The 56,963-nt window shown below is 69.0% G+C and carries 48 protein-coding genes and 8 pseudogenes; 32 read left to right on the top strand and 24 right to left on the bottom strand.

The features are described from left to right. Window positions 1–940 precede the first annotated feature (940 nt). Genes ABZX85_RS36510 through ABZX85_RS36480 form a run of 7 tightly spaced genes read left to right on the top strand, consistent with a single transcriptional unit; the run spans window position 941 to window position 14,760 of the window. Entirely contained in the window at window positions 941–1,507 is a 567-nt protein-coding gene (locus tag ABZX85_RS36510) for a hypothetical protein (protein WP_355878675.1), read from the top strand. Continuing rightward, window positions 1,453–2,370 carry a hypothetical protein gene (locus ABZX85_RS36505; protein ID WP_355878673.1) on the top strand — a complete coding sequence of 306 codons (918 nt, stop codon included), beginning with the start codon at window positions 1,453–1,455 and terminating at the stop codon, window positions 2,368–2,370. Before ABZX85_RS36510 ends, ABZX85_RS36505 begins: the two co-directional genes overlap by 55 nt. After that, complete coding sequence (locus ABZX85_RS36500) at window positions 2,348–3,211, top strand: DUF4132 domain-containing protein (protein WP_355878670.1); 864 nt, start codon at window positions 2,348–2,350, stop codon at window positions 3,209–3,211. The genes ABZX85_RS36505 and ABZX85_RS36500 overlap by 23 nt, the downstream gene beginning before the upstream one ends. 14 nt (window positions 3,212–3,225) lie before the next feature. Continuing rightward, window positions 3,226–8,163, top strand: a complete 4,938-nt coding sequence (locus tag ABZX85_RS36495) for a DNA-binding protein (protein ID WP_355878966.1) — start codon at window positions 3,226–3,228, stop codon at window positions 8,161–8,163. 44 nt (window positions 8,164–8,207) lie between these two features. After that, window positions 8,208–9,347 carry an AAA family ATPase gene (locus tag ABZX85_RS36490; protein ID WP_355878667.1) on the top strand — a complete coding sequence of 380 codons (1,140 nt, stop codon included), beginning with the start codon at window positions 8,208–8,210 and terminating at the stop codon, window positions 9,345–9,347. After that, complete coding sequence (locus tag ABZX85_RS36485) at window positions 9,344–12,934, top strand: DUF5682 family protein (RefSeq protein WP_355878664.1); 3,591 nt, start codon at window positions 9,344–9,346, stop codon at window positions 12,932–12,934. The genes ABZX85_RS36490 and ABZX85_RS36485 overlap by 4 nt, the downstream gene beginning before the upstream one ends. A 5-nt stretch (window positions 12,935–12,939) precedes the next feature. After that, window positions 12,940–14,760, top strand: a complete 1,821-nt coding sequence (locus ABZX85_RS36480) for a hypothetical protein (protein ID WP_355878964.1) — start codon at window positions 12,940–12,942, stop codon at window positions 14,758–14,760. A gap of 67 nt (window positions 14,761–14,827) precedes the next feature. Here ABZX85_RS36480 and ABZX85_RS36475 read toward each other — a convergent pair whose 3' ends face one another. Next, window positions 14,828–15,790 (bottom strand): hypothetical protein, encoded by a 963-nt coding sequence (locus tag ABZX85_RS36475; protein ID WP_355878662.1) that lies wholly within the window; start codon window positions 15,788–15,790, stop codon window positions 14,828–14,830. A 467-nt stretch (window positions 15,791–16,257) separates the two neighbouring features. Beyond that, on the bottom strand, window positions 16,258–16,845 hold the full coding sequence (locus tag ABZX85_RS36470; protein WP_355878659.1) for a 3'-5' exonuclease: 588 nt from the start codon (window positions 16,843–16,845) through the stop codon (window positions 16,258–16,260). A 183-nt stretch (window positions 16,846–17,028) separates the two neighbouring features. Between ABZX85_RS36470 and ABZX85_RS36465 the strand changes: the two genes are divergently transcribed. Continuing rightward, window positions 17,029–17,508: a hypothetical protein gene (locus tag ABZX85_RS36465; protein WP_355878656.1), complete on the top strand. Its 480-nt coding sequence runs from the start codon at window positions 17,029–17,031 to the stop codon at window positions 17,506–17,508. Between the two features lie 106 nt (window positions 17,509–17,614). Beyond that, window positions 17,615–18,088: a hypothetical protein gene (locus ABZX85_RS36460; protein ID WP_355878653.1), complete on the top strand. Its 474-nt coding sequence runs from the start codon at window positions 17,615–17,617 to the stop codon at window positions 18,086–18,088. 514 nt (window positions 18,089–18,602) lie between these two features. On the opposite strand, the gene ABZX85_RS36455 is transcribed toward ABZX85_RS36460, so the two are convergent. The 5 genes and pseudogenes from ABZX85_RS36455 to ABZX85_RS36435 all read right to left on the bottom strand — a co-directional run bounded on the left by ABZX85_RS36455 (window position 18,603) and on the right by ABZX85_RS36435 (window position 22,912). Continuing rightward, window positions 18,603–19,181, bottom strand: coding sequence for a DUF4240 domain-containing protein (locus tag ABZX85_RS36455; protein WP_355878650.1), 579 nt, complete (start codon window positions 19,179–19,181; stop codon window positions 18,603–18,605). Window positions 19,182–19,824: 643 nt separating this feature from the next. Continuing rightward, window positions 19,825–20,631 carry a hypothetical protein gene (locus ABZX85_RS36450; RefSeq protein WP_355878647.1) on the bottom strand — a complete coding sequence of 269 codons (807 nt, stop codon included), beginning with the start codon at window positions 20,629–20,631 and terminating at the stop codon, window positions 19,825–19,827. A 64-nt stretch (window positions 20,632–20,695) separates the two neighbouring features. Continuing rightward, a pseudogene (locus tag ABZX85_RS36445) lies at window positions 20,696–20,791 on the bottom strand (IS5/IS1182 family transposase); the annotation flags it as partial. Window positions 20,792–20,896: 105 nt separating this feature from the next. After that, on the bottom strand, window positions 20,897–21,610 hold the full coding sequence (locus ABZX85_RS36440; protein ID WP_355878644.1) for a hypothetical protein: 714 nt from the start codon (window positions 21,608–21,610) through the stop codon (window positions 20,897–20,899). 123 nt (window positions 21,611–21,733) lie between these two features. Further along, the gene (locus ABZX85_RS36435) at window positions 21,734–22,912 is read right to left on the bottom strand and encodes a hypothetical protein (RefSeq protein WP_355878641.1); all 1,179 of its coding nucleotides are present in this window, start codon (window positions 22,910–22,912) and stop codon (window positions 21,734–21,736) included. A gap of 655 nt (window positions 22,913–23,567) precedes the next feature. Here ABZX85_RS36435 and ABZX85_RS36430 point away from each other — a divergent pair. Continuing rightward, a pseudogene (locus ABZX85_RS36430) lies at window positions 23,568–24,407 on the top strand (IS5 family transposase). Window positions 24,408–24,485: 78 nt separating this feature from the next. On the opposite strand, the gene ABZX85_RS36425 reads toward ABZX85_RS36430, so the two are convergent. Beyond that, complete coding sequence (locus ABZX85_RS36425; RefSeq protein WP_355878638.1) at window positions 24,486–25,364, bottom strand: hypothetical protein; 879 nt, start codon at window positions 25,362–25,364, stop codon at window positions 24,486–24,488. A 1,348-nt stretch (window positions 25,365–26,712) separates the two neighbouring features. On the opposite strand from ABZX85_RS36425, the gene ABZX85_RS36420 reads away from it, so the two are divergent. From ABZX85_RS36420 to ABZX85_RS36410, 3 genes are all read left to right on the top strand, one after another. Then, window positions 26,713–27,372, top strand: a complete 660-nt coding sequence (locus ABZX85_RS36420; protein ID WP_355878636.1) for an SMI1/KNR4 family protein — start codon at window positions 26,713–26,715, stop codon at window positions 27,370–27,372. Window positions 27,373–27,523: 151 nt separating this feature from the next. Continuing rightward, on the top strand, window positions 27,524–28,006 hold the full coding sequence (locus tag ABZX85_RS36415; RefSeq protein ID WP_355878633.1) for an NADAR family protein: 483 nt from the start codon (window positions 27,524–27,526) through the stop codon (window positions 28,004–28,006). A 342-nt stretch (window positions 28,007–28,348) separates the two neighbouring features. Next, window positions 28,349–29,203, top strand: coding sequence for a YwqG family protein (locus ABZX85_RS36410; RefSeq protein WP_355878630.1), 855 nt, complete (start codon window positions 28,349–28,351; stop codon window positions 29,201–29,203). Between the two features lie 199 nt (window positions 29,204–29,402). Here the strand turns inward: ABZX85_RS36410 and ABZX85_RS36405 are convergent. Then, window positions 29,403–29,610 (bottom strand): annotated as a pseudogene (locus tag ABZX85_RS36405) (transposase); the annotation flags it as partial. Between the two features lie 76 nt (window positions 29,611–29,686). After that, window positions 29,687–30,703 (bottom strand): WD40 repeat domain-containing protein, encoded by a 1,017-nt coding sequence (locus ABZX85_RS36400; protein ID WP_355878627.1) that lies wholly within the window; start codon window positions 30,701–30,703, stop codon window positions 29,687–29,689. Between the two features lie 201 nt (window positions 30,704–30,904). Here ABZX85_RS36400 and ABZX85_RS36395 point away from each other — a divergent pair. The 5 genes and pseudogenes from ABZX85_RS36395 to ABZX85_RS36375 form a co-directional block, all read left to right on the top strand. Then, window positions 30,905–31,300 (top strand): annotated as a pseudogene (locus ABZX85_RS36395) (transposase); the annotation flags it as partial. 103 nt (window positions 31,301–31,403) lie between these two features. Continuing rightward, window positions 31,404–31,682 (top strand): hypothetical protein, encoded by a 279-nt coding sequence (locus tag ABZX85_RS36390; RefSeq protein ID WP_355878624.1) that lies wholly within the window; start codon window positions 31,404–31,406, stop codon window positions 31,680–31,682. 25 nt (window positions 31,683–31,707) lie between these two features. Beyond that, a pseudogene (locus ABZX85_RS36385) lies at window positions 31,708–32,513 on the top strand (IS5 family transposase). Window positions 32,514–32,522: 9 nt separating this feature from the next. Beyond that, window positions 32,523–34,064: pseudogene (locus ABZX85_RS36380) on the top strand (glycoside hydrolase family 97 catalytic domain-containing protein); the annotation flags it as partial. Next, window positions 34,059–34,415, top strand: coding sequence for a glycoside hydrolase family 97 C-terminal domain-containing protein (locus ABZX85_RS36375; RefSeq protein ID WP_355878961.1), 357 nt, complete (start codon window positions 34,059–34,061; stop codon window positions 34,413–34,415). The pseudogene ABZX85_RS36380 and the gene ABZX85_RS36375, both read left to right, overlap by 6 nt. 235 nt (window positions 34,416–34,650) lie before the next feature. Here the strand turns inward: ABZX85_RS36375 and ABZX85_RS36370 are convergent, their stop codons facing one another. Then, complete coding sequence (locus tag ABZX85_RS36370; RefSeq protein WP_355878958.1) at window positions 34,651–34,845, bottom strand: three-helix bundle dimerization domain-containing protein; 195 nt, start codon at window positions 34,843–34,845, stop codon at window positions 34,651–34,653. 6 nt (window positions 34,846–34,851) lie between these two features. Then, window positions 34,852–35,262: a luciferase family protein gene (locus ABZX85_RS36365; RefSeq protein WP_355878621.1), complete on the bottom strand. Its 411-nt coding sequence runs from the start codon at window positions 35,260–35,262 to the stop codon at window positions 34,852–34,854. Between the two features lie 146 nt (window positions 35,263–35,408). Between ABZX85_RS36365 and ABZX85_RS36360 the strand changes: the two genes are divergently transcribed. Both ABZX85_RS36360 and ABZX85_RS36355 read left to right on the top strand, forming a co-directional pair. Further along, complete coding sequence (locus ABZX85_RS36360; RefSeq protein WP_355878618.1) at window positions 35,409–36,011, top strand: hypothetical protein; 603 nt, start codon at window positions 35,409–35,411, stop codon at window positions 36,009–36,011. A gap of 166 nt (window positions 36,012–36,177) precedes the next feature. Beyond that, window positions 36,178–36,675 (top strand): annotated as a pseudogene (locus ABZX85_RS36355) (transposase); the annotation flags it as partial. Between the two features lie 13 nt (window positions 36,676–36,688). Here the strand turns inward: ABZX85_RS36355 and ABZX85_RS36350 are convergent. Then, on the bottom strand, window positions 36,689–37,252 hold the full coding sequence (locus tag ABZX85_RS36350) for a hypothetical protein (protein WP_355878615.1): 564 nt from the start codon (window positions 37,250–37,252) through the stop codon (window positions 36,689–36,691). 139 nt (window positions 37,253–37,391) lie between these two features. Here ABZX85_RS36350 and ABZX85_RS36345 point away from each other — a divergent pair, with 139 nt between their 5' ends. Both ABZX85_RS36345 and ABZX85_RS36340 read left to right on the top strand, forming a co-directional pair. Further along, window positions 37,392–38,132, top strand: coding sequence for a hypothetical protein (locus ABZX85_RS36345; RefSeq protein WP_355878612.1), 741 nt, complete (start codon window positions 37,392–37,394; stop codon window positions 38,130–38,132). Window positions 38,133–38,231: 99 nt separating this feature from the next. After that, window positions 38,232–38,375: a hypothetical protein gene (locus tag ABZX85_RS36340; protein WP_355878609.1), complete on the top strand. Its 144-nt coding sequence runs from the start codon at window positions 38,232–38,234 to the stop codon at window positions 38,373–38,375. Window positions 38,376–38,410: 35 nt separating this feature from the next. On the opposite strand, the gene ABZX85_RS36335 is transcribed toward ABZX85_RS36340, so the two are convergent. Then, entirely contained in the window at window positions 38,411–38,821 is a 411-nt protein-coding gene (locus ABZX85_RS36335; protein ID WP_355878606.1) for a hypothetical protein, read from the bottom strand. A 77-nt stretch (window positions 38,822–38,898) separates the two neighbouring features. On the opposite strand from ABZX85_RS36335, the gene ABZX85_RS36330 reads away from it, so the two are divergent. Further along, window positions 38,899–39,378 carry a hypothetical protein gene (locus tag ABZX85_RS36330; RefSeq protein WP_355878603.1) on the top strand — a complete coding sequence of 160 codons (480 nt, stop codon included), beginning with the start codon at window positions 38,899–38,901 and terminating at the stop codon, window positions 39,376–39,378. A gap of 188 nt (window positions 39,379–39,566) precedes the next feature. Here the strand turns inward: ABZX85_RS36330 and ABZX85_RS36325 are convergent, their stop codons facing one another. Continuing rightward, window positions 39,567–40,418: a hypothetical protein gene (locus ABZX85_RS36325; protein WP_355878600.1), complete on the bottom strand. Its 852-nt coding sequence runs from the start codon at window positions 40,416–40,418 to the stop codon at window positions 39,567–39,569. Between the two features lie 268 nt (window positions 40,419–40,686). Here ABZX85_RS36325 and ABZX85_RS36320 point away from each other — a divergent pair. Then, window positions 40,687–40,845: pseudogene (locus ABZX85_RS36320) on the top strand (transposase); the annotation flags it as partial. Window positions 40,846–41,023: 178 nt separating this feature from the next. On the opposite strand, the gene ABZX85_RS36315 reads toward ABZX85_RS36320, so the two are convergent. Further along, window positions 41,024–41,674, bottom strand: coding sequence for a TetR family transcriptional regulator (locus ABZX85_RS36315; protein ID WP_355878597.1), 651 nt, complete (start codon window positions 41,672–41,674; stop codon window positions 41,024–41,026). Between the two features lie 94 nt (window positions 41,675–41,768). Between ABZX85_RS36315 and ABZX85_RS36310 the strand changes: the two genes are divergently transcribed. Beyond that, on the top strand, window positions 41,769–42,590 hold the full coding sequence (locus ABZX85_RS36310; protein ID WP_355878594.1) for an SDR family NAD(P)-dependent oxidoreductase: 822 nt from the start codon (window positions 41,769–41,771) through the stop codon (window positions 42,588–42,590). Window positions 42,591–42,715: 125 nt separating this feature from the next. Here the strand turns inward: ABZX85_RS36310 and istB are convergent, their stop codons facing one another. The 5 genes from istB to ABZX85_RS36285 all read right to left on the bottom strand — a co-directional run bounded on the left by istB (window position 42,716) and on the right by ABZX85_RS36285 (window position 47,819). Continuing rightward, on the bottom strand, window positions 42,716–43,468 hold the full coding sequence (gene istB, locus ABZX85_RS36305; protein WP_355878591.1) for an IS21-like element helper ATPase IstB: 753 nt from the start codon (window positions 43,466–43,468) through the stop codon (window positions 42,716–42,718). Further along, a complete protein-coding gene (istA, locus tag ABZX85_RS36300) occupies window positions 43,465–45,342 on the bottom strand; it encodes an IS21 family transposase (protein WP_355878588.1) in 1,878 nt (625 codons plus the stop codon). The genes istB and istA overlap by 4 nt, the downstream gene beginning before the upstream one ends. A 226-nt stretch (window positions 45,343–45,568) precedes the next feature. Beyond that, window positions 45,569–46,969, bottom strand: a complete 1,401-nt coding sequence (locus tag ABZX85_RS36295) for a hypothetical protein (protein WP_355878585.1) — start codon at window positions 46,967–46,969, stop codon at window positions 45,569–45,571. Then, a complete protein-coding gene (locus ABZX85_RS36290; protein WP_355878582.1) occupies window positions 46,966–47,589 on the bottom strand; it encodes a hypothetical protein in 624 nt (207 codons plus the stop codon). The genes ABZX85_RS36295 and ABZX85_RS36290 overlap by 4 nt, the downstream gene beginning before the upstream one ends. Continuing rightward, entirely contained in the window at window positions 47,586–47,819 is a 234-nt protein-coding gene (locus ABZX85_RS36285) for a hypothetical protein (protein WP_355878579.1), read from the bottom strand. Before ABZX85_RS36285 ends, ABZX85_RS36290 begins: the two co-directional genes overlap by 4 nt. Window positions 47,820–48,187: 368 nt before the next feature. Between ABZX85_RS36285 and ABZX85_RS36280 the strand changes: the two genes are divergently transcribed. Together ABZX85_RS36280 and ABZX85_RS36275 are read left to right on the top strand one after the other, a co-directional pair. Then, complete coding sequence (locus ABZX85_RS36280; RefSeq protein WP_355878576.1) at window positions 48,188–48,985, top strand: hypothetical protein; 798 nt, start codon at window positions 48,188–48,190, stop codon at window positions 48,983–48,985. A 116-nt stretch (window positions 48,986–49,101) separates the two neighbouring features. Continuing rightward, window positions 49,102–50,757, top strand: a complete 1,656-nt coding sequence (locus ABZX85_RS36275; protein WP_355878573.1) for a hypothetical protein — start codon at window positions 49,102–49,104, stop codon at window positions 50,755–50,757. Between the two features lie 174 nt (window positions 50,758–50,931). Here ABZX85_RS36275 and ABZX85_RS36270 read toward each other — a convergent pair whose 3' ends face one another. Beyond that, window positions 50,932–51,426 (bottom strand): hypothetical protein, encoded by a 495-nt coding sequence (locus tag ABZX85_RS36270; protein ID WP_355878571.1) that lies wholly within the window; start codon window positions 51,424–51,426, stop codon window positions 50,932–50,934. A 1,036-nt stretch (window positions 51,427–52,462) separates the two neighbouring features. Further along, window positions 52,463–53,128, bottom strand: a complete 666-nt coding sequence (locus tag ABZX85_RS36265; RefSeq protein WP_355878568.1) for a hypothetical protein — start codon at window positions 53,126–53,128, stop codon at window positions 52,463–52,465. Between the two features lie 37 nt (window positions 53,129–53,165). Between ABZX85_RS36265 and ABZX85_RS36260 the strand changes: the two genes are divergently transcribed. Genes ABZX85_RS36260 through ABZX85_RS36240 form a run of 5 tightly spaced genes read left to right on the top strand, consistent with a single transcriptional unit; the run spans window position 53,166 to window position 56,185 of the window. Next, the gene (locus tag ABZX85_RS36260; protein ID WP_355878565.1) at window positions 53,166–53,699 is read left to right on the top strand and encodes a hypothetical protein; all 534 of its coding nucleotides are present in this window, start codon (window positions 53,166–53,168) and stop codon (window positions 53,697–53,699) included. A 55-nt stretch (window positions 53,700–53,754) separates the two neighbouring features. Continuing rightward, on the top strand, window positions 53,755–54,462 hold the full coding sequence (locus tag ABZX85_RS36255) for a hypothetical protein (RefSeq protein WP_355878562.1): 708 nt from the start codon (window positions 53,755–53,757) through the stop codon (window positions 54,460–54,462). Between the two features lie 50 nt (window positions 54,463–54,512). Next, a complete protein-coding gene (locus tag ABZX85_RS36250) occupies window positions 54,513–55,085 on the top strand; it encodes a hypothetical protein (RefSeq protein WP_355878559.1) in 573 nt (190 codons plus the stop codon). Then, window positions 55,078–55,710 (top strand): hypothetical protein, encoded by a 633-nt coding sequence (locus tag ABZX85_RS36245; RefSeq protein WP_355878556.1) that lies wholly within the window; start codon window positions 55,078–55,080, stop codon window positions 55,708–55,710. Before ABZX85_RS36250 ends, ABZX85_RS36245 begins: the two co-directional genes overlap by 8 nt. A gap of 25 nt (window positions 55,711–55,735) precedes the next feature. Then, window positions 55,736–56,185 carry a hypothetical protein gene (locus ABZX85_RS36240; protein ID WP_355878553.1) on the top strand — a complete coding sequence of 150 codons (450 nt, stop codon included), beginning with the start codon at window positions 55,736–55,738 and terminating at the stop codon, window positions 56,183–56,185. A 26-nt stretch (window positions 56,186–56,211) separates the two neighbouring features. Here the strand turns inward: ABZX85_RS36240 and ABZX85_RS36235 are convergent, their stop codons facing one another. Next, the gene (locus tag ABZX85_RS36235) at window positions 56,212–56,346 is read right to left on the bottom strand and encodes a hypothetical protein (protein WP_355878550.1); all 135 of its coding nucleotides are present in this window, start codon (window positions 56,344–56,346) and stop codon (window positions 56,212–56,214) included. Window positions 56,347–56,963: the final 617 nt, after the last annotated feature.

The following is a 56,963-nucleotide window of genomic DNA, read 5'->3' as shown; positions in this document are numbered from 1 at the left end:
GAAGGCATCCGAGACTCCGACGAAGGAGCGAACCCTGACGGTGACCGGCGTTTGACCATTGCCGAACCCGCCGTGCCTAGCGTTCTGCCAGAGCCGGGGGGACAACCTCTCCGGAGCCCCTGCGGAAGGATCCGGAGGGCTTTCTCCGACGCCTCGACGAGCGTCGGCGGCAGTGCTGACGGCATGTCAGGCTGTCTGGGCCGGAGGGCCTGACAGCCTGCCGCCGCTCCTCGCCGTCTGATCACGGAAAGACAGCGCCCTTGTTCGACGCCATGGCCGAAGCTCTCGCGGACGAGCAGTACTACGCCCCCCTCGGCACGATGGCCGATCCCGGTCCGCGCTTCGCGCCCAGCCGTGTTCCGGAAGGCTGGCGGGGAGTGGACAAGGACATCTGGACGCTGTGGCTCGGCTCGCGGGTCGGGCAGGCCGAGCAGGGCTGGAAGATCCATGTGTCGGCGCGCCTGGAGCGTGCGCAGGACGTCGTCGACGTGGTGGCGGACACGTGTTTCTCGGAGCGTGTGCCGTTCAAGCACGTGTCGGCGCGGTTCTTCTTCCTGTTCCTCCACCACAAGCACGCGGCCAGGGCGCAGTCGGGCAAGTTCTGTGCCGTCTACCCACCGGACACCGGTACCGCCGCACGGCTTCTCACCCTCCTCGACGACGCCCTGCGCGACGAGGAAGGCTCCTATGTCCTCTCCGACCGCCGCTACCGGAACTCCCGGAACGTCCACTACCGTTACGGCGCCTTCAGCCGCAGACCCGGCTGCTGCCCGACGGCTCCTCGGAACCCCTTCTCACCGACGGGACCGGACAGGACGTCACGGACGTACGGCTACCCTTCTTCACGCTTCCCGACGGCATCACCGACCCCTTCGTCGCCGAGGAGCCGGCGCAGCACCAGGGCTCGATCCGCATCCGTGACTACGAGATCGTCAAGGTGTTGCAGCCGAGCAACGCCGGCGGGGCGTACCAGGCCAGGGACACCCGCACGGGACGCCTCGTCTTCGTCAAGGAGGCCCGGCCGCACAACGGTTACACCTGGGACGGCGTCGATGCCAAGCGGCGACTGCGCCAGGAGTACGACACCCTGACCGCCGTTCACCGGGCGGCTCCCGGAGTGTGCCCGCGGCCGCTGGAGCTGTTCACGGAGTGGGAGCACGACTTCCTCGTCATGGAGCATGTCGACGGAGTCCCGTTGACGCGGTGGATCAACGGCGCTTCTCCCGTGCTGGACTCGGCTCTGGGTCAACCGCACGCCCTGGGACTGCGGTTCGGTGACGTAAGTCCCGGAAACGTCATCGTCGCCCCCGCCGGAGAAGCCCGGCTCATCGACTTCGAGTCCGTGACGCCGGTGGGCGATCCCCCCGCCCGCATGGGCACCGCGGGATTCGCACCGCCCCCCGAGGTCACGGCGGCCCACCCCGCCGAACCGCTCCTCACGGACCGCAACTCATGGCCGCACTCACCGTCGCCCTGCTGGCACCGTTCCACAACGCTCCCCGGATGACCGCGGGCAACCTCGCGCTGCTCCGTCGTGACCTGGCGGCGACCGCGTCGGTACCGGACGACCTGTGGCAGCGGGCCGGCTCCTTCCACCTTCCCGTCGAGCGCGGGTCCTCGGCGCTTCCCGGCCCCGAGCAGGTCGACGCCGATCCGCTGGGCTGTCTGGCCCAGATCGCCGACCGGACCGCGACGGCTCTGCTCGGCATGACCGAGACCGGCCGGCCCGAGTGGGTCTTCCCTCCCCCGCCGCTGGGGTTCCACACCAACACGGTGTACCTGGCCTACGGAACCGCCGGTGTGGTGCACGCCTTGCACCGAGCGGGCGTACCGATCCCCGACGACGTCGACAGGCGGCTGCGCCGGGACGCGGCCACCGCGGCACAGGCGCTGCCGCCGGGGCTGGCGGTGGGCACCGCCGGGGTCGCCCTGGTCCTGGCCCAGCGGGGGCACCTCGACGAGGCGGTCGACCTCCTGCGGGCCGCCGACGGCCATCCGCTGACGGACGCGACCAGCACGCTGGCCGACACCCTACGGAGACCTCTTCGCGTGATGTGCCCCGCTTCCCGGTGGGCCTCCCGCCGGTACGTCGCCGGCCCCTGGGACCGAGCCGCCCGAGCCGCCCGGCGGGGTCGTGCCCTGTCTGGCGTCCGTTACGTGACGCGGTTACGTGGTTCTGCGGATGTGCCGGTGACCTCCGGTGGGCTTGAGTCGTCGTGCGCTGGAGAGATTCGACCGGGCGATTGTCAGTGGCTGCACCTAGCGTTCCGCTCATCGTCACACCGAGTGCCGGATCCCTGGCGAGCTGTGTCGATGTTGATTTCCCTTCAGGCGGAAGGCGGGGCCGGTGGGCTGGCTGACGGCGGGTGACGGGTATGAAGTCGCCCTGGTGGAGGGCCGGGTGACGGCCAGGGCCACGGCCGGACGGGCGGCGGGGCGGCAGTTGAAGTCGCTGCCGAAGACGCTCAAGGACCATCCGGAGGTGGAGCGGCTGCGCCGTTTCGCCGAGTGGCTGGCGAGGCATGAAACGGCGTGCGTGGCACAGGTCGACACCTGGATGGTGTCGGCCCTGCCGGTGCCCACGGAACTCCTCGTCCGGGTGTGGCGCGACGCGGCCTGGCAGTCGGCGCTGCGCGACCTCGTGGTGGTCGGCGACGACCCGGATGCCATGGGCTTCCTGCGGGACGCCACCAAGTCGGGTGAGCTGCGCGTGGTGGACCTCGACGGCGAGTCCGTACGGCTGTCCCCGCGGACCGTGACGCTGCCGCACCCCGTGCTGCTGCCGGACCTGGAGGACCTGCGGGAGTTCGCGGCGGAACTGGGGATCGTGCAGCGCGTCGAGCAGATCCACCGGGCGACCTGGCAGCGGCCGGCTGATGCGGACGGCAAGGCGACGTGGGTCTCCGAATTCGCCGGCGGTTGGTTCCCGACGCGCTCCGCGCTCGCCGGGCGGGCCACCTCGCTCGGCTACCGGGTGTCCGGTTCCCGGGCCGTGCGCCGGGTGCGCGACGGGGCGCGCACCGTGGAGGCCGCGGTGTGGATCGGGGAGCCCTGGGAGTACCAGGTGTCGACCGGCCCGCTGTCCTGGCACGACCCCGACGGGCGGACCCTGCGGATCGCGGATGTCGGCCCGGTGGCCTGGTCGGAGGGGATGCGGATGGCTGCGGCGCTGTACGCCGGACGAGTGATCGACGAGGTGACGGGCGCGTGAGCGGGGGAACGCAGATGCCGTACGGGGAGTACGAGAAGTACGAGGAGTACCAGGAACTGCTTGCCGCCGGTGCGGTGCTGCCGCGTGGCACGGAGGGTGCCGGCGAGCGGGCGGTGCCACTGACGGCACGCTCGTACACGCACCCGGGGCTGGACGACCGCGTGGTGGTGCGGCTGGTCGCCGGGGAGCTGGGCGCGGCGGAGGACCTGGCCGCCGGTTACCTCGGGCTCGAACCGGAGGCGGCGCCGGTCGAGGTCGGGCTGGGGGCGCGGCAGGCGCTCGGCTTCCCGGAGTGGGTGCTGGTGCACCACCCGGAGGACGGGCATCACGCGCTGAGTGTCGTACCGGAGCTGGAGCGGATCGCGCGCCTGGCGAAGTCCCGGCCGCAGGCGGCCCTGGACGCCTACCGGGAGGTGGCCGTACGGCTGGCCGCAGCCGTGCCGCACTTTCTGCCGACCTTCTACGAACAGGCCGCGCGCGTCTTCCTGTCGGCGGAGAACCCCACGTACGCGGCCCAGCTGTTCAACCGGGCCCGGCAGGCGGAGGCCGAGCATGGGCTTGCCGTGGACGAGGAGCGGACGGACGCCGCCTTCCTCGAGTTCGCCCTGGCCGGGGCGCTGTCGGCGACCGTGCTGTCGGGCTGTGCGAAGGACCTGGCCGCCCGGGTGCCGGCGGGCGAGGCCCTGGAGCGCTTCACCCGGTTGTGTGTACGGCGCACCGCGGGCGGGCTCGTGCCGTCGGCCCAGTTGGCGCGGGACGTGCGCAGGCTGGCCCGCGCGGCCGGCCAGGACGGGGGCACGGCTGAGCAGGACTACCTGGCCGACCTGCTCGCGCTACCCACGACGGCGAAGGCGGCACCCGGCTGGTGGAAGGCCCATCGCGCGGGCGTCGTCGCCCTGGCCCGGCGCGAGCCCGCGGTGCGCGGCACGCTGCTGAACCTCATGCCGGACTCCGGCGAGCGGGACGTACTGCTGATGTGGCTGGACATCCTGGAGGAGTCCGGCGCCCTCGTGGGACTCTGGGACGACTCGCTGCCCGACGAGGAGCGGCCACAGGACGGCACCGCGGGCTGGTTCGCCCGCTTCCTGGCGTTCCAAGAGCGGACGCGGGGCTGGCACGAACCCTCGCACCTGCCCGCCCTGTACCCGCTCGCGGAGCGCGCCGCGGACCGCCTGCGCGCCGAACTCAACGCGTCGAACGGGGAGTTGCAAGCGGGACACGATCTGGACCTGCTGGACCTGCTGCTCGCCCTGGACGTGCCCGCCGGCGTGTTCCACGGGGTGGAACTCCATGGGTGGGCGATGGGCGAGAACCGGCGCGACCTGCTCGCCTTCGCCGCCGCCGAGCGGTTCCGGGACGTCTTCCACAAGGCGGCCGACACGTTCGACGGCGACGAGGACGACCTGGACACGATCCGGGCCCTCGTCCAGTCGCCCGGCGGCCGGCCGATGCTGGCCGACTGGGTGCGCGAGGTCGCGCGGCGCTCCACCGCCACCGGGCTGCCCGGCCTCCCCGAAGCGCTGAAGCGGCTGAAGTGGCTCCCCGGCGAGGCCCTCAGGCTCGCCGAGGACGAGATCCGGGAGGTGGCCGCCACCGACCTCGCCCCGCTGCTCGCCCGCACGCTCAGGGCCGGGATCCTCGACGAACTAGGTTGGCCCGCCTGGGACGAGGCGGCCAGGGACCTCGTACGCGAGGACCGCGTCGAGGATCTCCACGTCACCGACGCCTGGCCGTATCTCATCGTCGCCGGTGCCGCGCAGGTCCGGGTGATCGGCACCGAGGGCACCCTGCTCACCCACGATCTGCGGCTGCCGGCCCTGGGCACCTACGGCTCCTTCGGTTTCCACTTCGTGGACGGCGAACTCCTCGTCCACTGGCCCACCCTCGACCACGGCGCGCGCGGATACTGGCACCACTCCCCCGACCGCATCCTGACCCTGGAGGGCGACACCGTCCCCCGCGGCAGCCAGATGAACTGGTATCGGGAGGACAACGGCGTCCCGACCCTGCCCCTGCCCGGCGGCGGCCGGGCCACCGGCGGCGGCGTCCTGCACCGGGGCGACACCACCGTGCCCGTCGCGGCGAACCTGCTCGGGGACGGCACCTCTTACTGGGCGTGGGGCGGGAACACCTGGTTGGAGTACGACCCGGCGACCGGGCGGCTCGGCCGCGAGAGCACGCCGGCCTTTCTCGCCGACGCCTACGGGGAGGGCACCTGGGCGCCGGGGTCGTTGGCGCCCTACCCGTTCGACGAGGCCACTCCCGCCGGCATGCCGGTGGACGGGCTGCTCGGCTGGCGAGCGGTGCTGCGCCATTCCGACCGCACCTGGCTCGGCGAGGACCTCGCCGGACGCCAGGTCACCGTCCCGGAGGAGTTCGGGATGCCGTACGCCGCGGTGCGGTTCCCCGGCGCCGACCGGCTTGTGGCCGCCGCCCGCGAATACGGCTGGAGCATCCATCTCGTCGACCCGGACGCGGTGGTCACGGCCACCGCGAAGACGGACGGAGCCCCGGGGAACTTCGCCGCGGGCACCCCCATCCTTCCGCCACTGCGGTACTGGCATTGCCTGCGGCCCCGGGACCCGCGGGGCTCCGCCGTACTGCGCCGCATCGACGACGACACCGCCCGGGCCCTGCTGAGGGCCGAACTCACGCATGACGTGGTGGAGTTGCTGCATCAGGTCACCGACGAGGCACTCCTGGCGGGCATCGCGGGCGTGGTGCGGTACGCCGCCGAGCAGCAGAAGGTCCTCGCCGCGGCGGCGACCCGGCTGACCGCACGACTCGCCGACGCCCAGGAGGACGAGGGCCCCGCCGGCCCGTCCGACCGGCTGCTGCGCGAGGCGCTCAGCGGCCTCGACGGCTGCCGCGGCGGCTGGGACCACCACGCGACCGACCGGGACAACGTCTTCCGGCGCATGCGGGTCCTCAGGCGAACACTGCGCGCGCCCGAAACGCCCGCGACGGACTCCCTCCCGGCCGACGTTCCCATGTCGGACTCACTCCCGGCCGAAGCCCACCCGTCTTACTCACTCCCGGCCGACGGCCCCGCCCCGGCCGTACGCCTCCACCTCGACGGTCCCGAACTGCCTGGCGGCTACCTGGACGCGGCGCCCCTGCCCGACCTCGTCACCGCGACGGCGTTCCGGGTCGCCTCGCCCACCACCTCGCCGGACCACCGGGAGACCCTGGTGGCGCTGCTGCGCGAGTTCGACGCGCTCGGGCTGACCTCGGCCGCCGAGCCCGCGCGCTGGCACCGGGTCTCCCTCCATGTCGACGCGAGTCATCTTCGAACCCCGGACGGCGAGTGGCGTGAGGGGAATCTGGAAGGCGTGCTGCCGCTGACCGGGGGAGCCTTCCTCGCGGTCACCGCGTGCGCCATGCTCGACGAGGAGGAGGGCTGCGACTTCGAGGCGCTCTTCCATGACCCGTCCGGCCGCTTCGAGGCCCCCGCCCCCTACACGGTCGAATCCTCCTCCCCGGTCGGGGTGGAGGACCGCGAGGCCGGCTGGGTCACGGCGTTCCTCACCGAGCTGGCCGAGCGGGGACCGGCCCCGTGGATGCCGGCGGCGGCCGAGGAGTTCGCCCGGCTGACCGGGGTCACGGGCACCATGGCTCGGCTGATCCTGGCGGGACTGCCACAGGTGGACAGTGACGACCGGTCCTTCCTGACGGCCGAGGCACGGGGCGTGCTCGGTGTGAAGGTGACGGACGCCGCCCTTGCCAAGGACGAACTGCACAAGACCGATTCCTCGGTCCTTCGCGCCGTCGTCGCCGCCCTCCTGCCCCGGGACCCGGCCGGACTGTGGACGGACGGCCCCGACACAGCGGCCGCCGCGGAGGTCTGGAACAGCGAGGTCGGCAGGCGCAGGATGCTGCCGGAGGCGCTGCTGGGAGAGGTGCAGCGCGTGTTGTACGCAGAGGCCGCGACGCTGGCCGCACTGCTCGACCCCGCCTCCGAGCCCCGCCTCAGCCGGGACCTGGAATGGGCGGTCACCGGAGACCGGGTCGCCCAGCTCGACGAAAACGCCGTCGGGTTCACCGCGGCCAGCCTGATCGACTCGGTCGTCCTGGCCGCCTGGCTCGCGCACCGGCTGCCCGTCGGCGACCCGGTCCGCGCCGCGCTGCCCGCCGCTCTCGGCGCGATACACGACCGGCTGGCCCACCCCGGGCTCATGCTCGACCTCGTCACCTACGTCGACCTGCCCCGCTTCCGCGAGGCGGTCGGCCGGCCCACCGAGGTCGGCAGCGGATTCGAGCGGTACGGCGCGATCATCATGGCCACCCACGACAACATGCCCGCCCCCGCCCTGTGCGTCGCTCTCCTGGACGCGGCCGGCCACGACCCGTACCTGCCCGCCCTGCGCCTCGGGCAGGACGGAGCGCTCTTCCCGGCCGAGGCGGCGCTGCGGGTCGCCCGCGACCCGCGCTTCGCGGCCTTCCTCGCCGACCCGGGCGACCCGGTCGCGGGCGAGCGCGGCAAGGACGGCACCTGGTATCCGCAGGACCCCACCCGGTCCGTACCGGAACTGGTCGCCGAGGCCGCGAAGGAGTACGGCATCGGTGAGGACGCCGCCGCCCTGTATCTGATGCTGCTCGCGATGCCCGACCCCACCGACCGCAACACGGCCCGCTGGACCGGCTGGAAGCCCGCCCGGCTCAAGGCGGCCCGCGCCGAACTGGCCGCCACCACCGGCCTGGTGGTCGGGGGCAGCCGGTCCCGCGCCGGCCGCTCCTTCTTCCTGCCCGGCGGCTGGGAGGCCCTCTCCTTTCCGCATCTGCCGCTGGAGCAGTGGAAGCTGCCCCTGTACGGGGAGTTGCTCACCGGCCAGTACCTTCCGCTGAACGTGGAACCGGCCCCCGACCTGTACCGCAGGGCCTGGCGACGCGTCCGGGAGGGCGACGTACCGCGCTTCGCGGAACTCAAGACCAAGCGCGGACCCCGCCGCTGAAGCGGAACTCCCACGCACCCCGTACCGAATCGCTGAGGACATCCGTGAGCACCACCGTGACGGCCGCCGCCCCGGCCCGGCAGATCCTGCCCGCCGAGGAGCGGCACGCCGCCGAACTCGCCTTCCTGGCAGCCCACGACGAGGGGCCGCGGCCGCCCGGCTGGGCCCTGACCCCGCGTTCCGTCGTCACGTTCATCTGCGGCAGCGACGGCAAGACCCTGGACCGGCAGGGACAGCGCCTCGTCATCGCACCCAAGTTCGTCGGCGAACGCGCCCTGGTCGAGCGGTGCGTGGTCACCCTCGCCGGTGAGCGGGGACTGCTGCTCGTCGGCGAGCCCGGCACGGCCAAGTCCATGCTCTCGGAACTGCTGTCCGCCGCAGTCTGCGGCACCAGCGCGCTCACCGTGCAGGGCACCGCCGGCACCACAGAGGACGCCTTCCGCTATGGGTGGAACTACGCCCTCCTGCTCGCCCAGGGCCCGAGCCGCCAGGCCCTCGTCGACTCTCCGGTGCTCGGTGCCATGCGCACGGGGCGGGTGGCCCGGGTCGAGGAGATCACCCGCTGTCTGCCCGAGGTGCAGGACGCCCTGGTGTCCATCCTGTCCGACCGGAGGGTCAGCGTCCCCGAACTGTCCGGCACCGACGACGCCCAGGTCGCGGCGGCCCCCGGCTTCACCGTCATCGCCACCGCCAACCTCCGCGACCGGGGCGTCTCCGAGATGTCCGCCGCCCTCAAGCGCCGCTTCAACTTCGAGACCGTGCAGCCGATCGCCGACGCCGGGACCGAGTTGGCACTCGTCCGCGGCCAGGCGGTCGCCGCCGTACAGCGCGCGGGGGCGGCCTTCGGGGTGGACGACGCCGTCCTCGACGTCCTCGTCACCGTCTTCCGCGACCTGCGCACCGGCCGCTGTGCCGAGGGCTGGGACGTCGAGCGGCCCGGCACGGTGATGTCCACCGCCGAGGCCGTGCAGGTCGCCACCTCCCTCGGGGTCGCCACCGCCTACCTGCCCGCCGGGGACACCCTCGACCTCGTCCCCGGCCATCTCCTCGGCGTGGTCCGCAAGGACGACCCCGCCGACCACGCCCGCCTCCTCGGCTACTGGGACGGCCCCGTCCGCCGCCGCGCCGAGGACGGTTCGGCGCTCTGGCGCCGTCTATGGGACCTGCGGGAGAACCTCCGTTGACGGTCCTTCACAGCACCACTCAGGACGAACCCCGGGCAGCCGTCTCCGCCCTCGCGGACTGCGTACGGCCGTACCTGCTCGGCGTACGTCATCACAGCCCCGCTCTCGCCGCCGCCGTACCCGCGCTGCTGGACGCGTCCGGCGCCGAGGTCGTCTGCGTCGAACTGCCCGCCGACTTCCAGCCCTGGCTGGTCCACCTAGCCGACCCCGGCACGGTCGCACCCGTCGCCCTCGCCGGCGCCCGGGAAGACGGACGGCTCGGCTTCTACCCCTTCGCGGACTTCTCCCCGGAGCTGGCCGCCGTCCGCTGGGCCCGCGCGCGAGGGGCCCAGGTCCTGTGCTGCGACCTGCCGTTGCCCGACCCCGGCTGGGGCACTGTCGAACCCGCCAGGGCGGGCGGCGCCCGGACCGTCTTCGCCGACGCCCTCACCGCGGCCGGCACTGGACGGGACGGTGACGATGTGTGGGACCGGGCGGTGGAGGTGCTCGCTCCGGGCAGCACCCCGGACGCGGTCCGCCGTGCCGCGCTCGGCGTCGGCTGGGCGCTGCGCCGGGACGCCGAGGCGTCCGGGGCGCTGGCGGCTGTGGACCTGGCCCGCGAGACGTACATGCGGTCCGTGCTGGAGCGGGCCTGTGCGGGTGGTCGGCGCGTCGCCGCGGTGGTCGGGGCGTTCCACGCCCCGGCCCTGGCGGATGTCGCGAGGGAACGCGCCCTTCTCGACGGCCACACCCCACCCAGCCCAGAGCCCCTACCCGGCCACGGCCCGTCCGCCGTCACCTCGTTCGTCCCGTACGCCTTCGATCTGCTCGACTCCCGGTCCGGCTACCCCGCCGGCATCCGGGACCCCCGCTGGCAGCAGGCGGTGTACGCCGCCGCAGGCGATCCAGACCGGGTCCGTGAGGCGGCGGCCTGCGCGATCACCGACGTGTGCCGTGCGCTGCGCAGGGCCGGACACACCGCGGGCACCGGCGAGGCCATCGAGACCCTCCGGCTGGCCTGCGACCTGGCCGGGCTGCGCGGGCTTCCCGCGCCCGGGCGGGGCGAGCTGCTGGAGGCCCTGACGACCGTACTGGGCCAGGGGGAGCCGCTCGGCCGTGGCCGGGCCCTTGCCCGGGCCACGGAGGAGATCCTGGTCGGCAGCGGCTGGGGCAGGGTCGCCCCCGGTACCCCGCGCTCCGGGCTCGGTCCGGCGGTGGAGGCCGAACTGGCCGCGCTGCGGCTGCCCGGTCCGGACGACCCCGGGCCGCGCGAGGTCCGCCTCGACCCACTCCGTTCCGGCCTCGACCGCCGCCGCGAAGTGCTGTTGCAGCGCCTCGCGGTGTGCCACGTCAGCTACGGCGAATCCGTCTCGGTGACCGGCACCGGTGACGGCACAGCGCTCACCACCCGGTGGAAACTGCAGTGGACCCCGGCCGTTCCGGTACGACTCGACCTGGCCGGAATACGCGGAGTCACCGCCGCCCAGGCCGCCGAGGGAACCCTCCGCGAGGCATACCGCCACGAGACCGCCGCCACCTGCGCTCATGTTCTCGGTGGCCTCAGGGCCGCCGCCCGCTGCGACCTGCCCGCTCTGGTCACCGACCGCCTGGCCGACGCCGCCGCGCTGCTGCCGACGGCCGCCACGCTGCCCGAACTGCTCGAAGCGCTGGACCTGTTGGAGGCGCTGGGCCGCGGACACCTGCCCGGTGCCACCCCCGAGGCCGTCAGGGAAGCCGCCGCACTGACCGACACCCTGCTCGAAGCAGCCGTCCGCGCCCTGCCCGGACTGGCCGGCAGCGACCGGCCCGAGGACGCCGCCGCCCTGGTCGCGCTGTCCGCCCGGACCGGCGAACACCGCCTCGGCCTGCGCATCGACGACGCCCTGACCATCCTCGCCCGCACCGGCTCCCCGCTCGTCCAGGGCGCTGCCCTGGCCGCCCGGGTCCTGCTCGACCTCGACGGCGCCGACACCCTGGGAGCCCGCGCTGCCGGCTGGATCGACACCGCCACCGCCCCGGACGGACGTCGCCGCCTGGCCAGGCTCCTCACCGGACTGCTCGGCGCCACCGCGCCCCTCCTCGAATCGGCCCCCGCCGCCCTGGACCCGCTCCTCGACCGCATCGACACGCTCACCGACCAGGACTTCCTGGACCGGCTGCCCGCTCTGCGCGGCGGCTTCGACAGCCTCACCCCGGCCGGACGCGACCGGCTCCTCAGCACCGTCACGGAACGCCTCGGCGACCGCCTCGACCTGTCCCTCACCGCCCCGCCCGAGCTCCTGGCGATGTGGACGGCGGCGGACGCGGCCGGTCTCGCGGCACTGACGGCACTCGGGCTCCCGCTGCCCCCCACCGGCCCGACGGCCGAACCGACCGCACTCCGGCTCCCGACGCCCGGCACCGGCCCGGCGGCCGAGCAGGCACCCCCCGTCCCGGCACCCCGGCCCACACCGGCACTCCGACGAGCGCCGGCCTCCCGCCTCACCCCCGCCGACCGCTGGCGGCTGCTCCTCGGCAGGGAGACAGACCGGCTCCCCGACCACGCCCGCCGCTACGCGCACGCCCTCGACGAGCTGTACGGCTCCGGCCGCGGCGAGGGATCCGACGACCTCGCGACGAGCGGAGGCGGTGGCAGAGGTGGTGGGGGCGGTCAGGAGGCGTCCTTCCCGACCGCCCGGGAATGGAGCGAGGAACTCACCGCCCTGTTCGGCCCGGACGTCCGCGAGGAGGTGCTGGCGCAGGCCGCCGAGCGGGGCCGCGGCGACGTCCTCGCCGAGCTGGACCCGGCCGCCGTACGCCCCTCGGTCGAACTGCTCACGTCCGTGCTCTCCCTGGCCGGTGCCCTGCCCGAGCAGCAACTCGCCCAGCTGCGCCCCCTGGTGCGCCGCCTGGTCGACGAGCTGGCCCGGGAGCTGGCCACCCGCCTGCGGCCGGCCCTCACCGGACTGGCCACCCCCCGCCCGACCCGCCGCCCCGGCGGCCCGCTCGACCTGCCCCGCACCCTGCGGGCCAACCTCGCACAGGCCCGGCGCCTGGACGACGGCCGGACGGTCGTCGTGCCCGAGCGGCCGGTGTTCCGCACCCGGTCGCACCGGGAGGCGGACTGGCGGCTGATCCTCGTGGTCGACGTGTCCGGGTCGATGGAGGCGTCCGTCATCTGGTCCGCGCTCACCGCGGCCGTACTCGGCGGGGTGCCCACCCTCTCCACCCACTTCCTCGCCTTCTCCACCGACGTGATCGATCTGACGGACCGGGTCGACGACCCGCTGTCGCTGCTGCTGGAGGTCCAGGTCGGCGGCGGCACCCACATCGCGGCCGGCCTTGCCCACGCCCGCTCGCTCGTGACGGTGCCCAGTCGGACGCTCGTGGCGGTGGTCAGCGACTTCGAGGAGGGCTACCCGCTCGCCGGGCTCCTGGACGAGGTGCGCGCCCTCGCCGCCTCCGGCGTGCACCTGATGGGTTGCGCCGCCCTGGACGACACCGGCACCCCGCGCTACTCCGTGCCGATCGCCCGGCAGCTCGTGGCGGCCGGCATGCCCGTCGCCGCCCTCAGCCCTCTCGCCCTCGCCCGCTGGGTGGGCGACCGCCTGCGCGGAGAACCCCGATGATCCCCATGAAGCCCCAACTGCCCCTGGTGGCCCCCGATGTGGTCGCCACCGCCGTCGAGTCCCTGACCTCCCGGCTCCGCAGGAAGCTGGACGCCGCGATCGAGTCCTACGCGGCCCTTCCGGTCGCCGATGACGACGGGGTCCTCCGCATCCGCTGCGCGGAGGACGCGGAGGTCGTGCTCACGCCGAGTCCGTCGGGTGCGCTCACCACCGCCGAACAGGTTGTGTGCGGCTGTCTGTTGGCCCCTCGCTGCCTGCACCGCGCCGCGATCCTGAGTGCATGTCCGGTGACCGAACAGGCCCCCGCCCCCGTGGAGCCCGAAGCCGCTGACACAGACGGAGCCGCCGGGGAGAACGAGCCTCCGGCCGTCGAGGTGCCTTCGGGCCCCAGCCCCGCCCAGATCCGGGCGGCAACCGAACTCCGGACAGCCGCAGCGGCCGTACTCGCCGCGGGAGTGCCCGCCGCCGGGGCCGTGTCCCAGGCGGAACTGCTCCGGGCCGCGCACGCCGCCAGGCTGGCCGGACTGCACCGCGCGGAGGCGGCGGCCCTGCGTGTCGTACGCGGGCTGCGCGGCGCCCGTGCCCGCGACAACCAGCACCGCCTGGCCGACCTGGTCACGGCTCTGCGCGAACTCCTCCTGACGACACACCGGTTGGCCGCGGCCGACCCCGACCCGGCCCTCATCGGCACGGCCCGCCGCGGCTACCGTGCCGGTGGCGCGCTCAAGGTGTTCGGTGTCTGCCGCGAGCCGGTGCTCAGCGCCACCGGCTACGGGGGTGTCGTCACCCATCTGGTCACCGAGGACGGCCGCTGGTTCTCCGTCGCCGACGTCCAGCCCGGCGGCCCCGCCCGCGCCCGGGCCGCCGCCACGGCCACCGTCGCGCTCGGCTCCGGCGCCCTCGACCACGCCCGGCTCGCCCGTGCCGGTCTGCTGATCTCCGGTGCCACGATCTCCCCGGAGGGCCGCCTCGGCGCCGGCAAGGGCGTCCGGGCCACCCCCGTCACCGGACTGCCGCTGACCTCCGGTCCACTGGCCGCACTCTTCGAGCGCCCGCTGCGTGAGAGCGTCGCCGCCCGCCTCGCCACGGTTCCCGGGGCGACGGACGACCAGGCGGCACGCACACCGATCGGCTGCGACCTCGTCGTCGTAGGCACCGCCGGTGACCGCCTGCTGGCCCGCGAACTGCTGCCGCACACCCCGGCAACCGGCCCGCTGATCCGCCTCCTGTCCGCGAACAGCCACCCCGACCTCGCCCATACCGCCAACTTCGCCCAGCTCGCGGCCCGCCCGGGCATCCGCATCCGTGTGATCGGTCGGCTCGACCCCGACCACGACCACGCCGCCACCCTCCGCCCCCTCGCCGTCGGCCCGGTGCCGGACACCGAGGCCACTCTGCGGCTGCCCGCGGACTGGCTGGGCCGGGCCGATCTGGGCTACGACCGTCTCACCGGCTCGCACTTCCCGCCGCCTGACGCCCTCCCGCCCGTGGCAGGGCTCTGCCAGGACGACCCGGACCCGCTGGCCGACTCCCCGCTGTGGCGGATGCGCCGCCTGGTCGAACTGGCCGTCGCCGGAGGCCGCCGGGCGGTCGCCGAACCGGCCCGGGACGGCGACCGGCAGGGGCACGCGGCCGCGCTGCGCCGCAGCGGCTTCGGTGTCATGGCCGAGCTGACCACCGTCCTCACCGCCGAGGCCGACCGCCGCACCCGCGACGTGTTCGGCCGCCTCGACGCCCCCGACGCCGACCGCTACGCACTGGTCTGGCTCACCGCGGCGGTTCATCTCGCGGGCGCCGAACGGTCTTTGGCGAGATCGGCATGGTGAACAGCGTCCCCCGGGCGCCGAGGGCGGCCCCCGCCCGGCCGGCGACCTGGGAGTACCGGCCAAGACCTCAGTAACTGAGGTTCCGCCACCCGCCGGTGGCAAGGTTCAATTCGGCATAGGCGGCGTCACCGGTGGCGATGGTGAAGTAAGCCCGCTCGTCGCCCTCAGCGACCGACCAGGGCTGCAGGTCGTGGCGCAGGACCCGCACGCCGTCCGCGGTCAGTTCCGCCGCACCACCCTTGGCCGCGGCGAGGAACAGCCGACCGTCCACCAGTGCCATATCGGTCAAGGACAGTCCATACCGGCCCGTGACGGTGAAGCCCTGCTCCGCCGTTCCACGCAGCAGGCGGCCGCCCCTCTTGCCGCTGATCAGCACGTCACCGCCTGGCGGAAACGCGATACCGGTGAGTACGTCCTCGGTGGCCGCCCCGTCCGGGTCCTCGATCGCATGCCACCGCTCTCCGTCGAAATGCAGGATGGTGCTGCCGTACCCCACCGCGTACACGTCGTCGGCAGCCCGTCCGCGGATGCAGCCGATGGGGCGCTCGAGACCGGGATCGTGCTGGGCCCAGACCTCGCCGTCCCAGTGGTAGAGCACGCCGCCGAGAGTGCCGATGTGCACGTCCCGATCCGAAGTCCCCCAGATCGCCCACGGCCGCGGCCGCAGGCCGTTGGAACTCTGTGCCGGCAGCTCCGTATGACGCCAGGTGAGGTCCCCCTCAGGCACATCGAACTCGAGGTCGGCGATCTCCTCCTCGTCCGGCCAGGCCACCGGTGCCGTCGTCCAGACCAGACCCGTGGTGCTCGTCAGCCAGGGGCTCCCCTGCGGCGAACACCACAGCTCGCGCAGCGTGTCGTTGGTCGCCAGGATGTTCTCGGCGGGGTCGTCGCTGCCCACAGGGCGCCGGAAAACATAACCGGCGGCCTGGGCCTCGTCGCCGGGCCTGTAGGCGATCAGCAAGAAGTAGGTCGTCCCCCGCTCCTCGTGGATGTACAGGATGTCTTCCCGCACGTCGCTCTCGTCCGACATGGACCCTCCTCACCTCTACGCGCCGCGGGGACGGAACGACCTCACTGCCTCCGGCGAACCGGGCAGCGCCGAGGGCCCCGGCTGCAATGTGTACTCGTTCTCGTCCGGGCTGCCGTACGCCTCCTTCGGGAGATCGCGCCACTCGAACCGAGTACCCGTCCCCGCCCGGGTCCAGTAGATCGTCTCCGTGGCACAAACAGTGTGCGCCTGCACTCGAAGTACGTGACCTGTTACGTACGATCACGGACGCCGAAGCAGCAGCTCCACAGCGAGAATCGGGCCGCCCGGAGGCTCCTTGCCCCCTTCGACTCTTGGAACGGACTGGCTTTCCCAGATGCATGTCGCACGAGGAGTACCCGCGGTGTCCGTTCCCACTGCGGTCCCTGATCCTGAGGTGCGGACGCGTGAGCTGGCCAACGCCTTCTCGTCGGCAGCGAAAGGGACACACACCTCGTGAAAGCACGAAGTCAGGCGATCGCGGCCGTGACCGGCCATGCTCCCCGGCCCAGCAGATCGAGGACGAGTGCGGCAATGTTCCACGCGTCGTCCTCACCGCGGTGATGGCGTCCTTCGAGCGGCAGTCCGGCGATCTGCAGAGCGTGGTCCATGCCGGGTTTCCTGCGCAGCCCGTAGGCCGCGGCGAATACGGCCTTGGCATTGGTGTGGGTCCGCTCCGTCGGATAGCCGAACGGGTAGGCCACCCCGTCGGCCTGGCTCTGCCGAGCGAACTGCCGACGGTCGTACTCGCCCCAGCTCGCCCAGGGGCGCTCCCCGGCCTCGTACTCCTCGACGAGGATCCGGCACGCCTCGGCGAAGGTGACGCCCCGTGCCACCTCCGCTTGAGTCAGGCCGGTCAGTTCGGTGCAGAAGTCGCTCACCGTCGACCGGACAGGGCGGACCAGGACACGGTGTCGGGACACGCGGCGGCCCGCCGCCACGTCCACGACGGTGAGACCGATCTCGATGATCTCGTTCACCGAGCCGGGCGGCGGCTGTCCGTCCCAGCAGGTGGCTTCCACGTCAATGACGTTCAGCAGAGAGGATTCGTGGCGCATGGAACTGAGCATAGGAAAGCTTTTCCAGTTTCGACAACTCATTTTTCTTCCGCACGTCCACACCGTCGTCAACCCTTGTAACGAAATTACGCTGGGGAAGTGATGGAGGTCGGGCAGGTAGGCGGTGACGTTTACAGTACGGGCTGCAAAAGAATGCCTTCTTGGAAGGGAAGACCTGAACACATGGAACCTGTCAACGTCGAGCAGGACTGCGTGATCGATGTCATATTCACCGGGCCGCAGCGGCCCAGCTTCGGTGATGTCTTTCTTCTCTGCGGCGACGACAATCCGAATTTCCCGCCCACGGATGCTCGTTGGGGATCCCTGGACCACTTGCGCTTCGAACAGGTCGACGACCACTTCGCGGTTCTCGACGAAGACACGGACGAACCCGTCATCTGGCTCTATCCCTTGGCCCGGGGGTCTGTTGTGCACCACCATCCGGGACCGTTCGAAGGCCTGCGGCTGCACTATGACCCTGAACTGGACAGCTCGGGCCTGATCACCCACTTCATCGACGTCGTCGAATGCCTTGCGGGCCTTTTGCCCGCACAAGCTCTCTGGGGACAGCGACGTGAACGTATCGGGCCGCCCATCGACACCGACGCCCTCGCGGCTCGCATCCAGCAGTTCGTCGACACCAGAGCCCGGCGGAACGGGTAGCCGTATTGAGACCATTACCCGCCGGCCCGAGAGGGCGTCCGGGATCTTTTCCACGTCGGCTGAGGCCGTCATCACCCTTACCCGAGAAGGAGACTACGATTCGGCCATGAACGTTCCCGATGTCATACCGATCAAGCACGAGCCCGACTACCACACCAGCACCATCGGGCGATGGCAGGGCGGCCAATTCTTCGCCTCGGTCACCGCGGCCTTTCCCGAAGGTTGGAGTGACTGGAGCAGCGACGACTGGCAGGCCAAGAAACGCTGGTGCGCTGTGCTCCATCGGTTCGACGAGGCCGGCCGCCACCTGGACTCACGCATTCAGTTCACTGGCACCACGGCGGACGGTGAACAGAAGGCGATCACCGCGGCCGAGCAACTGCTCGGCACGTGGCTGGATACCCTGCCTGAGCGGCAGTATCGGGACATCGCGATCGCACCCTTCGCTGTTCGCTTCGAGGGGGCCCTGTTCGGTCTGGTCCTGGAGGAGCAGGATGAAAACGCCGGTGATACGGGTGCCGAGCTCCATCCGGACGGCCTGGGCTTCTATCCACCCTGGGACGGTTGTTACGACACCTGAGCCGAGCGCACGAACGGTCGCGGACCTTCCAGGGTTGCCGCTCGGCCCCAGCTGAGCCGACGAACCGTCAAGCCGATCATCACCCGCCGGATCATCGTCTCCGAGTGGGCCGGGACTGTCTCGCATCCTCCCGCCAGGCACCGGTGGGCGGTGACCCACGATGACGAACGCCCGATCAACCAGTTGTTCGCGCTGGACCTGGAACCCGCGCCGACCCGGTTCTCACGGACGATCGCCGGCTCGCGGCCGAGGACCTGAGCGGTCCGTTCGACGAGCCGATCGGCGAAGCCCTGGTCCGCCGGATCCGGCCGCTCAAGACGGCAGCTTGCTCAACGTGGCGGACTCCATGGGGCTGTCGGTCGACAGGAACGCGGGCAACGTGGCCTTGCGCGTGACTGTGGGATTCGTTTCGATGTGCTCGCCGACACCGACACCCAAGCCGATTAGTTCCCAGCCGGATGGATGTGCCAACCAGAACCAGTTGGCGCCCTTGCGCCGAGCTCGATTCCTGAACTCAGTCGAGGACGGGGGAAAGCGCTGCAAGTAGTGGGAGGCGGAGCCGTATCTGCTCGGCATTTTCAGGATCCCATTCCTCACCCAACGGCTTGCCTGGACGTGCCATTCTTTTGACCGCGGCCTCGACTGCTGCACCGAACGAGTCGGTCTCTCCTTGGGATTTTTGGTATGCGTCCTCAATCAGATAACTCAGACTCTCGTAGCCGATCCAGCCACCTTCCTCACGGCACATACGGACAACGGTAGGCACGGTGGCAAGGCTGTCGGGATTTTTCACGGCACGGCTGAACGTGTCGCGCCCGAGAAGAATCAGCCCGCCACGGAAGTCCATGAAGCCATCGTTGGACCAGCTGCCCTCGATCAGATAGGCGGCCATGCACAAGGGATACGTGTATGCCAAGTCGCTCACCTCGACATGCTTGGCGTAGAAGTCGACGATCTCGGCGGGCTCCAGCTCGGAAAGAACGTTGACCAGGGCCTCAGGCAGCGGATCATCTGGATCGTCACGATCGTCGGCACGGTCACCGACCGCGACACGAGCCGTGTCGACAAGGCGCCACCAAGTGTCCATCTCCATACCAGCGATCATAAACTCGCCTATCCGCACTCAAATGCCCGGGCAGGCAACCCTGCCCGGAAGTTGAGTAGCAAATTACGTAGATCCACCGACCCATCACACCTCCGACTCGGCCTGACCCTGGCTCACCCGCCGCTGCTGATCACAGACAGCAATGACAGAGACGCCAAAGTCAACGGTCGGCCGACCGTCTCGGGGACCCAGTGACATCAATCCTCTTAGGAATTGGTCATGCAGATGTCCCCGCAGCGATTCCCAAACACGCGTCGCAACGAAATCCCTGGAAAGCTACACAGCCAGCGCCGCCAGCGGGAGTGCGGAACCAGTCTGTCGAGTGGGGAATGGCGTAGCCGTCGTCGGCCAGAAGGGGCTGGACCTGGCGGGCGGCCCAGGTGACGGTGCTGCCGTCGACTCCGATGAGCTGGGTGAGCAGGTCGCAGGTTCCGGGTTCGCGCAGCCGGCGCACAGTGGCCAGGACTCTGCCGGCGGCCGTCGGCTCGCCCTTGGCCCCCGCGCCGTGAGCACGGCGCTCACCCTCCTCGCTTCCTCAGCTGACCTGTTTCACGTAACTGACCCAATTCCTGGACCAGTTGGTCGACGACTCCATCCGGAGCCGGTTCGAGTGAAACGACTACTTGACCGATCACCGGCTGCGGCGCCCCCTGTCCTGCTCCGCGGCCCAGGTCCGCAGCCGGGCCACCGCCTCTTCCCGTGGCAGCGGGCCGCGTTCGAGATGCAGATCTTGCAGATGGCGAGTGGCCGCACCGATCAGTGGGCCTGGAGGTATGCCGAGCAGCTCCATGATCGCCCTACCGTCCAGAGTCACCGGAACGTCGGGGAGCCTCCGGTACTTCTCGAACTCCGCAGCGGCGCGCGCCGTTCGCTCCTGCTCCGCCAGCCGCTCCTGTTCCCACTCGTCGTAGGTCGCCGCCCATCGAGCAGTCCGGCCGGCCGACTGCCAGCCGTCCAAGTCCTGTTCCCCGCCAAGCCCTACCTCCAGGAACAGGTCATGGTGGTTCGCTTCTTCGGAGCCGCTCGGAAGGACGTCGAGCAGAGCGAGCGCGGCGTTGATCGGCCAGTCTTCCCGTGGACCGGTGAAGTCCCGGGTACGGACCGGGCCCCACACCTTCGCGCCGGATCGCCACACAGCGGCGGTCTGGTATCCGTCTCCTCCGTGGAAGTCCGCCTCCACGTAGGAGATCGGCCCGCCCCTGGACCAGTGACTCAAGGTCTGCTCGAAGGCTGGGGACATCAGGGTGAACGGTCGGCTTTCGGGCTCGGCGCCATCCTGGCGGTGGAGCAGACCGGTCGGCTCCTCAAGGAGCTGTGCGGTGACAGGCACCAGCCCCATGCGCTGACGGAGCGGGGCGACAACCGCTTCCCGAATCCCGGCGGTCTGGCTCTTGAGCAGGTCGAAACTTCCGATGACGGCGTTGAGCTCGTACGGCATTCCCACAGGTTAACCGCACAGCCTCCGCAAGGAATTTCGGCTTCGCAACGCCGTGCGGTAGGCGTCACTTCAAGCGCCTGCCGGTGGGGTGGCCGTCCCAGTGGTGGCGCAGGGCCGCACAGCGGACGAGCGTACGCAGTGTGACGACCGCGACGGACAGGCAGGGCAGAAGCCCACGCCTGGCTCCGCTCCTCGATGCTTCGCCGTAGCGTGCTGGAACCACATGATGAGGTGAACCGAGCCGACGTGATCTTCTCGTCGAGAGCTACAGCTGCCACCACCAGCTTTCGAGGTCGTGGTCATCGGCGTACTCCACGGGGCATGCGTAGGGCGACTGCTGTGCGATGGGCAGGGCGTCGGTGCGGCGGACCACGGCACGCAGGTCTTGCACCAGGGGCATCTCGGCGAGTTCGTAGACATCGAAGGGGCAGCCTGCCGGGCCGCCGACGAGGGTTGCACAGCCGAACGCGTACCAGAGACCGATGAGTTCGCGATCGTGCTCCTTCTCGGCGGCGACGGCGACCTCACGGACCACCTCGATCACCCGGGTGCGGCGGAGCGGGGCGGCGTCGGAACCGTGGAGTTCACCGACCGCGACCATACGCCGCCACAGCGCGGTGCCGGCGTCGCAGTACAGGAACGGCGGGTCGACGTAGCCGTCCTCAAGCCAGGACTCGTAGCCGTCGAAGTCGGGAGCGTCCTCGTCGAACGTGCGCAGGCCGGTGAACTCCGTCAGTGCGTCGAAGTACGCAGACCGCTCGGCATAGTCGGGGTGCCGGTCGACCGGGAACCGGTACGTGTACCCGCGACGCAGCAGGATGTCCATCACACGAAACCGCGTGAACGAGCAGTCGTAGCCGCTCTCGAAGTCGTACAAGACCGCGAACCAGTCCCGCACACTCGGGTCGCCCGCCTCGGCATGGCCGTCAAGGACGCGGACCGAGTCCGCGACCAGGTCCTCGATCACATGCTCGGACATCAGGTCCTTCTTCCATCGAGCCGACGATGCACCACGAATGGCAAGAGAGCCTATGTCTCCCACGAGACGGTCAGCGCCTATCGGTGCGAAACGTCCAGCATGCCCTTCAGGATCGAGTGACGCTCAGTCGTCATCATGGCTGCCGGTGGCGTGGACCCGGCTCAGACCGAATCGGGAGAGAACCCGATCGGCTTCCTCGTTGTCGGCGCCTTCGATGTCGATGACGCCGTTCACGTGCAGATCAAGATGCGCGAATCGTGGTGCCAGTTCAGCCAGTCCGGTCAGCAGATCACCCTCGCAGTCCCTCTGGCTGATCGTCAGGTCCCTGATGGACAGACGCTCAAGCTGAGCAAGGACCGAGGAATCCGCGAGGGCTGAAAGTACCTGATACGAGGTAGCATCGAACTCTGCCCTGCTGAGATCAAGATTCTTGAGACTAGGGTACTCAGAGGCCTTGAGTTCCTCGAGTTGCTCAGGCGGGCACGCGCAGCCGTAAACGTCATCGCCGAGTTCAACTTCCAATGACACCAGGCCGGGAGTCTGTCCAAGTTCGAAAATCGATCCGTCGGAGATGACGGGGCCCCGGAGTCGCAGTCGGGTCAGGCTGTCATGGTTCAGGGAGTGGAACAGGAACGCGCCTTCGAGTTCCAGTGTGCGCAGGGCGGGAAGCGCTTCCCACATATCGGCCTGCACAAGTCCTTGGTGAAGGTAGTCCTCGGGGTTGATCTTCTTACCCGTCGATCCATCGCTGAGTTCAAACAGGTACTCGAAGCTGTAGCCGAAGTACATGCGTTCCAGCCGGGGGCGTTGTCGGCCGGCAAGTGAGACCGCGGAGTGCTCGGCAGAGTGGTGGTAGTCGGTGAGGTGCAGTTCGAGTGTGCGCAGTCGGTGGATGACACGGTGGGAAAGGAGGGCGTCGATCAGTGCACCCTCCCATTGCTCGGGGTCGGTCGGGTCGATGGTTGCAGTGTGTGAGTGGTCTGTCAGGAGCCGCTCCACCAGTTCTCGGCGTTGCGGCTGGGTGTCTTTGGCCAGGCGGAAGCATGCCTCGTCGATGAAGCCGCGGGACCAGGTGAACTGCCAGGAGCCGTCCTCCCGCAACCCGTCCAGCCCGAGTTGCCGTTCCACTTCCTCATAGGCCGCGGCCAGCTGGGCCTGGTCCCCGTCCCTGGTCTCACAGCGGTGCTCCAGCCGGATCGCCTCGCCCCGCGGGTCGCCCGCCCCAGTCAGCAGATCCGCGTAGGCGAGCCACGCCTCCCAGTCATCCGTGTTCGGAACATCTGCAGCATCGAAAGAGGGCACGTCATTCTCCAGGTCTTGGCGGCAAGCTCCAGATGGATCTGGGCACGCCATCGTCAACGGCACCATAAATGCAGCCTCTGACATGAGGGCCACATGGCCGCCCCCAACGCACAGTTCAGGAGTCAGTTACGTGGTTCTACCTACCTCGCCCCACTCAGACAGGGGCCCATCGGTCTTGCCTCTGAGTCATCGCCGCCATGCGCGGAGAGAGGCAAGGCGGGTGAGACTGCGGGTCGCCGGGCTCCTGGTTGAACGGGGTCCAGGTCTCGCACACGTGCTTGTTGGCGGTCATGGCCATCTCCGAGTGCGGCAGAGTCTCCCACGAGCCCCACCTCAGGCGTGACCAAGGACAGGTTGCCGCTTTTCGGTGTGGGCAAGGAGACGGCGCCCCTTGACGTGGTGTAGCCGATCAAGGTGAGGGAGTGCGCCGGGGGGGGCGTATGCCGATGGGGTTTCGCTCCCTGCCCGCAAGGCGGGCCATCGTGCAACTCTCCGTAGTGAACGGGCAGTTCAACACGGGAGGTGCAGGATGGCCCTGTCTCAGCATGACTTAGACCTTCCGCGAATAGGGGCGGTTTGGGCACCGGGTGGCATGAACGGGGGCAAGTTCTGGTGATCATGGAGTTGCAACGCTCTGTGATCGCGGAGGAGACCTGTGCCCGTCCTGCCATCGTGGCTAACCGAGCCGCTTTGGGACCAGTTCGCGGTCCTGCTGCCCGCGCGGACTGAGTACCATCCGGACCATCCGCTGGGCTGTCACCGTCGGCGGATCAGTGACCGGATCGTTTTCGACAAGATGCTGCACCTGCTGCGTTTCGGCTGCTCGTATGAGGCGATAGCGGATACGACGTGCTCGGCCACCACGATCCGCAGCCGTCGCGATGAGTGGATACGCCTGAGGGTCTTCGCCGCGTTCAAGCGGATCGCGCTGGAGTCCTATGATCGGATCGTCGGCCTTGTCCTCGACCAGATCGCTGTGGACGGCTGCATCACCAAGGCCCCCGGAGGTGGCGAGGGGGCGGGACGTTCCCCAGTCGACCGCGGCAAACAGGGCCTGAACGCTCTGGCATGACGGACGGTTACGGCATTCCCCTGGGCCGCGTTCTGGCCGGAGCCAACCGCCATGACTCCCCGCTGCTCGCCCCGACCCTGGACCGCCTGGATGACCTCGGCCCCTGCCGGACGACATCACGGTGCACCTCGACGCCGGCTACGACAGTGCCAACACCCTCGCCCTGCTCGATGGACGCGGCCTCCACGGCCGGATCGCGCACAAGGGCGAGAAGGCGCCCATCCAGGCAAGCCAGAGGTGGCACGTGGAGCGCACCCACGCCTGGCAGAACGCTTTCCAGCGCCTCGCCCGTTGCTACGAGCGCCAGGCCACGTCATCGACGCCTTCTTCGACCTCGCCGACACCATCATCACCGTACGGAGCCTGATCCGCCGGGCGTGGGCCACCCACCGCTGGCAGACGCGACCCCACCGTCGCTCCTGAAATGCCGACGCCGACACCATCCCGAGTACCGGCCTCTACCAGGCGGGACACCCCCAGAGCGTCTCGCGGGAGACATGGTCAGCAGCGGGCCAGCACCGCCGTCTCCGGGCCGAACCCCACTACCAGCCGACTGTCCGCAGCGACGGCCACCGCCGCCACGGGCGCGGGAAACACCAACTCCGACCCCACTTGCTGGCCGGTGGTCAGATCCCACACCCGCACCGTCCCGTCTCTGCCGCCGGTAACCGCGACCGGACAGCTGTCCACGACGCCCGTCGTCACCGCCCACACCGCGTCGGTGTACCCGGTGAGCGGTTCGCCGACGGGCTGGCCGGTGGCCAGGTCCCACACCCTCACCGTGAAATCGTCGCTGCCGGTGACGGCGACCGAACGTCCCTCCAACACCCCCGTCGCCACCGCCAGCACCCAGTCGGCGTGCCCGGTGAGCGGTTCGCCGACGGGCCGGCCGGTGGCCAGGTCCCACACCCTCACCGTGAAATCGTCGCTGCCGGTGACGGCGACCGAACGTCCCTCCAACACCCCCGTCGCCACCGCCAACACCGGGCCGGTGTGCCCGGTGAGCGGTTCGCCCACAGGCTGGTACCGGGCCAGGTCCCATACCTGCACGGCCGCGTCCCAGCCGCCGGCGACGACGACGGGAAGACCGTCCATCATCCCCGTCGCCACCGCCGAGACCCCACTGGTGTGGCCGGCGAGAGGCTGCCAGAGGCAGTGGTCGACCATGCCAGCGGCCCACTCCACACCCCACGGCCCCGTCGACACTCCCTCCACCGGTGTGGCGTTGATCCGCGCCGACAGCTCCCGATCCCCGTACCGAGCAGCGTCCAAGGCCAGCAACTGCCGCCGTACCCCCGCCGTCGCACCCCGGTGCAGATGCGCCGATGCCCGGTACACCGCCGCCGCCAACCGCGCAGCAGGCCCCGACGCCGCATCCACCAGCCCAAGCACCTCCCCCGGATCGGCATGCACCAGGAACCCTGGATCCGCCAACCGCCCATCCACCCCGGAAGGCACATCCCCGGCCCCGTCAACGTGCAGATCATCAGACATACCTGCATCCAAGCAGCCCTCACCGACACGCCACCGCCAACCCGATGCCCCCACCGCGCCATTTACGTAACGTCACCGATGAAGCCGCCAGTTGCCCGGCGACCCCAGATCCGCAGCCCGTCGGCGCCTCACCAATCCGCGCGGTCACTTATGGGCGAGTCCGGGATCGCCGACCTCGAACCGATGTGAGTCGAAGCCATCCACGCTCAGGACTACGGCCACCTCGTTCCGGTTGTCCCTGAGGTACTTCTTCGGGGGCTTCGTACGCTGACCAGTGGCTGCCGCAAGTGGAGTCGACCGAGCCGGCCGACTCTGCGATCTGCGTCTTCGCTCCCAACGTGGTCGCCAACCCGCACGGCACGTCCCTGTCTCCATGGGACACCAGCACCCAACCTGTTCACCCGGCGCGAGCCGACCTACGTCGTCGACAATCTTGTCCGGCTGTTCTGACCTTTGCGAGTCAACCCCACCAACGCGTTCTGCGCACGGACCCGCCACTGACGGTAGGTCATGCTCGGTCCGCTCTTGACGACCTCTCGACCGAATCCGGCTTGAAGTCTCACGTCGAACCGGACCCGTGGCTGTTGTCCGGGCTGCTCGTTGGCGTGACCGGCTGCGGCAACGATGTCGGTGGAGCCCGACGCGGACGTCGCATAGAGCCCCTTCCGGTTGGAGTGCGGACGCGGCAAGCGGGCACAGCGTCAGTGGAACTACGCAACTCTCCACGGAAGTGTGCTGCAGCGGGCCCGTGAGGGGTGGGCTGGCGTTCGTGGGGCATCTAGCATTTCGATCATGTCTGGTTGCACAGTCATGGCTGGTCGGAGGGGGACATGGTAGTGACGGGTGAAGTCATCTTTGCGCCCGCTCGAACATGTCCAGCAGCGGGGCCTCCCGCGCCGGCCGGCACAGCGCAGGCGATCGGCAGGCCGTCCACCACCGCCATATCCAACTTGGACTGCGGTACGCCCAGAGACACCCGGGTACGGCCCCCGCACGCGACGCCTACCGACGGCGATTCGACCACGGAACTGGTCGACCGCGTGTGCGATCCGGCTGTCGCGGTCGGCGAGGCCGACGAAGTCTTCGACTCGCTGACCGCTGTGCCTGGAGGACGAGGGGCCGACTGGCACGCCGCCCGCGCGGACGGGCAACGGCCGCTCGAAACCCACCACGCCTCACCGTCCGCCCCTGGAACCGACGGTGAGGGAGACGCGCGTTCGGATGGGGGCTCGCAGTGATCAAGAAGGGGCTCCAGGACCTCACGTCGGCCATGTTCGGTGCGTGGACTCCGAACGACGGATGCGCTGATGACGAGATCACGGCTGCCGAGGACCGCTTGGGCATCAGCCTGCCGGATGCCTTGCGTGACTACTACACCGTGGCCGGCAGGCACCCGGAACTGATGGGTATGGACGGTCGCGAGCACACGCTCCGGCTGAGCACTCCCCGGGACCTGAGCCTTGCGGACGGACAACTGGTCTTCTGCGGGGAGAACCAGGGGCCCGCGGCGTGGAGTGTGCGCCCGGACGATGCCGGCTGGCCCGACCCCAGGGTCCACGGACGGGCCGAGCCGGGCGGGAAGTGGTACAGCGAAGCCCGGAGACTGTCGGCCTTCCTGATCAATGTCGCCGGCAGGCAGGCAGTGTGGGCGGCTCCGTACCAAGCCGCGTGCCGACTGCATGAGGACCAATTGGTGGCTGTCGAGCCACTGCTGAGCTTCATCGGATCTCGCGAGATGCAGAAGGGCGGTCACTGGCTGAGCTTTGTCGACCGATCGAGCCGCGTAGTGGCCCACTATTCCTACATCACCTCGACACTGCGTATTGGGGCGGCGGTCCCCGGCGCACTCGAATCCCTGCGTGAGGGTTCAGGACTCCCACTCGGACCGGCGTGAAGCGCGGAAGTGGCCACCGCCCGTTGATGGGCGGTTGGGTGGGCTGCGGGTAGTCGTGGCGGTCGGCTGTCCGCCTGGCGCGGAAGAACCATTGCCGGGGTTGGGGTATGCCTGACACGGCGCGGGTTTCCGTAACACATGTGAGGTTCTCATGACGATTTACTTCTATGGCGCCGATGAAGTCCCCTATGGATGCTTCTCGAACTTCTCCGATCACGGCTTCGACCTCGACGGGGTCTGGTGGCCGACCTCGGAACACTACTTCCAGGCGCAGAAGTTCAAGGGCACCCGCCACGCGGAACTCATCCGGCGCGCGCGCACGCCGCTGCGGGCAGCGGAGCTGGGCCGTGACTCGTCCAAGCCCCTACGGAGGGACTGGGAGCGGGTCAAGGACGACGTGATGCGCCGTGCGGTGGCGGCCAAATTCCGTGCGCACGCAGATATCCGTGACGTCCTGCTGTCCACCGGTGAGGAAGAGATCGTCGAGGACACCACCACCGATCACTACTGGGGTCGGGGCAGGACCGGGAACGGCAAGAACATGCTCGGCCGGATTCTGGTGCGCACCCGTAACCAGTTGTGCGCCGAACTCGCCGAAGGCCTCGAAGGCGATAGCCGCCGACAAAGGCGGTGATCCGGGAAACGTGCGGTGTGCCGCATGCGCAGGACGCTTCGGTCGGGCCATGGGCTCGACGATGGGGCTCCCTCACCGGCGGGTGCCTTTCTCGCTGCGTACGCGGACCCGTTCTCGACGCCGTGCGGCGAGAACGTCGGAGTGGCCGGCGTTGCTGTTGCGCCGGCTCGGGTAGGCGTCCAGGGCCCGAGTCCGGCGGGTACGGTTGGGGCGGTGTTGGGGTGGCGGTGGCTGTTGTCTGCTGAGGCGCTCAGAATAACCACGTAACCGGCTACGTAATCCAACAGTTGGGGGCCCGGTTCCGGAGGGTGAGTGTCGGTGGGGCCGGAAATGATGGATGCCATGACTGACAAGCGATACTCGCGGCTCGCCGCAGAGCATCTTCCCGGTGACCTTGTTCAGCGCTGGACAGCGCTGCTGCGCCCATGCGTACGCCTGCGCCACGCCGAAGCCGCCGAGCGGACCGTGGCCGTCCTCGGCGGGGCCCCGGAGCTTCCCGCCGGGGTCGGCTGGCCCGAGTGGCCCGGATACGGGCCCTTGTCCTTCGTCGCCTCGGTGCGGTGTGCCGCACTGCCCAGAGACGGGGTTGCTGAGGAGTTCCCGCAGAACGGAACCCTGCTCTTCTTCCACTTCGACGGTCAGGTGGACGAAGACACCTTCGTGTCCGCCGACGACCCCGAGACCTGGGCCGGGGCCCAGGTGCTGTACATCCCGGAGAGCACCCCCGTCTTCCCGGTGGAAACACCCCCTGTTCTGGAGGCGTTCCCGCGCGTGGAACTCGGCGCGGACACCGAGCAAAGTGCCCCGGACCTGTGGCTGCCCCAGGCCAGGCAAGCCCTGCTTGGCGACACCCGGCACTGGCCCCGGCCCCGCGACACCCCGGCCGGACTCAAACCCTTCGTTCGCGCCTTCGGGCACCTGCGCACCCGGATCGACCACCAGGTCGGCGGCCACGCCGTGCCCGTCCAGGGCCCTGTGGAGTACGAGATCGCGAACGCGGCACTCGGGGGCATGCATGTGTGGGGAGACCAACCGCTGGACCAGGAAGCCGAACGCTGGGTCCTGCTGGCCCAGTTCGGCAGCGACAGCAACGCGAAGATGACCTGGGGCGACGAGGGCGCTCTCTACTGGCTCATCCGCTCTGAAGACCTCGCCGCCCACCGATTCGACCTGGCTCGGCTCGCAGTGCAGGGTTAGCCGGCCGGCCGGTCTCCGCCGTGGGTCCTGGGACTGATCGTCGCGCGGCTGGAAGCGGCCGTCCGGGTGGCGGCTCAGGCGTCGACAGAGTCGGACCTCCCGTGCCGGCGGCGCATCCGTCGGTCGGCCCGGTGACGTCGGAGACAGTAAGGCGGCGGTAGTACGAACGCTGGCGAACTGCCCGCAAGAAACCCGTGCGGATCCACCGCTGCACCGGCACCGGACCCCCGTGGACTGGTTCACGAACTGCTGCAGGTCCTGCTCGTCGCCGTCCGGCAACCGCAAGGCCAGGGCCTGGATCGGTTCGCGACTGCCGTCCAGCATCAGTTCCCGTAGACAGCAGTCGACTTGGCCCGCTGGTCCTCGCGCGGCACCGAGGCGAACACGTCAGCGCCGTACACCGCCAACGTCGCCCGGACACGGTCTGCTTGATGTGCGTCTACGCACCCGACACGCGTCCGATCCGCTGGACCTGATGTGTGTTCAGCCGGTGTGTCCGCAGGCGGGCGTGTCGAGCCCGGTCAGGTCCCATACCCGTACTGTCCTGTCGTTGCCGCCGGTGACAGCGACGGGCCGGCCGTCCACCACAGTCGTCGCCGCGCCCCAGACCATGCCCTTATGGCCTTCCAGGGGTTCGCCGAGTGGCCGACCGGTGACCAGGTCCCACATCCGTACCGTCCCGTCCCCACTGCCTACCAGGGCGATGAGGCGGCTTCCCATCACCGCTGTCGTTACCGCTCCCACCTCGCGGCACGCTTCCAGGGGCTCGACAGCGGGCCGACGTGTGGCCAGGTCCCACACTCGTACCGTCCCGTCGAAGTCGCCGGTGACGGCGCAGGGACGACCACTGACCACGGCCGTCGCCGCTGCGCGTACCTCGTTGGTGTGGCCTGCCATAGGCTCACCGATCTGTTTCCGGTCGGCCAGGTCCCACACCCGTACCGTCCCGTCGTTGCTGCCGGTGACGGCGACGGGTCGGCTGTCCACCACGGTCGTCGCCACAGCCTCCACCCAGTCTCTGTGGCCCGTCAGGGGCTCACCGATCTGTCGGCGGCCGGCCAGGTCCCACACCCGTACCGTGCCATCGGCATGACCAGCGACGGCCACGGGGCGCCTGTCCACCACAGTCGTCGCCACCGCGCACATGCGGCCGATGCTCTGATCCAGTGGCTGACCCGCATGTCGGCCCGTGGTCAGGTCCCATATCTGTATGAGATTGCTCCCGCCGCCGGATATGGCGACGGGACGACCGTCGACCACGGCTGTTGCAAGCGACCATACTTCGCCGTTGCAGATGAGGCCGTTGTGGCCGACCAGGGGACCGCCCACGGGTCGGCCATCTCTGAGGTCCCAGATACGGACCGTCTCGTCGTTGCTGCCGGTGACGGCGACGGGCCGGCCGTCCACCACGGCTGTCGCGAGCGACCAGATGCCGTGTTCGTGGCCGGTCAGGGTGGATCGGAGTCGGGAAGTCGTATCAGTACGCACACCAGCGGACATGAACGACACGATAGAGCCCGGGGCGATTCAGCGGCCGCGCAAATTCGCGAGGTGTGGAGCGTTCGTGAGAGTGCTGTCCGTTGGTACGGCTGGGGGTCTCGTGGGTGACAGTGGGGCATTGCTGCCGGTCGGGAGTTCGGGGTTCGCTTGGGTTGTGGCATGAGCATGCGTTAGCCGTACTCGAGCGATCTCACCGACGAGCCGTGGGAACTCGTTGAACCCGTGATCACGGCGTGGAAGGCCCGGCATCCGTCGGTCAGCGGGCATCAGGGGAAGTACGCGATGCGGGAGATCGTGAACGCGATCCTCTGCCAGAACCGCACGGAGTGTCAGTGGGAGTTCCTGCCGCACGACATGGCTCCACCGGGAGCGGTGAAGTACTACTTCTATCTCTGGCGTGACGAGGGCACCGACCAGGACGTTCACGACCTGCTGCGCCGGCAGCTGCGGGAGAAGCGGAAGGGATTAGCCGATCCGAGCCTGGTTGTCCTGGACACGCTGAGCATCCACACCTCCGTCGGCGTCCCCGCCACGACGACGGGCCGGGGACACCGAGAAGAAAGTGCTTTGGCTGGTCGGCTCGGTATTTTTTGGTAGCGGTTTGCTCAATGATCGTTCAGATGCGGAACCTCGTCGGTTCACCCCTGGCGAACAAAGTCGGCCGGGTTCTGTCCAACCGATACCAAGGATCCGTATCCGCATGAGTCACCAGAATCCCGGTCAGATCTCCCGGAGAACCGTCGTCGCCGGTGCAGCCACGACCGCCGCGGCCCTGACGATTCCGCTGGCCGCAGGGGCCGCGCAGGCAGCCACCGCAACGAACGGCGCCGGCCCGGTCGTGGTGGTCTCTCCGTGCGGACAGGTACGGGTGACGCTGCGTCTGGACTCCGGCACCCCGACGTACGCCGTTGCGGTGGGCGGCATTGAACCTCTTTCATCCTGTGCCGTGGGGATGAAATGGGCTGGTCAGGTGGGGTGACGTGGCGAAGCCCCTCGTCGTTGGTGTGGTGATCTCACTCAACACGCCGACGGCCGGGGGGCTTCGTTGGTTCCGTATCCTTCCACGCTCGACGTCCCGTACGAGCTGGTCGAGCATGTCTCCTGGCTCATCTACACCCGAAGGCGTGAACTTCGCTCGCCGTGGCGGAAGTTGAGCTGCTTCAAGCAGGCCCTGCTGGCACTGGCCCACCTCCGGAAGAACGAGACGTTCGCACAGGCCAGTGCCGGGTTCGGGGTGTCGGAAGCGACGGCCTGGCGCTACGTCGACGAGACACTCGACGTCCTGGCCGCCTGGGCGCCGGGCCTGCACGAGGCCCTGACCGGACTGGGCGAAGGAGACTTCGTCATTGTCGACGGCACACTCATCCCCACCGACCGCATCGCCGCGGACCAGCCGTACTACTCGCAGAAACACAAGCAGCACGGCATGAACGTCCAGGTCGTCGCACGCCCGGACGGGACCCCACTGTGGTTCTCCCGCGCGACGCCGGGCCGCACGCACGACCTGACCGCCGCGCGAGCCCACGGCATCGTCCAGGCATGTCTCACCCGGCAGATCCTCGTCCTCGCCGACCGGGCCTACCAGGGTGCCGGCGCCACCTTCCGTACCCCCTACTACCACCACAACGAACAACCCGAGCACTACCAGCAGTTCAACCGCGACCACGCCCGCCTGAGGGCTCCAGGGGAACGCGCCTTCGCCCAGCTCAAAACCTGGCGACTCCTCCGACGTGCCAGATGCTCCACCCGCCGCATCGGCACCATCGTCCAAGCCATCCACACCCTGATGACCTGCACATATTCAGGATGAAAGAGGTTCATTGAGGTCGTTCCGCCCAGCCCTCTTGGGCTCACTCTGGGCGACGCGGATTTCGCCGGGCGTCTGGCGTTGACCGACTGCGGCCGTCCGAGGACGGTGGACGTCGAGTACGAACTGCTCCAGGGCAAGGTCTCCCGGGTGCGCAAGCAGATGACCGAGCGCGTGGTGTCGGTGCGCAACGTCAAGGGCCTGCCGATGGACATCCTGCTGCGTGCCGACAGCGAGGGGGCCGCGTTCCGGTACCGCTTCCCGGACCGCGGTGACGGCGCCACGCACACCGTGGTGGGAGAGACCACCGGCCTGACGCTCAACGTCCCGGCCGACGGCGGAGCCCAGTTCACCCTCCCCTACACGGTTCAGAAGCCCAAGTACCAGGAGTGGTACATCCCCCGCGACCACCACACGATTCCCGCGCTGGGCGACGCCACCGCCTCGCCGCGCGGCGCCTCCTTCCCGCTGCTGGCCCGCACCGCGGCACACGACGGCCAGGAGTGGTGGGTGCTGGCCAGCGAGTCCGGCATGGACGGCACGTACCCGGCCTGCCACCTCGCCCAGCCCGCCCTCAGCGCGGCCGCCGGCCAGGTGACGTACACCATCGCCTTCCCCTACGACGACGAGGCGCTCGGCACTCTCGGCCCCGGCACTCCCCAGGTCAGCGGCCACTGGCAGACGCCCTGGCGCTTCGTCGCCGTGGCCCGTACCGCCGCGCAGGTCGCCAACACCACCCTCGCCACGGACCTCGGCGTCCCCTGCGCGCTCGACGACACCTCCTGGGTCCGCCCCGACGCCGCGACCTTCAGTTGGATGATGGACCACAACAGTCCCAAGAGCCTTGAGCAGACGATTCACTGGTTCGACTTGGGCAAGGAGATGGGCTGGCCCTACGCCCTCGTCGACGCCCGCTGGGACCAGATGACCGACGCGGCCGGGAACCGTGTCCCCCTGGAACGGATCGTCGCCGAAGCCGACCGACGCGGCCTGAAACTCTTCCTCTGGCACAACTCCGGCGGCGCCAACAACACCGGCACCGGCACCCCGCGCGATCTGATGGTCGACGCCGTCACCCGCCGCGCCCACTTCAAGAAGCTGCGCGATGCCGGCGTCGCGGGCGTCAAGGTCGACATGTGGGAGGCCGACAAGCAGCAGCTCATCGCCTGGCAGCGCGAGGTGATCGAGGACGCAGGCCGCTACAAGCTGCACATCGTGCTCCACAACACCACCATCCCGCGAGGCTAGGACCGCACCTACCCGCACCTCCTCGGCGTCGAGGCGGGCATCGCCAGCGAGCACTACTCCAACACCAAGGCGCTCGCCGACCAGATCCCCGAGCAGACCACCATCGCGGCCATCAGCCGCAACATCGTCGGCGCCTTCGACTACGGCACCACCCTGCTGTCCCCCTACGCCCTGCCGCAGAGCCCGCGCCACACCACCGACGCCCACGAGCTGGCCCTCACCGTGGTCTACCAGTCCGGCTTCAACGGCTTCGCCGACAGCCCCGAGGCATACCTCGGCCAGTCCCGCGAAGTACGCGAACTGCTCGGCACCGTCCCCCTCGCCTGGGACGAGACCCGCTTCCTCGCTGCCGACCCCGCCAGCCACGTCGTCGTCGCCCGCCGCAAGGGCAGCACCTGGTACATCGCCGGCGTCAACGGCAAGACACTCACCATGCCCGTCGGCCTCGACACCTCCGCCCCCGACTACACCCCGCCCACCGGCCAGGCCCAGCAGCTGACCTTCGACCTCCGCGACCTGGACATCCACTCCCCGACCACGCTCCAACTGTTCGCCGACACCTCCACCACCGACCCGGCCCTGCGCCTGACGACCGCGCACGGCCCCCGGATCACAGTCGACACCGCCCCCTTCGGCGGATTCATCGCCGTCCTCTGACGGCCGGCCAGGGACCCGGCCCCGGGGAGGAACCGGGGTCGGCCGCCCATGACTGGAGTGGCCGGCGACTCAGGTCCAGGTCGGGAATCCTCGGCGGCCGCACCCTTGTTGAGGTACGCCCACCTGCGCCTGATCACGAGGATCGCCGCGGTCGCGATGCTGGCGGCCGCCGCCAGCTGGTACGCGGCCCTCGCCGGGCGTGGTGCGCCCGAGGAAGCGGACGAGGACGAGTTCCTCAGCCTGAGGGCGCGTCCAATGCGGCCCGCGCCTTGCGTTCGACCAGCACAGGGACGAAGTCGCGGATGCGCCGATCACTGAAGGATGCGTGCGCTGTGGCTACCGCGGCCTCGATCTCCTCAACGGGGTGCCTCGCAGAGTGGGGCCCTTGAGGCGCTCCGTGACTGCCTGATGGCGTCCGCTTCGCGTGTATCGACCGTCATACCTCAACCTGCCTGAAGGGAGCGGCCCTCAACTGCCCCCTGGGGGCCTCGCGCGCAAGGGAGGCGCTGAAACGATCATTGCACGCCACCGATGGCGTGTCGCCTGGAACAGGACACGTCTGATGCGTCTTGAGGGCGAGACTCACCAAGGTCATGAGCAGGTGAATGTCCGTGTTGGTGCGCAGGCCAATCGTCACCCATTGCGAACCCGGCACAAGCCGGATCGCAGGCGAACTGACGAGGTCGGTTTCGAGACGCCCTATGACGCCGGCGGTGAGATGCAGGTCAGCGTGCCGGTCGGAGTGGGAGTGGACGATCTCCCTCTGGGCCGAGCGCAGCGCTCGGCCCGTACCGCAGCTGGCCGGGACCTCAGCGAGATCCGGCCAGCCCGCCAGTACAGTAATCATTTCGGGCAGCTGTCACGACCTGTATTTGACATCTGTGTGGCAGGCGAGAATTTCCCCGGGCCAGGTACCGCGGACGGGATCGAAGGCATGCGTAGGGACCCTGGGGCCATTGGCCTGTCTGGGTCGGATACTCGATGATTGAGCACATGACGAATGACATATCCGTGTCCGGAACGGCCATGCGCCCTGGGCCGCCTCACCTGGTCGGCCTGACCGAGCCGGCTGACCGTCCCGGTAACGTGACCGGGAATTTCTGGGCAGGGCTGCTGGAGGCCGGCTGGGCGGCACGGCTGCGATCCAAGGACGGCCGGACTCGATTCCAGCTGCGCTACTACGGGGAGCTGTTCGAAGGGCTGATCGTCGGTGACGACTTGCCCGCGCTGCTGTATGCGGTCACCGAGTCGGGGCAGCAGATTCTGCTGTTCGACGGCGCGGTGCATGGCTATGACGCGATGTTCTGCGAGAGCTGGGACGAGGACGGACTGCGCACCCGCCGCGCCGACCAGGTGTATGTCGATGCTGATGGCGAGGACACCTTCGAGCTGGTCGTCTGGGCCGGCTACAACATCGACTGGGAGGACGAACGTCAGTCCTTCGCGGACGCCGACGATCCCGACTTCGTCACGCTCGTCGACGGTCGTCGTATTCCGTTGGAGGTCGCCCGGCATGCCGCCTTCGACGCTGTTTCGATAACCGCCACGAACGCTCGGGGCCGGGCCACCGACGTCGTGTCGGAGGAACTGGCCTGAGCGGTACCCGCAGCGGGCCCCTCCACCGCGGACAGGTCTCGGCGGCCTGGTTGGAACCCGAACCATTCCGCATTCTTGCCCCCTCGATATCCAGCCGCACCGCGGGCGGCGGTGGGCCGAGCGCGGTGGGAAGCACAAGTACCCAGACCGGAAGCCGCCAGCTGCGGGGCTCGTGCTGGACGGACGCCGCAAATCGATCCAGGCCATCGCCTCGCGACTACCGGACGGCAACGAGCAGAACCCGCAGCAGTTCGTGAACCAGTCGAACTGGATCCAGTGCCTGCACAGTGGCGGATCTGTGAGCGGGTGCCGCCCCTCACCCACCCAACGGCCTGGGCGATCGAGGACGTGTCGGTGCCCAAGGGCGGACAGCTGCCGGTCGCCGTCGTCCCGCAAGAATGCAGATCGTCGGGCAAAGGGCGAACTGTCAGGCCGCGGTCGGCGTCCACGCCGCGACCGACACCACCTCGTGTCCCCTGCAATGGCGGCTACTCCTGACCGAGGAGTGAGCGTCGGACGCCCGCCGGCGGGCCGTCGCCCGCGTCCCGCCCGAGGTCACGTACCGCGAGAAGTGGCGCCTTGCTCTGGACATGCTCGACACTCTGGCCCGCTGGGACATGACGCCGCCAGTCGGATGGCCGACGCCGCCTACGGCAGCAACGCCCACCTACAAGCCGTCAGAGAGGACGCGCGCTGGGCACGTCCCCGCTGTCACAAGGGTGCCTGCGGGCCTTCAGGGCGGCAAGACGGGCAGACAACTCGCGTTCGGCGATGACGAGGCCGCGCTCCAGTGTCTCGACGAACAACGTCCGGCTCACCGAAACCACCGTTGACGCCCGCGGACCCTCGTCACCGTGTACCCGGCAGGCGAGGTGGATCTGGTCCCCGTCGGGGAAGGCGAACGCCAGCACCCGATCGGTGCACTCGCCCCAGTCCAGGAACCGGCACCTCGCGAGCTCCGCCCCGGCCTCGGATGCCGTTCCTGTACCGGCGTCGTCGAGCATCCAGTCCTCGGCAAGGCGAAACGCCTCGAACGGCGAGCCGAAACGCACCGGCGGCGCGGTCGGCGCGTGAAAGCGATCGAGCTCGTCCTTGAGCTTCTTGACCAGCAGTGGCCCGTAGAAAGCGTTGTCCCACACGTTCACATGGAGCCCGCCGACGAAGACGTCGACGCACAACAGAGACGGATCCCGTTCGACGTGGAACTCCAAACCGAATCCGGCCCGCGACCCGAACAACATGGCACCCTCTCCAGTCCTGGCGCGACATCCGTCGCGGCTCGACCCTACTCATCCATTCGACTGTTGTGCTGGTCCAAGAGGGCCGTAGATTTGCCCTGAGCCCACGACACGGTAGAGGGCGGGACGGCTGGAGACACCTTTGCGGGACAGTTCTTCCGACGGATTCTTTACGGGGCTGGCACACGACACGCATCCGGTGGACCTGATGTGTCTCTATCTGCTGCACGGCTCGGTCGAAGGTATCCCTGGCCTGCTGATGGACCGGGAGACGCTGTCGTTCGAGTACCTGAGTAAGCATGTCGGCGCCGTGGGCCGCTGGCACCATGACGACGCGGACACGTTCTCACTTCATGTCAAGAGGAGGGTCCGCGGACGGCTGTACGGATTGGAGTTCAGAATCTATTTCATCGCCGGTGAGCCCTACGCCGACGCGGTGGTTCCGTTCGGCGCGACGGTCGACCTGCCCCGGTTCCTGCACCACTTCCGTGGGCAGTACGCCTCGGGGGGAGCCTCGGGTGACTGGGACTTCGACGTGTTCACCGACGTACGCGATCTCCGCGAGAGCGTCGTGCTGTTCGGCAACCAGCGCGAGGTCTGGTTCCAGGTCAACCGCGGCCCGGTGGTGGCCGGCCGGTCCAAGCCGACCTGGAACCGGGGCCGGCTGGTAACCGGTCGCCTGCACGGCAACCAGTTCGGGACGGATACCCAACTGCACGCGGGAGGAGTGATGTTCCCCGACCGCCTCGCCGCCGTCGCGGGCACCTCGGCCGAGGCACAGGCGTACCGACGATATGTGGCCAGGCTGCGCAATCCTCTTCCCCTGCGGGCGGGGCGGACGGTCCGTCCTGAGTTCGGCACCAGGATGCGAACGGCTCCGTGAGCTGATCGGTTCCACGGCACGCGGCCGTCCGGTCGCGTGCCGCTCGAAGCGGACGGCCTGCGTGTTGCCCCAGGTCCGTGCCGTCATAGAGGAGCGGGCTTGAGGATCCTCGGCGATCTCCCCCAGCCTTCGGCCTGGACGAGCCCCCAGCCCCCGTGGTGCCGCGAGTCCCCGAAGATCAGCGAGATGCTGCTCGACCCGCACGACCTGGCCTCCGGCAACTTCGTGCCCGCCCGGGAGTAGTTCCTGACGGGAAAACCGGATTGCGACCTGCTGTCTCACTCGTAGTAGTCGGCGTACTGGGCCGAGTACTCGTCGACGCGGAAGCCCTCGAAGTCGCCCGCCTCTTCGCACTCGAGCAGCCGCTGACGGGCCGCTTCCGCTTCAGGTGTACGAAGCAGCGAGAGATACGCCTTTGTCTCGGCTAGTCCCCGACCGCACAGCAGTTGGACATCGATCGAGCAGACGGCGTCCATGCTCGCGGTCTTCGCGCTCCAGATGAGGAGTACGTCATCGATGGCACCGGTATTGAACAACTGGACGCAGCAGAGCTTCATCAGTTCTGTGTCGCCCGTGCCCTGCGAGTGTCGCTCACGCTTCGTCTGGCCTCTCAGCAGTTCGCGCACTTCGTCGAGGTCGGTGCCGACCGGGTGGAGACCATAGCGGCGTATGCTCTCGTCCTCGTCCATCAGTGCTGCTCCGTCTCTCGGCCTCTGCCTCGTCGAGTACAGTTCGCGCCAGTCGCCGGGTGTGGTTATGTGGCGTCATGTTCAGTGTCACCGTGTCGCGGCCACTCACTGTTGCCGACGTGGTTGCCGCACTCGCGGAATTGTTCCCGCCTGGCACGCGGTTGGTGTTGCAGCCCCCCGGAGCCGATGTCCCGGACGATACCGGAGGCCTGTGGGCGGGTCTGGAGCCCACCGAGGATCCGGCGTGGCCGCTCGGTCTTGTGGTGCATGTGTACGAGTGTGACCTTGGGCCGTATCCCGACCTTCGTTTCGCGGAGCACATCGGGGAACGACTCGGCGTGAACGTCTTGTGCGGCGTCGATCCGTCCCTCGTCGATGTCGACCCCCAGGATCCGTACTACTCCCTGACACTCGTCGGCGGCCGGTGGTATCTCGCGAGCACTGCCTTCACGCGGCTCTGGGGACCGTACACCGTGTGTGACGCCGACGGATTCCGGGAGGAGCCGGGCGACGAACCGGTAAAGCTGATCCGGCCGGTCGTGGTGGACACGCGCTGAGCCCTGATCAGCGGCCTCCTCTGGGCGGGTGGACCTCACCCCTACCCCGGGCTCGCCCTACACCGGTCCGCCTGGCGCCGTCGTCACCCGCACCAAGCCGTCCGAGGCTTCCGAGCCCGCCAACCGCTGCGCCAATGCCTCCGCACAGGCGACAAGGTGATCCCGCATGCGTCAACGGCACTTCGCTCTCAGACGATCAGCAGCCCTGGTGTGCCCATGCCCGTGGGCCTCTCCCCGGCGCCCCTCCGGTTGAGTTCGGTCATGAGCCTGCTCTCCTGGTCGCGGTCGACGTCGTTGACCACCTCCCAGGGAACCGGCTCGTACGGGTCCAGCCGCCTCAGGTAGTGGCCGTGGTCCAGGCCGTGGGCGGTGAGTGCCTCGCGCAGTCGCTCGGCGGAGATCCGGGCCGGATCGACGCCCGCGTCGTGCAGTGACTCCAGGACGTGTCCGATCCTGCGGTCACCGCGCAGGCAGACGCTTTCGAGGAGGAGCCGGCTGGCCTGGTCCCATGCGATGCGGTAATTGCGCTCGTAGGCCTCCTTGCCGACGAGTTCGCGCAGGCGCTCGCGGATCTCCTCGACATGGCCCTCCATGAGCGCGGGGTCGGCCATGGGAAGCCGTTGGCTGACGGTTCCGGGCTCGGGCATGAACTGCTGGAGTTTGAGGATGACCGTGCCGTTCGCACGGTTGAAGCGCCGGAAGACGTCGACCGCGTAATCGGCGACGGCACGGCGGTCGGCGGCCGTCTCTCCGGGGGCGCCCACGATGAAGTACAGCATGATGTGGGCGAAGTGCTCGTTCTCCCGGAGCAGGTCGATTGACCGGTGGACCCGCTGCGGTGCCATCGTCTTGTTGAAGATGCGTACGAGGTCGGGAGCGGCGAACTCGGGGGCGAGGGTGACGATCCCGCGTGGGCCGCCCAGCTTCAGCTCGGTGAAGAAGTGGCCGGTGTCGCCGAGTTGGGAGACCGCGTCCAGATAGCGGGCGGACAGTTCGTCGGCGCGGATCGAGCCGATGATGGTCGTCGCCCTGCCGTCCATGCGGTGGGAGTGCTCGCGCAGCCGGTCCTGTGGGCGCTCACGGAATTGACCCGGGGTCGGCTCACGTAATTGATCCGGCCCCGAGCCCTGCCCCTGATCACACCGGCCCGTACTGTCTTCCTCGTCCGGCCTTCGCCACCCTGCCCACCTCAACGGCATTCCTCCGAGCAGACCTCTCCGGGATGGTGAGGCTTGGGGCGCGTATCGGGTCGTGATCAATGAGCGGATTCTCCCTCGTGCTGATCTTCGATCCGGTAGCTCGTCTTGCGTGACGCGTACGCAGCTGACCGATGTGAAGTGGGAGTTCATCGAGCCGTACCTGCCGGTCGGCGAGTATGGACCGTACCCCGAGCGGCTGCGCCAGCAGTTCGAGGGCGTGATCTGGCGATTCAGGACCGGCGAGCAGTGGCTGGAGATGCCGCAGGATTCGGTGCCCGTGCGGGCCCCACGATGCCGCCGGGATGCGCACGGGCCAGGCCGGGGCCGTCCTCCGGCGTTTGCCCCTGCATGACGAAGAGATTCCCCAGCAGAACGTTCTGCGGTGCGTGCGCTGGCAGCCGAGGTTCCCACGGTCTCACTGTGCGAGGAGTGGGGGCACGGTGTTTCTATCGCCCGGTCGGGATCTCCTCGCTCAGTTGGCTCAGCGCGCCCATCGCTCGGTCCAGTAGCACAGACAGCGGGGTCGCGCCTCCGCCGGCCGTCCAGGCGTCGGCGGCGGCGTCCAGGCAGGCGATCGCTGACGCTACGAGTGCGCGGGCGCGGGGATCGTCAGCGGATTCCGAGTTGCCGCCGAGCCGACTGGAGATCTCGGGCACCAGGATGCTCTGCCAGCCCTGGGTTTTCTCCCACTGGCGGGTCATCAGGGCGCAGGCGTCGCTGAGCAGCCGCATCAAGCTCAGGGACTGCTCTGACTCGTCGGCCTGGGGCCGGGCGACGACGTCGAAGGCGTGACGCAGCGAATCCCAGGGCCGCTCGCCCGCGGGGCGGGCCGCGAGAGCCGCTGCGACCTCGTGGCCGAGCTCTCCGAACTTCTCGAGGACTACCTCCTCCTTGGTGCCGAAGTACCGGAAGAAGGTGGTGCGCGACAGGCCCGCCTCGGCGGCGATCTGCTCGACGGTCGTGTTGTCGAAGCCCTGCTCGGCGAAGAGCCGGAACGCGATCTCGCTGACTTCGGCGCGCATCGCGGCTCGTGTCCGCTCGCGCAGCGAGGGCTGCGCGCTGCCGCGTGGGGATGACGTCCTGGATGTCTCGGCCATGCCGGAAGTGTACACAGAACCGAAGTGGTACTCAGTACCGCAATGGGTTACAGTTCCTCCTGCTAACTTCGCCCCACCTTCTGGAGTACCTCCTATGAGCAAGATCTGGTTCATCACCGGCTCCTCCCGCGGCCTGGGCCGCCAGTTCGCCAAGGCGGCGCTCTCGCGCGGCGACAAGGTCGCGGCAACGGCCCGCAACGCCGACTCCCTGGCCGACCTGGTCGCCGCGCACGGCGACGCGGTCCTGCCGCTGACCCTGGACGTAACGGACAAGACCGCCGTGACCGCGGCCGTACAGCAGGCCCACGAGCACTTCGGGCGTCTGGACGCGGTCGTCAACAACGCTGGCTACAGCGTGTTCGGCATGGTGGAGGAGCTCTCCGAGCGCGACATCCGCGCGCAGTTCGAGACGAACCTGTTCGGCTCCCTGTGGGTGACCCAGGCGGCACTGCCGTACCTGCGTGCCCAGGGCAGCGGCCACCTCGTCATGGTGTCGAGCATGCTCGCCCACACGACCTTCCCCACGATGGGCGCCTACACCGCCTCGAAGACGGCGGTGGAGGGCTTCGCCGACGCCTTGGCCCAGGAGGTCGCCGGCTTCGGTATCAAGGTCACCGTCGTCGAGCCCGGCCCGTTCAGCACAGATCTCGGCAAGTCCGCCGTCTCGGCCGAGCCGTTGGCCGCCTACGACGGTGTGCGGGAGGCGGTCATGGCCGGGTTCACCGCCATGCCGCTGCCCGCTCCGCACGGCGTCGGCCCGGCGCTGCTGAAGCTCGTCGACGCCGACAACCCTCCGCTGCGGGTCTTCTTTGGCACCCTCCCCCACCAACTCGTCCCGCAGGTCTACGCCGAGCGTCTCAAGACCTGGGAGGAGTGGGCAGAGCTTTCTGCCGCTGCTGAGGCTCACCAGAGCTGAAGATTTCGACGGGGTCCGGGAGCGTGCAGATCTTCATGCTCCCGGACCGCTGAACCTGGACCAGACCGACCCACCGCGAGGGGCGAACTCCGGGGCACCCCTCAATCCGGGTGTGGTGATCGGGTCTACTTCGGGTCCTTGGGGCGCTTGTTCGGCCTGTAGGAGGGGCCGTTCATGAAGACCTGATGGCTCGTGTTGATCAGTCTGTCCAGGAGTGACTCGGCGACGACCGGGTTCGGGAACAGCGGATACCAGTCCTGCGGTGCGCGGTTGGCGGTGATCGCGATCGAGCGGCCCTCGGCGACGCGCTGGGAGATCAGCTCGTAGAGGTCGTCGGCCTGCGTTGCGGTGAGCTCGCGCATCGCGAAGTCGTCGAGGATCAGCAGGTCGGGCTTGATGTGCGCGGCGAGGCGTTTGTCGAAGGTGTGGTCGGCGTGGCCGCCGGCCAGGTCGGCCAGGATGCGGCTGGTCTTGTGGAAGCGGACCTCGGCTCCTGCGCGGATCGCGAGGTGTCCCATGGCCTGGGCGACGTGTGTCTTCCCGACGCCGACGGCCCCGTAGACAATGATCGATTCTCCGGCTTGCAGCCAGCGCAGTGCCGCGAGGTCGCGGATCTGTGCGGCCGGGAGTTTGGGGCTGGCGGAGAAGTCGAAGCCTTCGAGGGTGGTCTCGGCCTCGAAGCGGGCTCGGCGCAGGCGGCGGGCCATGGCGACCTGTTCCCGGCGGGTGATCTCGTCGTCGCAGAGGATCTGCAGGAACTCCAGGTAGCCCAGGTTGCCGCCTTGGGCCTGGGCGAGGCGGGCATCGAGGGTTTCCAGCATCCCGGACAGTTTCAGGGCCCGGAGGCTGTCGGCCAGCGCGGGGCGCAGGATCGTCATCGTGTGGTCTCAGCCTTCTGGGGGTGTCCGGCGGGGTGGGTGAGCAAGCCGTGGAGGGTGTCGGCGTGCAGGCCGGCGGTGGTGAACAGCACGTCGACGGCGCCGTCGAAACCGAAGTGCGCGTCCAGGGCGTTGGCGACGGACACGTCGTCCATGTCCAGCACCGTCTCGAGGGTCCGCAGCAGTTGGGCCAGCGCGATAGCGTCCTTGCGGGGCAGCGCGACCGTGTCGGTGCCGGTCACGAGGCGGTGCCCGGCTCGCCGCCGTGGGCATCGGCATGACGAGCGGCGGGGGGCGTGCTCGTCGTGCCGGTCGTCGTCGCGGTGTTCGCGGGGAACGGGATGACGTCGGCGAACAGTTGCTCGGGGCCGTGCAGGAACGCCGGGGCGCCGGCGTCGCCGGTGGGCCGGTCGTGCCCGGTGTCCTCCCAGCCCCGCGGCCAGGATGTTGCGGATGGTGCGATACGACGGGTCGCCGGCTGCGGCGGCCTTGCGGCAGGCCGCTTCCAGCCGGGCGTCGGTGTGCTTGTCGGCCAGATTCAAGATCGCCTGGGCTGAACGCAGCCGGTGCAGGGCCGGGCCATCCAGTAGTTCGGCGATGATCGCGGTGGTCGCGGGCCCGGTCTCCTCGGCTTGCCGACGGCACCAGGTGGGGGTCTTGGCATGGAAGGCGATCTTCTCCGGCGGGTAGTCCGCGATGTCCGTGGCCCGGCCCTTGTCCTGACGGACATGGGTCTTCACCAGCTCGCCCTGGTGGAAGATCTGCACCATCGTCGCCGTGGCTCGGATGTCGACGTGGCTCCCGATCAGCTTCCACGGAACGCTGTAGAGTACCTTGCCGCACTTCACGTGCACGTCCGGGGCGACCTTGGCCCGTGACCACTCCGCCAGGATGAACGGTGCGGCCGGCAGCGGGGTCAGCGTTCCGGCCTCGGCCTGGTCGAACACCTCAGCCGGAGTACGGCCGTCCAGACCGCGGTGCTTGCGCCGGCCCGCGACCTCACGGCACCAGTGCAACGCCGACGCCTGCATCTCGACCAAAGACGTAAACTCCCGGCCTTTCCACCATGAATCACGTATATAAGGCATTTGGCGCTCGACCCGGGGCTTGTCCTTGGGTTTCAGAGCACGCGCCGGATCCACCAACGTGCCATAGTGCGCCGCCAGTTCGGCATAGGAACGGTTCAGCTTCGGGTCATAGAGGTCGGGCTTGTCCACCCCGGTCTTCAGATTGTCCGGCACCAGACGCGCCGGAGCGCCGCCGAAGAACGCGAACGCCTCGACGTGACTGGCCGTCCACGAAGCCTGGTCCATGCTGACCACGGGGCGGACGAACATGTGCCGGGAGTGCGACAGCACCATCACGAACGCCCAGACCCGCTGCGAGCGTCCAGTGCGCGGATCGGTCCAGGAACCCAACAGCCCGTAGTCGATCTGCGCCTCCAGCCCCGGCTCCGGATCCGCCCGCAGCACCGTGACCTTCGCCCTCACCGCGTCCTCGGCCAAGTTCGCCGCGATGTACCGCTTGAGAGAGGCCACCGAACCGGGCACCCCGCGCTCATCGCGCAGCCGCTGATGGATCGTCGCCTTGGTCACCCCGGCCCGCAACTGCTCGGCGATGTACTCGCGGTGCTTGTCGAACTCCGGCCAGGTCACCTGCCGCAACCGGGTATCCGTCAGATGCGGGAACCACTCCTTGACCAGCACCGCCCACTCCGCCTCGGACACCGGCGGCCCGCCGGGCACGAACCCGGCCGCGATCGCCGGCTCCACGTACCGGCGGATCGTCCCGCGGGCCACCCCCAGCGAACCCGCGACATCGTGCTGAGACCGCCCGGCATACCAGTGCACCAGGATCTCGGTTATATCGATCACGTAGAACGTCCTCCTCGCCATCCGCCCCCCGGCTACCAGGGCCAACGGGAAAGGATCTTGAACGAGAAAGAGAAACGATCTTCACAACTACACCCGAACGCTCGCCATAACCTCGACGAACACCACGAGCGCGCTACTGGGTCACGACGAGCAGCAAGCGGGTCAATTACGTGAGCGGATCACACCTCGACGGGCTAATTACGTGAGCGGATCACACCTCGACGGGCTAATTACGTGAGCGCCGACAGTCCAGCAGGGCGTAACGCTTGCCGTACTGCGTGAAGGTCGCCGAGCTGATGACGACCTGGGCGATGTCGTGTTTCTCCAGCTCTGCCAGGTAGGCGTCCAGGAGCTCGAAGGGGGCCTGGCGGAAGGGCGGTACGCCCAGGGTGCAGAAGTGGCAGGCCCAGCGGCAGCCGAGGGTCGGGACGACCACGCCCCGCTTGCCGTTGGAGATGGGCGCCACGAAGTGCGCGGCGTGCAGTTCGTCGAGGCCCAGGAACTGCGGCCGTACCTTCGCCGGTACCCGCGGAGTGCGGGGGCGGACTGCGGTGACACCGCCGCCGGGTCGCAGCTCGCAGTCGTACATCGCCGGTACGTAGAGCCCCGGGACGCGCGACAGTTCCTCCAGCACGGATTCCTTGGCGAGTTCGGGATCCATGGCGGCATGCGCGCCCCTGGCCCGGTGCACGACGCGGATCAGCTCGACCATGGACGCCTCGCCCTCGCCCAGGGCGACGACGTCCACGTAGTCGGCGAGGATCTCGGGGTTGGCGAAGCCGCCGTTGCCGCCGACGACCAGCGGGTGCCGTCCGAACACCCGGTCCGCGCTGCGCCGCGGAATGCCCGCGAGATCCAGCAGCCGGAAGAACGACGGCAGGTCACCGGAGTTGGCGATGCTCACCCCGACGATGTCGGCCGTCGCTACCGGTGACGCCGACTCGATCGTGCGGTAGACCTCGCCCTCCGGCGGCGCGAGCCGGTTGCCGCTCGCCCGCAGGCAGCTGTAGCGGATGGCGCGTTCCGCGACGGCGGGGATGTCCGAGCCACGGTTGACGAGGTCGTACAGCGCCAGGGGGCCCATGCACATCAGGGACATCTCGCGCATGTACGGCAGCAGGAAAACGACCCTGAGGGAGTCCGGGACCTTGCCCGTCAAACGGTAGGGGCCGCAGAGCGGGATCTCGGACTTCATGATGTCCTCGATCTCGCGGAGAAGTCGCGACATATGTGTCTCCGTTGCCTTCCGCTCCGCCTCAGCCGCAGCCCTCGGGGGCGGGGTCGGGGACCGGGTCCACGGGCGGGGGGGGTCGACCACGGGGCCACCGGGGTCGCCCGGGTCCACGGGCGGAGGCTGTTCGACCGGAGGCGAGTCGATCGGCGGGTCGACCACCGGCGGGGTGTCGACGGTGGGCAGCGGCTGGGGGTCCGGTGCCGGTGGACCGACGAGGCCCAGATTGCCGAGGGCGTAACCGACGGCCTGGTTCACCGTCGGCGTCAGGGCGTTGGAGATGAGTGTCTGGCCGAGGTCGTTGGGGTGGTACGAGCCCTGGAGGTTGAGGAAGTCCAGGCCGTTGAGCCCCTCTTGCTGGGTGAAGAGCTCGTGGCCCGCCAGGGCATTGGTCACGTCGCCGTAGAGGAAGTTGCGGGGCCGGTGCTCTGCGCCAGCGTTTCGATGGCCTGCTGGTTGAGGCTGCTGATCGTCTCGCCGAACTGGTTGGCGAGCTGGGCCTCGCGGCTGCTGATCAGCAGCTCGCTCACCGGGGACGGCGAACCGCTGGGCACCTGGTCCGGCATGACCTTGGGGTAGCCGAGGGCGATCACGGTGCCGTCGGGGCTCATCCGGTTGGCGATGTCCTGGTAGACCGCGAGCTGCGCGTTGAGGTAACTCCCGTCCTGCAGCGGGGTCATGAAGTTCCCGAAGTCCGCCTCGGTCGTCGCCTCCTTGGAGGTGAGCATGGTCTTCGCGAAGTCACCGAAGTGCGCGTCGTTGCCGCCGATGCCGACGATGACGATGTCGGCGCCGTTCACCGCGTCGATCTGCGGGGAGTGCTCGAACTCCGTGCCCGGCCGGGTCACGTTGCACAGGAAGTCTCGGGTCGCGCCGGAGACTGGGACGAAGGTGATCTCGAAGGTGATGTTGGGGTTCAGCTGCTGGACCCGGGAGAGGGCCTGAAGGGTGGGAGCCGACGCCGACTCATGAGCCGGGTCGATGACATTCACGAGATCGCCGTCCGGACCGGTCACGGTGACGGTGCGGTACGTCCCGCCGAGGCTCCTTCACCACTGGTGTAGAAGTCACCGATGACAGTGATCTTGATGGTGCCGGTCCCGTTGTTCCCGTCGGCGTGGACCGTGCCGGCCAGTGCGCCGAGCAGGGCCACCGCGCTGACTGCCTGGCCGCCCACGGCCGCCGCCCGCCGGACGGCGGCGGCACGTCTCGACGGTCGGGCATGTCGCCCCTGACGCTTGCTCACGGAGTTCTCCTGGGACGTCGGTCCGACGCCAACAGCCCGTACGGCGGGGCTCTCCGGGGGCAGGAGCCCACAGCCGTACGGGCGATATCGATCATGCGTTCTGATCGACCCGCCAGCATTGGGGAATCCCCTACATGCGTCCGTAGCACCTGTTCCAGTGCTGCGGTTCCCCGTTCTGTGCCGCGCGGGGCTCGACGGCCCGGCCGACCCGCTTCGGCCCCTGACCACCGGCACGGTGTCGGTAGAACTACGCGACCCTCCACCGAATCGAGGAGCGATCCGCCTTCCCAAGGCGGTCCGGGACTGCCGAATCCCTACCATTCCGACCATGCCCGAACACGTGATCACAGCTGTTGGAGGGGGAAGCGATGGTGACGGGCGCATTCGACATCTGGCCGCCCCAGGCGTTTCCGCTGCGACCAGATCGGGTCGAGGCGGCGTATCGCGCGCTACGGGAAACCCTGGCCGAGGAGACCGGTAGCGTCGAAGCGGATGGCCTGGACGGCTGTCCGGGGCCCGTCCCGGAGGATCTGACCGACGCCGATGGCTTTGACGCATGGCTGCTCGCGGGCTGTCTGCCGCTTGAGTGGGTGGTGCTCCGGCTGATGCCGGAGGTGCTTCCCGGCGGAGAACGGCGGCTACTGTCCGGCCGGGTGGCGGTGCCCGAAGGGCAGGTCCGTGTCGTGGACGGTGATGTCACGGTCGATGGCGACCTCGTACTGGAGGACGGCGCGCGGGTCATGATGCTGGGCGACCTCACCGTCACCGGGTCCTTCGTCGCGCCGACCGACACGTACTCCGTGGTGGCCGCCAGGCGTATCGAGTGCCGCGCCGGGGTGACCGGCGGGTCGGTCATGGCTCTGGAGTCCGTACACCGCCCCGGCAGATTCTGCCTCCGTTCTGATCACTATGACTCGATCGCGCCCCCGTACACCGGCGGCGTGCTCGTCGACCACCTGTGGCCGGCGCAGTTCGACCGTGTCGAGGTCGCCACACGGGTCACCGGAGGCATCGAGGAGATCGACTACGACGCCGCGTTGGAGGCGCTCGCGGTACCCGACCCCTGGGAAGACGACGAAGAATGGGACGACATCGACGTCGGCGGCCTCTACGCGGCGCGCCTCCTGGCCGCCGCCGCTCCCCTTGGCCGGCGACCCCTCGCGTGAGCGACGACTATTCCGGCCCGGCCCCCTGTGCAAGTGGGCGAGCGGCAAGCTCGCGGGTTCATCGGACACCGCTGAATGCGAAACCGATCCTCAACCAATCAAAGAGTCAGGCCGATATGTCCAGTCCACTGACCGTTCTTCGCGCGCTCGGCAACCATTCCTTCGCCGAGATCGGCGTACCCTCGGCCGTGGCCGTCAGCGAGGAGCAAGGACTCGTCGGTGTGGGCGGCAATCTGGGGTACCCGCAGTGGTCCGGCTGCGGGATCGACGTAAATCGATGGTGGCCGTACCCCGTGGGGATCTATGGCACGGACGATCTGCGGTGCCGGTGGCTCGTGGAGTCGAGTTGGCCTGTGCACTGCCTTGCCTTTCACCCGACGCTGCCGGTCGTCGCCATCGGGACCGGGTCGTACGACGGGGGTTGCCTCTTCGAGGGCGAGCTGTTGCTGCTGGATCTGAGGTCCGGGCGGTCTACCTCGGTGATACGTGGCGCGCGTGAAGTGCTGCACGTGGCGTGGCAGACCCAGCACGCGTTGCGGGTTGTCGTGGCTCCACCCGATGACTCCGACTCCGAAGCCGGCGAGGCGCATACGCACGGGTTCGAAGCGGTCATCGAGCGGTCCGACTGGAGCGACGTCGCTCAAGGGTCCGTCCAGCAGGAGGAACTGAGCGGGCGGTGGATCGAGTTCGAGGAGCTCACGAAGGACGAGGCGACCCGCCAGGGCGTCGAGTCGCTTGCCGTGTTGGCTCGTGAGCCGCGGTGGGAGCCGCGCCGACAGGTGTGGGACGTCCACGGATTGCGGGACGGACGGGTGCTGGCCTGCCTGGACGGCGTAATGGCGGAGACATGGCTGCCTGACGGACGTCTGGAGTGGCGTGTTCAGGACCGGGAGGGCGGGCGGCAGCTCGTGGTCAGGGCCGGCGAGCTCGACGCCTGGGTCAACGTGGAGCGGAGGCGTGTGCGCTGGGAGGGCGGTGAAGCGGTGGTCGAGCCACCGCTCGTCGCCCGCGTATCCCTCGCGGACGGGAAGGTGCTCGGCTCCCTCGCCGCAGGTTTTTCCGCCGCGCTCACCGCGCGTGACGACGGCTGGCTCGTGCTCCGCTCCACGGGCGGGGACCGGCGCGCCTCTGAACCGGCCGCCTTGGTCAGCCCTGCGGGAGTTACCCCCGAGGCGCGCGTGTCACTGGGCGGATTCGACCGCTTCAATCACCCCTTTCCGATCCGTCACAGTCGGCAACTGCTCGTACTCCAGGGCGAGAAGCAGGAGCCGGGGCGGAACAAGTGGGTGGTCGCCGTCGACCCGGCGGGCCCGGACACCGAACCCGTGGTACGACGACTGTTCTCCCTCGACTGGGACACCGAGCAGGCCCGGCACCTCTTCGGCGGGCCAGGTATCGAGGTCGGCACCGGGGAAGGGCGGGACTTGGTGCACGCGGGGTCTGTACACAGCGGTGCGGGCCTGCTCCCCGGCAACGCCTTCGTCGTACGCCGGAGTCTCGAGGACGGAGCCGCGCGTTGGGTGTTCACCGCCGACTTCCCGGCCACCGCCCTGGACGGGAACGAGGACACGGTCTACGTCGCCTTCACCTCCGGTGAGCTGGTGGCACTGCGCGCCTCGGACGGGACGGTGCGGTGGCGGCAACGCCTGGATGTCGGCGGCTGGCCCGTGGTGCCGCTCTCGCTCACGCTCGTCTGCCCTGGGCGACTGCTGATCGGCACGGTGGACGGGCGGATCCTCGACTGTTCCGTGACCGGCTCGGCGGATCGATAGGAGGCATCCGCGGTGCGGCAAGCAACCCGGCAGATCATTCTCATCGATATTGATCATGCAGCAGTCGACAGGTGACTCCCGACGTCGCTTCGAAACGACATCCCTGGAGAATGACACAGCCACACCGAGAGAGCCGGCTGCGCACACGCTCGCACTCCCCGCACGCACGACGCCTCACAGGTAGTCGAAGAAACGGTCCCACCAGGTCGGTGGATGCTTGCGTGGGTGGCGGGCCGCAAGGTTGCCGACGCCGTCGTAGCGTTTGTGGAGCAGGTGCTCGGAGACAGCGACGTAGCGGAGTGCTTCGAGTTCGTCGTCGATACGGCGACGGTCGGTGCTCTCGAGAAGAAGGAGTTCTTCGTCCTCGTCGTAGCTACCGGGATTCCCGAGCGTCATGGCGACGAGGTTGCCGAAGTGGCTGACGGTGATGGTAATGCGGTCGCCGCTGGCTGTCGCGGCGGCGGGGATGACGATCGTCCCGTGGTGGCTGGCGTCCTGGACCCCTCGATCGACGCTGCAGATGCAGTGGAACTGATGTTCCAGCCTGGCTGCGAGCTTGTCGAACCGGGCTCGCGCTTCAGCGTGGTCGTAGTTCCGGGGGACCTCTGTGTGATCGGGATCGTCGAGGTCCTTCAGCAGAGCCAAGATGTGGCGGTCATCGAGCGGCATGGTCACCGCCTCCCTTGTGCCCAGACATGGTGTTCGCAGGCGGCGCGGCGCACCGACCGAGGTCAGCGGTGGGACAACATGGCGACATCACTACCGAAACCAACCTGGATCCGGCCCTCCGAGGTGACACACGCCGCGTCGACCTGTCCGGGAGAGTGAGTTCGTCGGTCACGGCCGCCGTCTCGCCGGCGAGATCCCACACCGGCAGCGACTCGTCGTATCGGCCACCATCCCGAAGATCACCAGACATGCGGGCACTGTAACCGCGCCCACTCACATCACCTGTCGTGCGGCAACCTCCCCTGCCGGATTTCCGTAGCGAGTTACATGGTTTCACCTACTGTCTGCGCTGCGGGGAAACCGGGTCACAAGGAGCCGTCGCAAACAGCACTTGTCAGTCATCCCAATTCACGTGCCTCCAAACGCGGTCGCCGGCGCAAGGCGCCTCGGGGGCCGCACGGAGGCGGACGAGGCGACGACGGACTCGAAATCCGTCCGCCCGTCCGTCCCTGGCCGGAGTGACCGGCCACGGCGCCAGGTCGTCGACAGGTACGCCTCGGCCACCCGGCGGCACGGCGCGCTCCGGGTGCTGGTACGTACGGTGATTACGTGGTTCTCCGGATGCGCCGATGGGTTCCGGTGGGTTTGAGTCCTCGTGCGCCGGAGAGATTCGCCCGGACGACTGTCAGTGGCTGCACCTAGCGTTCCGCTCATCGTCACTCCGAGTGCCCGATCCCGGCAGCGCTGTGACGATCTTGAGTTCTCTTGAGCGGAAGGCGGGGCCGGTGGGCTGGCTGACGGCGGGTGACGGGTATGAAGTCGCCCTGGTGGAAGGCCGGGTGGCCGTCAGGGCCACGGCCCGGCCGGGCGGCGGGACGGCAGTTGAAGACGCTGCCGAAGACGCTCACGAATCCGCCATGCGAGCCGATCACCGGATCGCCGACATCACTCCGCGTCCTCGTACCGTCCGAACCGGCTGCCGACCTGTGCCGCAATGCCTGGCAGCGCATCCGGGAGGACGACGCCCCGCACTCCCCTACCGTGGGCCCGGCCGTCCCAGAACCGAGGGATCCGTGAATGCGGGGTCGCGAGGTGTCTCCGTCCGGAAGTCCTGGCCGGAGTCCCAGTCCCAGGACTCCTCCTCCTCGGCCAGCCGCTCGACCAGCTCGAAGAAGCGGTTCTCCACCGGACGCAGACCGGCCACCGCGTCAGTCAGGTCCATGGCGTCGACGAACCGCGCGCCGTGTCTGCCGACGGACAGCACCGCCAGCCACCCGTCGGCGTCGGCGGGCCAGAGGTTGGCGCCGGTCTCAGCCCAGAACAGTACGGTGTCCTCGGCGGACCCGGACTTGAACTCCCCGGCCGCGGCGAACATCAGCATGGCCGTATGGACGCTCCACTCCTGGTATCCAAGATGGAGGAGATAAGCCTCCAGCGCCCCGTCTCGATACAGCAGGACATCGGCGGCTCCGCCACCTTCGCAAGAATCCTCGACCCGCTCCGAGAAAAACTCCCGAGGTGTCATCGCCGTGCCGACGGAATCCCATTCCGTGTCTGCGCGACGGCCGTTCCACAACCACCCGTCAAACATGTCGGCTGGGTTCACGATCACGCTCAGGTCCGCTACAGGAGCGCTCAGCCACGCCTCGAAACCGTCTCGCGACATGGGAATGCGGGCGGCCACCATGAAACTGTCCGACATAAGTCCCCCACCTCTTCTTCTCGCCATCGGATACGCAATGAATATCACATACTCACCCGTCGCCGAATTCAACCTCCTGAAGGATCTTCAGGACCGGATCGGCTATGAGAATTTCGCCGACGGATTCGGTCTGACGGATTACGGCGACCTCTCCGGTCTGGTGGCGGGATGGTCGGACGACCCTGCGTTCACCGGGCGGCTGATTCCCTTCGCTCAGGCCACCTGCGGAGGTTCCTTCTATGCGCTCTGGAAGATCGACGACCGGACCGACCTCGCCGCCCTGCCCGTGGTCGTCTTCGGCGACGAGGGCGGGCAGCACGTCGTGGCCCGGCACGTGCACGAGCTGTTCCAACTGCTCGGCTTCGACGCGGAGATCAGCGTCGACTGGGAGAGGGCCTACTTCTATCGCGACGAGGACAGGCCGCACAGCTGCGGCCACGACGAGTATGTGGCCTGGCTGAACCAGCACTTTGGCCTGCCCGTGGCCAAGGACCCCGACGCCGTCCTCGCGTCGGCACAGGCGGAGCTGGGACAGCGGTTCGCGGACTGGGCCCGCCCCTTCCTGCCCTGACCCTGATCACACAGCCCCATGAGCGCCCATCACGAACGAACGAAAGGTGAGTCCCATGCACGGAGTGCCGCTGACGGAGCGGGTCATCGAGGTGGTGCGACGCGATCCGCGGGCCAGCGCGCTGCCGCATCTGCTGCCGCATGTGAACGTGCCCTGGGTGGAGGGTGGTGAGGCCAGGCCGATGGCCGAGGAGGTGCTCGCGGCGGCCGTGTTCCCGTCCGGGCGCCCGCTGCCGCCGAGTCTGCGCGCCTGGCTGGCGTACGACACCAGTCTGCTGGAGCGCCACGAGTGGTTCACCCCGGACGGAGGGTTCGCACCCCGGCCACTGGACCAGGTGGTCTCGGACGAGATGGGAGACTTCTGGGGAACGGAGTTCTCGTGGCTGTCCGGGCACTTCCCCGAGTGCTTCCTGCTGCCCGGCGGCTCGGACTCCCGGCGCATCCTGGCCGTCACCGAGCCCGACGAGGAAGGCGAGTACCCGGTGTTCGCCCTCGACCTGGACGACATGCCGTACCTGGGGCTCATGTACCCGGGTTTCGACGTCTACCTGGCCGACACGGCCGGCCTCCTGGAGTTGGGCAAGCGGCGCACCTACACGGACCTGATCGATCACGGCACCTACGGGCCCCGCATGCGCCACCATGCCGTGCGGTGCTTCGCGGGCGAGGCCTGTGTGGAGTACCCGTTCGAGTTCGCGCCCGTGTACGAGCAGCTGTACCCGGGGCAGGGGGAGGTCATCGGACGGGGTGGAGCCTCGTGCTGACGCTGTCCGCATGGCGGGAGCGCTTCGACCGTCTGTAGGACACCTCCGCCGTGGCCCGGCGCACCGGAGGCCAGGTCGCCGGCTTCCACGCGCACGACCACGGCTGGTACCACCACACCGGCGACCTCGTCCTCCCCAAGGACACCGACCCGGACATCGCATTGGTTGTCGACGGCGATCTGGTGGTGCACGGCTTCCTGGACGACCACGCGTCCGGCCTCGGCATGCTGGTCGTCCTCGGTGACCTGGTCGTACGGGACCTGATGTCGTACGGAGCGCTCTACGTCGGAGGCGACCTGCGCGCACAAGGCGTGGTCCACGCCCACTACAACGACTTCACCTTCGAGGTCGCGGGCGCGGTGCACGCGCGGGCCCTGGTCCTCGACGACAAGTTCGGCGACTACCGCAGAGGCGCCCTGGGCGTAGAGATCGACGTATACGGCCCTACGCCCGGCCAGCACCGGGCCGCCCACGAGATCTTCGTCCCCGAGGTGTACGAGGAAGAGGACTGGGACGCGGACGAGGAACCACCGGAGTCACGTCGGCCGAGCCCTGACCGGGTCCGCGCCCGGCTGCACGCCGGCCGGCCCCTGTTCAAGGCCGAGGCAGAGCGCAGTGGCTGAACAGTACGTATCGGCATTCGCCGTCGAGGAGGCCCGCTTCCGGGCCATGATCGGCTCCCACGACGAAACCCTCGTCCGTACGGCCGTCGCCGCGATCCGCCCCCTGCGGGAGGCGGGCAAGCTGCTGCGCGCCACGGACACCGGCGAGGTAGAGCGGGCACTGCGGGAGATCGTCTCGGGGCGCTCCACCCCGTCCCGCGCGGAGGGCTACACCTGGCTGTTGGAACTCCTCGCCCCGACCCTCGGGAACCCCGTCGGCGAGGTGGTCCTGCCGGGAAGGGGTTGGCAGGACCTGGAAGGAGCGTTCCGTTCCTGGGGGTTGACCACTCTCGCCCAACTCCGGGGACGCTGCTGGACCTTCCCCTGGACCGACGGCACACAGGCACCCGAGCCCTGGCCCTGGCCCTTCCTCATGCTCGCGCCCCTCCAGGACCTCCAGCGAATCCGCGACGAACTCATCGCTTTCGACACCGACCGTATCCATGACGACTACGACCTCCTGCCGGGCGGCGACGACGATGTGGAGGAAGTGGTGCCCTTGCTCGACGAGTCGTTCCCGGCGTGGGTCGACGCGGCCCTCGCCCAAGGCCGCGACTTGCTCCTGATCCGTGACGGCGGGAGATGAACATGCCGAAGGGAAGCCTGACCCCATGTCCATACGGCTGAAGCTCACCAAGATCGAACCGGCACTGCTCATGGCAGTGCGGGAGGGGTCCGTACTCTCTGCGTTCCGCACCGGGGCGGACTCCTACGGATGCGACCACCGCATCCTCAGCACCATCGCCGAAGGCCGCGCCGAAGCCGAGGAGGGCACCACGGACTGGACGAAGGTCTACCCATGGCTCGCCAGATCGACCGGCCACGGCTGCGCCGCCGTCGAGGAGAAGGAGTACGAGTCCGGCTACGGACCCGCCTTCGTCCTCACCCCCGACGAAGTCCGTCAGGTCGCCGAGGGCCTGATGGCCGAGGGCTGGGCCACCACCGGTACCACGGCGGCCGACTGGACCGGGGAGAGCGAGGACCATGGGCTGGAGGACCTGGGACCGTTCTTCGCGGCCGCCGCAGCCGAGGGAAAGGCGGTGATCGGCGGGGTCGGCTGAGCCCATACGACGCCCTGTTGCCGGACCTACAGCTGCCACCACCACGCTTCGAGGTCCGGGGCGTCGGCGAACTCCACGGGGCATGCGTAGGGAGACTGCCGCGCGACGGACAGGGCGTCGGTGCGGCGGACGACGGCGCGCAGGTCCCGCACGGCGGGCATCTCGGCGAGTTCGTCGATGTCGTAGGGGCAGCCGGCGGGGCCGTGTGAGGAGGGGCTGGCAGTCGAACGCTCACCACAGGCCGGCGAGTTCGCGCTCCTGTTCCTTCTCCGCGGCGCCGGCGACCTCGCGGGCCACCTCGATCAGGGCAGTGCGGCGGAGCGGGGGCGTCGGGACCGCGATTTCCGTAGCTACGGGAGTCGCGCCTATGCGTCAGATGACCGCCGTCGCCAGAACCAGTGGTATTTCCCGGCAGGAGCATTCAGCGAGATGCTCGCGCCAGCGACCGTTTCCGGATTCCGCTGCAGTTGAGGGATGTTTCGACAGGCCGCCGCACTGCAGGGCGCGCAGTCGGTGCGCAATTTCCGCCCGAGCGGGGACGGAGGAGACACCTCGTACATGTACTTAGGAATGCATCAGCATCCGAGATGTCCCCTCCAGGGCGACACTGGATCATGTTCAACGATCAAAATGTCCAGATGTGCCGCACGAGCGGCGGACGGAAACGACGATACCCAAGTCTCAGAGCGTGTCTGAGATCGGGTTACGGGGTGATTTTTCGTAGTGGTCGGGGTCCTTGGCGGGTGGCGGGTCGGTCTCGGGTGAGTCGGCGGATTAT

This window comes from Streptomyces sp. NPDC004539, from assembly GCF_040610055.1.
Lineage (GTDB): Bacteria > Actinomycetota > Actinomycetes > Streptomycetales > Streptomycetaceae > Streptomyces.
The sequence above is the reverse complement of the archived record's forward strand: the minus strand, read 5'-3'. Positions and strand labels throughout refer to the sequence as shown.

Coding starts and splice junctions, on each gene's coding strand:
- ABZX85_RS36505 (WP_355878673.1), top strand. CDS start 1,453: ATGGCCGCACTCACCGTCGCCCTGCTGGCACCGTTCCACAACGCTCCC.
- ABZX85_RS36495 (WP_355878966.1), top strand. CDS start 3,226: ATGCCGTACGGGGAGTACGAGAAGTACGAGGAGTACCAGGAACTGCTT.
- ABZX85_RS36480 (WP_355878964.1), top strand. CDS start 12,940: ATGAAGCCCCAACTGCCCCTGGTGGCCCCCGATGTGGTCGCCACCGCC.
- ABZX85_RS36475 (WP_355878662.1), bottom strand. CDS start 15,790: ATGTCGGACGAGAGCGACGTGCGGGAAGACATCCTGTACATCCACGAG.
- ABZX85_RS36470 (WP_355878659.1), bottom strand. CDS start 16,845: ATGCGCCACGAATCCTCTCTGCTGAACGTCATTGACGTGGAAGCCACC.
- ABZX85_RS36465 (WP_355878656.1), top strand. CDS start 17,029: ATGGAACCTGTCAACGTCGAGCAGGACTGCGTGATCGATGTCATATTC.
- ABZX85_RS36460 (WP_355878653.1), top strand. CDS start 17,615: ATGAACGTTCCCGATGTCATACCGATCAAGCACGAGCCCGACTACCAC.
- ABZX85_RS36455 (WP_355878650.1), bottom strand. CDS start 19,181: ATGGAGATGGACACTTGGTGGCGCCTTGTCGACACGGCTCGTGTCGCG.
- ABZX85_RS36450 (WP_355878647.1), bottom strand. CDS start 20,631: ATGCCGTACGAGCTCAACGCCGTCATCGGAAGTTTCGACCTGCTCAAG.
- ABZX85_RS36440 (WP_355878644.1), bottom strand. CDS start 21,610: ATGTCCGAGCATGTGATCGAGGACCTGGTCGCGGACTCGGTCCGCGTC.
- ABZX85_RS36415 (WP_355878633.1), top strand. CDS start 27,524: ATGACGATTTACTTCTATGGCGCCGATGAAGTCCCCTATGGATGCTTC.
- ABZX85_RS36410 (WP_355878630.1), top strand. CDS start 28,349: ATGACTGACAAGCGATACTCGCGGCTCGCCGCAGAGCATCTTCCCGGT.
- ABZX85_RS36400 (WP_355878627.1), bottom strand. CDS start 30,703: ATGTCCGCTGGTGTGCGTACTGATACGACTTCCCGACTCCGATCCACC.
- ABZX85_RS36390 (WP_355878624.1), top strand. CDS start 31,404: ATGAGTCACCAGAATCCCGGTCAGATCTCCCGGAGAACCGTCGTCGCC.
- ABZX85_RS36365 (WP_355878621.1), bottom strand. CDS start 35,262: ATGATTACTGTACTGGCGGGCTGGCCGGATCTCGCTGAGGTCCCGGCC.
- ABZX85_RS36360 (WP_355878618.1), top strand. CDS start 35,409: ATGACGAATGACATATCCGTGTCCGGAACGGCCATGCGCCCTGGGCCG.
- ABZX85_RS36350 (WP_355878615.1), bottom strand. CDS start 37,252: ATGTTGTTCGGGTCGCGGGCCGGATTCGGTTTGGAGTTCCACGTCGAA.
- ABZX85_RS36335 (WP_355878606.1), bottom strand. CDS start 38,821: ATGGACGAGGACGAGAGCATACGCCGCTATGGTCTCCACCCGGTCGGC.
- ABZX85_RS36330 (WP_355878603.1), top strand. CDS start 38,899: ATGTTCAGTGTCACCGTGTCGCGGCCACTCACTGTTGCCGACGTGGTT.
- ABZX85_RS36325 (WP_355878600.1), bottom strand. CDS start 40,418: ATGGACGGCAGGGCGACGACCATCATCGGCTCGATCCGCGCCGACGAA.
- ABZX85_RS36315 (WP_355878597.1), bottom strand. CDS start 41,674: ATGGCCGAGACATCCAGGACGTCATCCCCACGCGGCAGCGCGCAGCCC.
- ABZX85_RS36310 (WP_355878594.1), top strand. CDS start 41,769: ATGAGCAAGATCTGGTTCATCACCGGCTCCTCCCGCGGCCTGGGCCGC.
- istB (WP_355878591.1), bottom strand. CDS start 43,468: ATGACGATCCTGCGCCCCGCGCTGGCCGACAGCCTCCGGGCCCTGAAA.
- ABZX85_RS36280 (WP_355878576.1), top strand. CDS start 48,188: ATGGTGACGGGCGCATTCGACATCTGGCCGCCCCAGGCGTTTCCGCTG.
- ABZX85_RS36275 (WP_355878573.1), top strand. CDS start 49,102: ATGTCCAGTCCACTGACCGTTCTTCGCGCGCTCGGCAACCATTCCTTC.
- ABZX85_RS36270 (WP_355878571.1), bottom strand. CDS start 51,426: ATGCCGCTCGATGACCGCCACATCTTGGCTCTGCTGAAGGACCTCGAC.
- ABZX85_RS36265 (WP_355878568.1), bottom strand. CDS start 53,128: ATGTCGGACAGTTTCATGGTGGCCGCCCGCATTCCCATGTCGCGAGAC.
- ABZX85_RS36260 (WP_355878565.1), top strand. CDS start 53,166: ATGAATATCACATACTCACCCGTCGCCGAATTCAACCTCCTGAAGGAT.
- ABZX85_RS36255 (WP_355878562.1), top strand. CDS start 53,755: ATGCACGGAGTGCCGCTGACGGAGCGGGTCATCGAGGTGGTGCGACGC.
- ABZX85_RS36240 (WP_355878553.1), top strand. CDS start 55,736: ATGTCCATACGGCTGAAGCTCACCAAGATCGAACCGGCACTGCTCATG.
- ABZX85_RS36235 (WP_355878550.1), bottom strand. CDS start 56,346: ATGCCCGCCGTGCGGGACCTGCGCGCCGTCGTCCGCCGCACCGACGCC.